The 56,398-nt window shown below is 66.0% G+C and carries 52 protein-coding genes and 1 tRNA gene (2 of these 53 cut by a window edge); 15 read left to right on the plus strand and 38 right to left on the minus strand.

From position 1 onward, the window contains the following. The 5 genes from OCK02_RS15930 to OCK02_RS15950 all read right to left on the minus strand — a co-directional run. On the minus strand, nucleotides 1–423 hold the 5' portion of the coding sequence (locus tag OCK02_RS15930) for an ABC transporter permease (protein WP_230808360.1). It extends 339 nt beyond the left edge of the window; 423 of the gene's 762 nt are visible here — the first part of the coding sequence; its start codon is at nucleotides 421–423; the stop codon falls past the left edge of the window. Next, nucleotides 420–1,346, minus strand: coding sequence for an ABC transporter ATP-binding protein (locus OCK02_RS15935; protein ID WP_230808361.1), 927 nt, complete (start codon nucleotides 1,344–1,346; stop codon nucleotides 420–422). Before OCK02_RS15935 ends, OCK02_RS15930 begins: the two co-directional genes overlap by 4 nt. A 144-nt stretch (nucleotides 1,347–1,490) precedes the next feature. After that, nucleotides 1,491–2,312 carry a sulfite exporter TauE/SafE family protein gene (locus tag OCK02_RS15940; protein WP_263813914.1) on the minus strand — a complete coding sequence of 274 codons (822 nt, stop codon included), beginning with the start codon at nucleotides 2,310–2,312 and terminating at the stop codon, nucleotides 1,491–1,493. Nucleotides 2,313–2,643: 331 nt separating this feature from the next. Further along, a complete protein-coding gene (locus OCK02_RS15945) occupies nucleotides 2,644–3,900 on the minus strand; it encodes an extensin family protein (RefSeq protein WP_263813915.1) in 1,257 nt (418 codons plus the stop codon). A gap of 286 nt (nucleotides 3,901–4,186) precedes the next feature. Beyond that, a complete protein-coding gene (locus OCK02_RS15950; RefSeq protein WP_263813916.1) occupies nucleotides 4,187–5,998 on the minus strand; it encodes a methyl-accepting chemotaxis protein in 1,812 nt (603 codons plus the stop codon). Between the two features lie 208 nt (nucleotides 5,999–6,206). Between OCK02_RS15950 and OCK02_RS15955 the strand changes: the two genes are divergently transcribed. Together OCK02_RS15955 and OCK02_RS15960 are read left to right on the plus strand one after the other, a co-directional pair. Next, on the plus strand, nucleotides 6,207–6,593 hold the full coding sequence (locus OCK02_RS15955; protein ID WP_230808365.1) for an acyl-CoA thioesterase: 387 nt from the start codon (nucleotides 6,207–6,209) through the stop codon (nucleotides 6,591–6,593). A gap of 121 nt (nucleotides 6,594–6,714) precedes the next feature. Then, entirely contained in the window at nucleotides 6,715–7,305 is a 591-nt protein-coding gene (locus OCK02_RS15960) for a hypothetical protein (protein ID WP_263813917.1), read from the plus strand. A gap of 13 nt (nucleotides 7,306–7,318) precedes the next feature. On the opposite strand, the gene OCK02_RS15965 is transcribed toward OCK02_RS15960, so the two are convergent. The 3 genes from OCK02_RS15965 to OCK02_RS15975 form a co-directional block, all read right to left on the minus strand. Then, nucleotides 7,319–8,488: a DUF1501 domain-containing protein gene (locus tag OCK02_RS15965; protein ID WP_263813918.1), complete on the minus strand. Its 1,170-nt coding sequence runs from the start codon at nucleotides 8,486–8,488 to the stop codon at nucleotides 7,319–7,321. Nucleotides 8,489–8,588: 100 nt separating this feature from the next. Then, complete coding sequence (locus tag OCK02_RS15970) at nucleotides 8,589–10,151, minus strand: DUF1800 domain-containing protein (protein WP_263813919.1); 1,563 nt, start codon at nucleotides 10,149–10,151, stop codon at nucleotides 8,589–8,591. A 60-nt stretch (nucleotides 10,152–10,211) separates the two neighbouring features. Continuing rightward, nucleotides 10,212–10,565, minus strand: a complete 354-nt coding sequence (locus OCK02_RS15975; protein ID WP_263813920.1) for a DMT family protein — start codon at nucleotides 10,563–10,565, stop codon at nucleotides 10,212–10,214. A 202-nt stretch (nucleotides 10,566–10,767) separates the two neighbouring features. On the opposite strand from OCK02_RS15975, the gene uvrB reads away from it, so the two are divergent. From uvrB to OCK02_RS15990, 3 genes are read left to right on the plus strand one after another with little or no spacing between them, the layout of a single operon-like run. Further along, complete coding sequence (uvrB, locus tag OCK02_RS15980; protein ID WP_263813921.1) at nucleotides 10,768–13,974, plus strand: excinuclease ABC subunit UvrB; 3,207 nt, start codon at nucleotides 10,768–10,770, stop codon at nucleotides 13,972–13,974. Beyond that, nucleotides 13,971–14,255, plus strand: a complete 285-nt coding sequence (locus OCK02_RS15985) for a hypothetical protein (protein ID WP_263813922.1) — start codon at nucleotides 13,971–13,973, stop codon at nucleotides 14,253–14,255. Before uvrB ends, OCK02_RS15985 begins: the two co-directional genes overlap by 4 nt. A gap of 58 nt (nucleotides 14,256–14,313) precedes the next feature. Continuing rightward, entirely contained in the window at nucleotides 14,314–15,000 is a 687-nt protein-coding gene (locus tag OCK02_RS15990) for a hypothetical protein (RefSeq protein ID WP_263813923.1), read from the plus strand. On the opposite strand, the gene OCK02_RS15995 is transcribed toward OCK02_RS15990, so the two are convergent. Genes OCK02_RS15995 through OCK02_RS16005 form a run of 3 tightly spaced genes read right to left on the minus strand, consistent with a single transcriptional unit; the run spans nucleotide 14,949 to nucleotide 16,932 of the window. After that, entirely contained in the window at nucleotides 14,949–16,025 is a 1,077-nt protein-coding gene (locus tag OCK02_RS15995; RefSeq protein WP_263813924.1) for a beta family protein, read from the minus strand. The genes OCK02_RS15990 and OCK02_RS15995 overlap by 52 nt on opposite strands. Then, entirely contained in the window at nucleotides 16,025–16,522 is a 498-nt protein-coding gene (locus OCK02_RS16000; protein ID WP_263813925.1) for an ImmA/IrrE family metallo-endopeptidase, read from the minus strand. The genes OCK02_RS15995 and OCK02_RS16000 overlap by 1 nt, the downstream gene beginning before the upstream one ends. Beyond that, the gene (locus OCK02_RS16005; protein WP_263813926.1) at nucleotides 16,519–16,932 is read right to left on the minus strand and encodes a hypothetical protein; all 414 of its coding nucleotides are present in this window, start codon (nucleotides 16,930–16,932) and stop codon (nucleotides 16,519–16,521) included. The genes OCK02_RS16000 and OCK02_RS16005 overlap by 4 nt, the downstream gene beginning before the upstream one ends. A 673-nt stretch (nucleotides 16,933–17,605) precedes the next feature. Here OCK02_RS16005 and OCK02_RS16010 point away from each other — a divergent pair. From OCK02_RS16010 to OCK02_RS16020, 3 genes are all read left to right on the plus strand, one after another. Then, a complete protein-coding gene (locus OCK02_RS16010) occupies nucleotides 17,606–18,199 on the plus strand; it encodes a hypothetical protein (protein ID WP_263813927.1) in 594 nt (197 codons plus the stop codon). 278 nt (nucleotides 18,200–18,477) lie between these two features. After that, complete coding sequence (locus OCK02_RS16015; protein WP_263813928.1) at nucleotides 18,478–19,581, plus strand: helix-turn-helix transcriptional regulator; 1,104 nt, start codon at nucleotides 18,478–18,480, stop codon at nucleotides 19,579–19,581. 188 nt (nucleotides 19,582–19,769) lie between these two features. Then, the gene (locus tag OCK02_RS16020) at nucleotides 19,770–21,092 is read left to right on the plus strand and encodes a calcium-binding protein (protein WP_263813929.1); all 1,323 of its coding nucleotides are present in this window, start codon (nucleotides 19,770–19,772) and stop codon (nucleotides 21,090–21,092) included. Nucleotides 21,093–21,160: 68 nt separating this feature from the next. On the opposite strand, the gene dusA is transcribed toward OCK02_RS16020, so the two are convergent. Then, nucleotides 21,161–22,453, minus strand: a complete 1,293-nt coding sequence (gene dusA, locus OCK02_RS16025; RefSeq protein WP_263813930.1) for a tRNA dihydrouridine(20/20a) synthase DusA — start codon at nucleotides 22,451–22,453, stop codon at nucleotides 21,161–21,163. A 196-nt stretch (nucleotides 22,454–22,649) separates the two neighbouring features. On the opposite strand from dusA, the gene OCK02_RS16030 reads away from it, so the two are divergent. Then, a complete protein-coding gene (locus tag OCK02_RS16030; protein WP_263813932.1) occupies nucleotides 22,650–23,180 on the plus strand; it encodes a gamma carbonic anhydrase family protein in 531 nt (176 codons plus the stop codon). A 39-nt stretch (nucleotides 23,181–23,219) separates the two neighbouring features. On the opposite strand, the gene OCK02_RS16035 is transcribed toward OCK02_RS16030, so the two are convergent. From OCK02_RS16035 to OCK02_RS16045, 3 genes are read right to left on the minus strand one after another with little or no spacing between them, the layout of a single operon-like run. Continuing rightward, nucleotides 23,220–23,615, minus strand: a complete 396-nt coding sequence (locus OCK02_RS16035; RefSeq protein WP_263813933.1) for a Fur family transcriptional regulator — start codon at nucleotides 23,613–23,615, stop codon at nucleotides 23,220–23,222. Next, nucleotides 23,612–24,445 (minus strand): metal ABC transporter permease, encoded by an 834-nt coding sequence (locus OCK02_RS16040; protein ID WP_263813934.1) that lies wholly within the window; start codon nucleotides 24,443–24,445, stop codon nucleotides 23,612–23,614. The genes OCK02_RS16035 and OCK02_RS16040 overlap by 4 nt, the downstream gene beginning before the upstream one ends. Next, on the minus strand, nucleotides 24,438–25,382 hold the full coding sequence (locus OCK02_RS16045) for a metal ABC transporter ATP-binding protein (RefSeq protein WP_318530136.1): 945 nt from the start codon (nucleotides 25,380–25,382) through the stop codon (nucleotides 24,438–24,440). The genes OCK02_RS16040 and OCK02_RS16045 overlap by 8 nt, the downstream gene beginning before the upstream one ends. A gap of 105 nt (nucleotides 25,383–25,487) precedes the next feature. Here OCK02_RS16045 and znuA point away from each other — a divergent pair, with 105 nt between their 5' ends. After that, nucleotides 25,488–26,516, plus strand: coding sequence for a zinc ABC transporter substrate-binding protein ZnuA (gene znuA, locus OCK02_RS16050; RefSeq protein ID WP_263813935.1), 1,029 nt, complete (start codon nucleotides 25,488–25,490; stop codon nucleotides 26,514–26,516). Nucleotides 26,517–26,602: 86 nt separating this feature from the next. Here znuA and tig read toward each other — a convergent pair whose 3' ends face one another. From tig to OCK02_RS16065, 3 genes are all read right to left on the minus strand, one after another. Next, nucleotides 26,603–28,084, minus strand: coding sequence for a trigger factor (gene tig, locus OCK02_RS16055; protein WP_263813936.1), 1,482 nt, complete (start codon nucleotides 28,082–28,084; stop codon nucleotides 26,603–26,605). Between the two features lie 393 nt (nucleotides 28,085–28,477). Next, nucleotides 28,478–28,562 (minus strand) — tRNA-Leu (locus tag OCK02_RS16060). A gap of 56 nt (nucleotides 28,563–28,618) precedes the next feature. Beyond that, nucleotides 28,619–29,386 (minus strand): sulfotransferase, encoded by a 768-nt coding sequence (locus OCK02_RS16065; protein ID WP_263813937.1) that lies wholly within the window; start codon nucleotides 29,384–29,386, stop codon nucleotides 28,619–28,621. A 215-nt stretch (nucleotides 29,387–29,601) separates the two neighbouring features. Between OCK02_RS16065 and OCK02_RS16070 the strand changes: the two genes are divergently transcribed. The 4 genes from OCK02_RS16070 to trmFO all read left to right on the plus strand — a co-directional run bounded on the left by OCK02_RS16070 (nucleotide 29,602) and on the right by trmFO (nucleotide 32,692). Continuing rightward, nucleotides 29,602–29,817, plus strand: a complete 216-nt coding sequence (locus tag OCK02_RS16070; RefSeq protein ID WP_263813938.1) for a hypothetical protein — start codon at nucleotides 29,602–29,604, stop codon at nucleotides 29,815–29,817. Between the two features lie 707 nt (nucleotides 29,818–30,524). Further along, nucleotides 30,525–30,668 (plus strand): DUF1127 domain-containing protein, encoded by a 144-nt coding sequence (locus OCK02_RS16075; protein ID WP_230804310.1) that lies wholly within the window; start codon nucleotides 30,525–30,527, stop codon nucleotides 30,666–30,668. A gap of 335 nt (nucleotides 30,669–31,003) precedes the next feature. Further along, nucleotides 31,004–31,147 carry a DUF1127 domain-containing protein gene (locus OCK02_RS16080; protein WP_230804308.1) on the plus strand — a complete coding sequence of 48 codons (144 nt, stop codon included), beginning with the start codon at nucleotides 31,004–31,006 and terminating at the stop codon, nucleotides 31,145–31,147. A 129-nt stretch (nucleotides 31,148–31,276) separates the two neighbouring features. Next, a complete protein-coding gene (trmFO, locus tag OCK02_RS16085; RefSeq protein ID WP_263813939.1) occupies nucleotides 31,277–32,692 on the plus strand; it encodes a methylenetetrahydrofolate--tRNA-(uracil(54)-C(5))-methyltransferase (FADH(2)-oxidizing) TrmFO in 1,416 nt (471 codons plus the stop codon). 4 nt (nucleotides 32,693–32,696) lie between these two features. On the opposite strand, the gene OCK02_RS16090 is transcribed toward trmFO, so the two are convergent. From OCK02_RS16090 to yajC, 5 genes are all read right to left on the minus strand, one after another. Further along, complete coding sequence (locus tag OCK02_RS16090; RefSeq protein ID WP_263813940.1) at nucleotides 32,697–33,152, minus strand: hypothetical protein; 456 nt, start codon at nucleotides 33,150–33,152, stop codon at nucleotides 32,697–32,699. A 118-nt stretch (nucleotides 33,153–33,270) separates the two neighbouring features. Continuing rightward, nucleotides 33,271–34,164: a phytoene/squalene synthase family protein gene (locus OCK02_RS16095; protein ID WP_263813941.1), complete on the minus strand. Its 894-nt coding sequence runs from the start codon at nucleotides 34,162–34,164 to the stop codon at nucleotides 33,271–33,273. Between the two features lie 38 nt (nucleotides 34,165–34,202). Next, nucleotides 34,203–34,589 (minus strand): Mth938-like domain-containing protein, encoded by a 387-nt coding sequence (locus OCK02_RS16100; RefSeq protein WP_230804300.1) that lies wholly within the window; start codon nucleotides 34,587–34,589, stop codon nucleotides 34,203–34,205. Between the two features lie 2 nt (nucleotides 34,590–34,591). Beyond that, complete coding sequence (secD, locus tag OCK02_RS16105; RefSeq protein ID WP_263813942.1) at nucleotides 34,592–37,093, minus strand: protein translocase subunit SecD; 2,502 nt, start codon at nucleotides 37,091–37,093, stop codon at nucleotides 34,592–34,594. 90 nt (nucleotides 37,094–37,183) lie between these two features. Further along, nucleotides 37,184–37,519, minus strand: coding sequence for a preprotein translocase subunit YajC (gene yajC, locus OCK02_RS16110; RefSeq protein ID WP_230804296.1), 336 nt, complete (start codon nucleotides 37,517–37,519; stop codon nucleotides 37,184–37,186). Between the two features lie 192 nt (nucleotides 37,520–37,711). Here yajC and OCK02_RS16115 point away from each other — a divergent pair, with 192 nt between their 5' ends. Then, the gene (locus OCK02_RS16115; protein ID WP_263813943.1) at nucleotides 37,712–38,581 is read left to right on the plus strand and encodes an ATP-binding protein; all 870 of its coding nucleotides are present in this window, start codon (nucleotides 37,712–37,714) and stop codon (nucleotides 38,579–38,581) included. 115 nt (nucleotides 38,582–38,696) lie between these two features. On the opposite strand, the gene OCK02_RS16120 is transcribed toward OCK02_RS16115, so the two are convergent. The 15 genes from OCK02_RS16120 to OCK02_RS16190 all read right to left on the minus strand — a co-directional run. Beyond that, nucleotides 38,697–40,220, minus strand: a complete 1,524-nt coding sequence (locus OCK02_RS16120) for a peptidoglycan DD-metalloendopeptidase family protein (RefSeq protein WP_263813944.1) — start codon at nucleotides 40,218–40,220, stop codon at nucleotides 38,697–38,699. Nucleotides 40,221–40,396: 176 nt separating this feature from the next. After that, nucleotides 40,397–41,017: a biotin biosynthesis protein BioC gene (locus tag OCK02_RS16125; protein ID WP_263813945.1), complete on the minus strand. Its 621-nt coding sequence runs from the start codon at nucleotides 41,015–41,017 to the stop codon at nucleotides 40,397–40,399. 279 nt (nucleotides 41,018–41,296) lie between these two features. Continuing rightward, complete coding sequence (locus OCK02_RS16130) at nucleotides 41,297–41,953, minus strand: protein-L-isoaspartate(D-aspartate) O-methyltransferase (RefSeq protein WP_263813946.1); 657 nt, start codon at nucleotides 41,951–41,953, stop codon at nucleotides 41,297–41,299. 12 nt (nucleotides 41,954–41,965) lie between these two features. Then, complete coding sequence (gene surE / locus OCK02_RS16135; RefSeq protein ID WP_230804286.1) at nucleotides 41,966–42,724, minus strand: 5'/3'-nucleotidase SurE; 759 nt, start codon at nucleotides 42,722–42,724, stop codon at nucleotides 41,966–41,968. 16 nt (nucleotides 42,725–42,740) lie between these two features. Then, on the minus strand, nucleotides 42,741–44,024 hold the full coding sequence (gene serS, locus OCK02_RS16140; RefSeq protein ID WP_263813947.1) for a serine--tRNA ligase: 1,284 nt from the start codon (nucleotides 44,022–44,024) through the stop codon (nucleotides 42,741–42,743). Nucleotides 44,025–44,093: 69 nt separating this feature from the next. Next, nucleotides 44,094–44,939 carry a twin-arginine translocase subunit TatC gene (gene tatC, locus OCK02_RS16145; RefSeq protein ID WP_263813948.1) on the minus strand — a complete coding sequence of 282 codons (846 nt, stop codon included), beginning with the start codon at nucleotides 44,937–44,939 and terminating at the stop codon, nucleotides 44,094–44,096. Then, complete coding sequence (tatB, locus tag OCK02_RS16150) at nucleotides 44,936–45,712, minus strand: Sec-independent protein translocase protein TatB (RefSeq protein WP_263813949.1); 777 nt, start codon at nucleotides 45,710–45,712, stop codon at nucleotides 44,936–44,938. Before tatB ends, tatC begins: the two co-directional genes overlap by 4 nt. A gap of 48 nt (nucleotides 45,713–45,760) precedes the next feature. Continuing rightward, the gene (locus tag OCK02_RS16155) at nucleotides 45,761–45,958 is read right to left on the minus strand and encodes a twin-arginine translocase TatA/TatE family subunit (protein WP_230804278.1); all 198 of its coding nucleotides are present in this window, start codon (nucleotides 45,956–45,958) and stop codon (nucleotides 45,761–45,763) included. A 43-nt stretch (nucleotides 45,959–46,001) separates the two neighbouring features. Further along, the gene (locus OCK02_RS16160) at nucleotides 46,002–47,105 is read right to left on the minus strand and encodes an ABC transporter ATP-binding protein (protein ID WP_263813950.1); all 1,104 of its coding nucleotides are present in this window, start codon (nucleotides 47,103–47,105) and stop codon (nucleotides 46,002–46,004) included. Nucleotides 47,106–47,221: 116 nt separating this feature from the next. Further along, nucleotides 47,222–47,956: an SMC-Scp complex subunit ScpB gene (scpB, locus tag OCK02_RS16165; RefSeq protein ID WP_263814074.1), complete on the minus strand. Its 735-nt coding sequence runs from the start codon at nucleotides 47,954–47,956 to the stop codon at nucleotides 47,222–47,224. Continuing rightward, complete coding sequence (locus tag OCK02_RS16170; RefSeq protein ID WP_263814075.1) at nucleotides 47,949–48,791, minus strand: segregation and condensation protein A; 843 nt, start codon at nucleotides 48,789–48,791, stop codon at nucleotides 47,949–47,951. The genes scpB and OCK02_RS16170 overlap by 8 nt, the downstream gene beginning before the upstream one ends. A gap of 72 nt (nucleotides 48,792–48,863) precedes the next feature. Continuing rightward, nucleotides 48,864–49,883, minus strand: coding sequence for a beta-N-acetylhexosaminidase (nagZ, locus tag OCK02_RS16175; protein ID WP_263813951.1), 1,020 nt, complete (start codon nucleotides 49,881–49,883; stop codon nucleotides 48,864–48,866). 141 nt (nucleotides 49,884–50,024) lie between these two features. After that, complete coding sequence (locus OCK02_RS16180; protein ID WP_263813952.1) at nucleotides 50,025–53,651, minus strand: SPOR domain-containing protein; 3,627 nt, start codon at nucleotides 53,649–53,651, stop codon at nucleotides 50,025–50,027. A gap of 61 nt (nucleotides 53,652–53,712) precedes the next feature. Then, on the minus strand, nucleotides 53,713–55,473 hold the full coding sequence (gene argS, locus OCK02_RS16185) for an arginine--tRNA ligase (protein ID WP_263813954.1): 1,761 nt from the start codon (nucleotides 55,471–55,473) through the stop codon (nucleotides 53,713–53,715). 68 nt (nucleotides 55,474–55,541) lie between these two features. Next, nucleotides 55,542–56,398 carry the 3' portion of a deoxyguanosinetriphosphate triphosphohydrolase gene (locus OCK02_RS16190; protein WP_263813955.1) on the minus strand. The gene runs 361 nt beyond the window's last position, so 857 of the gene's 1,218 nt are visible here — the last part of the coding sequence; the start codon falls outside the window, past its right edge; the stop codon is at nucleotides 55,542–55,544.

Below are 56,398 nucleotides of genomic sequence, written 5' to 3' on the forward strand. Positions count from 1 at the left end.
GACCACCATCAGCAGCGGATGGGCGATGGTGATGTCGACGAAGAGCGAAGCGGTCGCCAGGATGATGGTGCCGATGATCAGCCCCTTGGTCGCGGCCGCGCCGACATAGCCGATGACGATCTCCGCCGTCGAGATCGGCGCCGACAGGATCTCGTAGATCGTGCCGGTGAATTTTGGAAAATAGATGCCGAACGAGCCGTTGCCGATGCACTGGTTCAGCAGCGTCAGCATGATCAGCCCGGGCGCGATGAAGGCGCCGTAAGGCACGCCCTCGATCTCCTGCACGCGCGAACCGATCGCCGCGCCGAAGACGATGAAATAGAGCGAGGTGGAGACGACCGGCGAGACAACGCTCTGCATCAGCGTGCGGCGCGTGCGCGCCATCTCGAAGGCGTAGATCGACTTGATGGCCTCGAAATTCATTTCGCGTCTCCGACCAGTTCGACGAAGATGTCCTCGAGCGAACTCTGTTCGGTCGAGACGTCCTTGAGGCGCAGCCCCTGCTCCGCCATGGCGGCCAGGAGCGCGGTGATGCCCGTCCGCTCCCCCGCCGTATCGTATTCGTAGACGAGCGACTGGCCGCCCTCGCCCAGCCGCAGCCGGAATGCGGCGAGCCCTTCGGGCACGGCCTCCAGCGGCTCGGCCAGCTCGACCGTCAGCTGCTTGCGGCCGAGCTTCTGCATCAGCGCCGCCTTGTCTTCCACGAGCAGGATCTCGCCCTTATTGATCACGCCGATGCGGTCGGCGATCTCCTCGGCCTCCTCGATGTAGTGCGTCGTCAGGATGATGGTGACGCCGGTGGCGCGCAGCCGCTCGACGAGCTGCCACATCTCCTTGCGCAGCGTCACGTCGACGCCGGCCGTCGGCTCGTCGAGGAACAGCACTTTCGGCTCGTAGGACAGCGCCTTGGCGATCAGCACGCGCCGGCGCATGCCGCCGGAGAGCTGGCGCAGCATCGTGTCCTTCTTGTCCCACAGCGATAGCTCGCGCAGGATCTTCTCGATCAGCGCCGGATCCGGCTTCCTGCCGTGCAGTCCGCGCGAGAACGCGACGGTATTGAACACCGTCTCGAAGGCGTCGAGCGTCAGTTCCTGCGGCACGAGCCCGATGATCTCGCGGGTGCGGCGGAAATCCTTGACCACGTCGTGGCCGGCCACCGTCACCCGCCCGCCCGACGGCGTGACGATGCCGCAGACGATCGAGATCATCGTCGTCTTGCCGGCGCCGTTCGGGCCGAGCAGCGCCAGGATCTCGCCTTCCTCGATGTCGAGGCTGACGCCCTTGAGCGCCTGGAAACCGCTGGCATAGCTTTTGGTCAGGTTTTCGATGCGAACGATGGGCGCCATGGAGGACCGTCATGATTGGAAGCGGAGGGACTGCCGGCGGACGCCGGACCTGCATCGCTCCCTCTCAGGCTCTCAAGGGGGACGCGGGCGGAATATGGGGTATGCGTGTGACGTTTTCATCCCCGCACGCGAAAAAACATTCTCTCAACCGTAGATGCTGTAGAGAAAGCGGGCGCCGACGAAGAGCAGGAACAGTCCGAAGGCGATCTCCAGGTGGCGCTTGCTCAGCGCATGCGCGATCCGGACGCCGTAGGGCGTGACCACCAGTGCGATCGGGATGATCAGCGCCACGGCGACCCAGTTGATGAAGCCGGTCGAGAACGGCGGCAGGCCCGGCGCACCCCAGCCAGCCCAGATATAGCCGAAGATGCCGGGGATCGAGATCAGCACGCCGACGCCCGACGACGTCGCCACCGCCTGGTGGATCGGCCGGCCGTAGAGCGTCATGTAGGTGTTGTTCAGGACGCCGCCGCCGATGCCCATCAGGCCCGACAGCGTGCCGATGACGACGCCGGCGATCCACCGCCAGGGGTTCTGCGGCAACTCCGTGCCGAGACGCCAGTGCGGCTGGTCGAACAGCATGCGCAGCGCGAACAGGATGGCGATGGCGACGAAGATCAGCCGCAGTCCCTCCGAGGAGATATAGGCGGCGATGACCGCGGCGAGGATGGCGCCCAGCGGCAGCGCCACGATCCAGCCCTTCAGCAGGTCCATGTCGACGGCGCCGCGCTTGCGGTGCGCGGTGAACGAGCGCAGCGAGGTCGGCACGATGATGGCGATGGAGGTGCCGACGGAGAGGTGCATGCGCACCGCCTCGGGCACGTCGAGATAGCCGAACACCTGGTAGAACACCGGCACGAGGATGGCGCCGCCGCCGATGCCGAAGATGCCGGCGAGCAGTCCGGACACCACGCCGGCGGCCGCAATCGCCGCCGCGAACAGGAGAAGGTCGGCGACTGGCGGCATGCGGCTACTCCTGATTGCTGTCGGACCCGTGCGGAAATCGAGTCGCCTGCCGCCTAAGTGTCATGAAACCGTGATCGTTTTCAATCACTCTGGCTTTCGAGGCAGGAAGCCGCCGCCGCGTCGCCCGGGCGCTTTCGGCTCGCAATGATTGCGACTGCGCCTCGCCCGGCAGCCCCCTGCCGGGCCGAACGGACGGATGTACCCGTCCGCAGGAATGCGCCGCCCTCCGGGACCCCCTCCCGCCGGGCCTTGTATCGAGTTGGCGTGGCGACGCACCTCTTTGACGCGTATCTTGGCCGGCTTTCGAGCCGGTCCTTTTTTTTGCGCGGCTCTACAGGCTGCAGTGCCGGTAGCCGGACTTGCGCGTGCGCAGGTCGAAGTGGAAATGATCCTTGTGGAAGCGGTCGCTGCCGGGGCCGAGCACGGTGGTGAAATACTTGCAGCTGTCGCTGCGCACCGCCTTCAGCAGTCCCTTCTCGCGGAAGGCGAAGAAGCCCTTCTTGCGGATCAGGATCTCCTTGCCGTTGTTCAGCACGATCTTGCCGACGTCGATGGCGTTGCCCTTGGCGTGCTCGGACATGGAAGCACCCCGCTGCGAATTCATCGTGCGGCAGGAATAGGACGACATCTGGTGGATCGACTTGACGCCCGAGACGTAGCGCAGTCTTGCTGCCGGGGCGAGCTCGTTCTTCACCCACTTCGCAAAGGCCTCGCTGATCTGGCAGTTCACCTGCGCGGCCGGCCGGATCTGGATGCCGCCGGACAGGCCCTGCAGCTCGATCGGATAGGCGATGCCGCAGGATCGGCCCTTGCCGATCGCCGGCACGTCGCGGAACTTCACGCCGAGACGTTGCAGCCGCTGGCGGCAGGCCTTCTCCGAAGCCGGCATGCCGCCCCGGCTCTCGGGCACCGACATCGGGTTGTCGAAGCGCGGGATGAAGGCGACCTTCTGCTCCTCCTCTGCACGGCGGGCGCCTGAGCGGGCCGCAGGAGCGGTCATCTCCGCCTCCGTTTCCGGCATCGGCATCGGTTCGGACATTTGCGGCTGGCCCAGCTGCCGCGGATCGTCCGAGCCGATGCCGTCGACGACCACCTGCGTGGCATTGCCCTCGGCGATCTCCCCGGCCTGCGCCTCCGCGAGCCCCTGTATCGCCCCGTCCTGGCCGACGCCGAGGCCCGCATCCATGTTGACCCCGTCCTGCGGGATCTGCAGCACGCCCCCGGTCGAGGCCACCTGCGTGCCGCCGGAAACCCCCATCGCCTCGTCACTGTCGATTCTGGGCAGGCTGCCGGGCTGCCGGCCCGGCTCCGCCGGCATCGCCTGGTCGACCGGTTCGAGCCCGCCGAAGGTGTCGGCCCCGCCTCCGGCAGCGCTGACCGGCGCTCCGCCTGCCGGATAGGCTGCCGACGCGCCGCCATCGCCGCCTGCGGAGCGCATCCGCTGCGCGCCCGCCGGCCTGATGGCGCTGACCGTGCTTTCGCCGTCGACGCTTGCCGGCGGCGTCAGGTCGGCCGAGCAGGCGGCAAGGAAGAGAGCCGCAAGGATGGCGGCCGGTCGCGCCGGTGAGAAAGCAGACGTGATACTCATGACAATTCCCGTTCCGCCCGTGCCCGCGCGACCGATCCGCAAGCCTCCAGGTCCCGGCATGCTGCCGCCGCGACGTGTCCGCATTCGGGACGAATCCGGGCGGCAGCGCCCGCGCCGGGCCAGCGCCCTGCAAAACAAGGAAATTTTAGGCCCGCAGGGTAAACGAAGCGTTTCCGGCCGATCCACGCGATCGCGTGCGTCGCCCTATCAACCCGGCCGGAAAGACGAAGCGGCCCCGGCGGGTGACGCCGGGGTCGATCGGGTTTGCGGCCATGTCGCGCCTGCCTCAGGCGGCGCGGGCGCGGGCGGTTGCCGAGGGCGCGTCGAGGCGGAAGCGCTGCAGCAGCGTCCGCAGTTCCTCGCTCTCCTGCGACAGCGTCTGCCCGGCCGCGCTCGTCTCCTCGACCATCGCGGCGTTCTGTTGGGTCATCTGGTCCATCTGGTTGACGGCGGTGTTGACCTCGGCCAGTCCGGTCGACTGCTCGCGGGCGGCGGTGGCGATCAGTTGCACCTGGTCGTTGACCTGGTGAACCAGTTGCTCGATCTCGGCCAGCGCCTCGCCGGTGGAGCGCACCAGCGCCACGCCGTTGCCGACCTCCGTCGCCGAATTGCCGATCAGGCCCTTGATCTCCTTGGCGGCATTGGCCGAGCGCTGCGCCAGTTCGCGCACCTCCTGCGCCACCACGGCAAAGCCCCGGCCCGCCTCGCCGGCGCGGGCCGCCTCGACGCCGGCGTTCAGTGCCAACAGGTTGGTCTGGAAGGCGATCTCGTCGATCACCCCGATGATCTGGCCGATGCGGTTGGAGGCGTCCTCGATCCGCCCCATCGCGGCGACGGCGTCGCGCACGATGGCGCCGGAGCGGCCGGCGCTGTCCTTGGTCTGCCCGACCATGCGGCTCGCCTCGGCCGCGCGGTCCGAGGCGCTGCGGACGGCGGCGGTGATCTCGTCCAGCGCCGCAGCCGTTTCCTCCAGCGAGGCCGCCTGCTGCTCGGTGCGCTGCGACAGGTCGTTGGCGGCTGCGGCGATGCCGCCGGCATTGCCGTGCACCACGTCGGTCGAACGGGCGATCGCGCCGATGACGCCGTTCAGCGCCTGCGCCGCCTGGTTGAAGTCCTCGCGCAGCTTGGCATATTCCGGGGCGATCGCATCGATCCGGGCGGAGAGATCGCCGCGGGCGAGCCGCTCGAGCGCCGTGCCGACCGTGTCCATCGCCTCGACCTGCGACTGGCTGATCGCGCGCTGTCGGCGTTCGCCCTCGCTGCGCTCGGCATCGGTGCGCCGTTGCTGCTCGCCTTCGCGGGTGCGCATCTCGGCGCGTTCGCGCACGCTGTCGCGCAGCACCGACACGACCCGGGCCATGTCGCCGACCTCGTCGGGCCGGTCCGTGCCGGGCACGTCTCCGGAGACGTCCTCCTGCGCGATCGCCTGCATGGCGGTCTTCAGCCGGCCGATCGGGCCGACCACGCTGCGGACAATGGCGAAGGCGACCAGCACGATCGCCAGCGCGCCGAGCGCCAGCCAGCCGGCCATGGAGACCGCGTTGCGCCGGAACATGGCCGAGAGGTCGTCCGCATAGACTCCCGTGCCGACCACCCAGCCCCAGGGCGCGAAGCCCGCGACATGCGAATATTTCAGCACCGGCTCCTCCGCGCCGGGCTTCGGCCAGTAATAGTCGACGAAGCCCTCGCCCCTGGCCTTCGCCACGTCGGCGAACTCGCGGAAGATGAACTTGCCGGTCGGATCCTTCATCCCCGACTGGTCGGTGTTGTCGAGCTCCGGCTTGATCGGATGCATGACGATGTTCGCGTCGAGATCGTTGATCCAGAAATAGCCGCTATCCTCGTAGCGCAGCGCCCGGACGGCATCCTTGGCGCGCGCCTGCGCCTCCTCCCGCGAAAGCGCCCCCGACGCCTCCTGGCCGTGATAGAACTCGAACAGCTTCACCATGTTCTGGTCCATCGCGCGCAGCTTCGACTTGCGCTCGACGACCATCGCGTCCTGATAATGAAACAGCGCATAGACGGAAACCGCCGAAAAGACGGCAAGCGCCAGTCCCACGAGCAGATACAGTCTGGCGGATATCTTCAGCTTGTTCACAATGATCCCCTTAATCCGGCAGATGACTTTGCCGGCCCAGGCGCCGATCTTTGTCGCGACAAGTTAAATTCGACTAAATTACGATGTACCAAATTCCCCGGGCTTTGCCCGTCCGCCGCCGGAGCGCAAGACACGCAAGGTGGCAGTGTGCCCTGTTTCTCGGAGCGCCTTTGGTCTAAATCGATAGCGAACACGGAGTAATCGATTCATGACCGAGAACGCTTCACCCCCCGGGCAGCTGACGCTCAGAACACTGGCGATGCCCGCCGACGCCAATGCCGCCGGCGACATCTTCGGCGGCTGGGTCATGTCGCAGATGGACCTCGCGGCCGGCATTCGCGCCGCCGAACGGGCGCATGGCCGCGTCGTCACCCGCGCGGTTCGCGAGATGGCGTTCGAACTGCCGGTCAAGATCGGCGATACCATCAACGTCTATACCGAGATCGTCGCCGTCGGCCGCACCTCGATCACCCTGCTGGTCGAAGCCTGGGCGCGCCGCTACCTGACAGGGCGCCTCGACAAGGTTACCGGCGCGACCTTCGTCATGGTCGCCCTCGATCGCGACGGCAATCCGGCGGCCGTACCGGCCGAGTGACCCGCCCCGACATGGACCTGCCGGCCTTCACCTGACATTCTGCGCCCGCCTGAACCGGCCGAATCGGTCACGAGGATGAGCCGGCGGATCCCTGCGGTCCGCCACGAGCGGGAAAATTCCGATGGAGCACGCGACAGCCGATCCGGCCCTCTTCACCCATGTGCGGGTCGTCATCGGCATGGTGGTCAGCCTGTCGCTGGCCCGGCTTCTCACCGGGCTCGCCACCTTCGTCCAGCATCCCGGCAAGACGCGCGTCTACTGGGTCCATCTCGGCTGGGTGCTGTCGATGCTGCTCTTCCTGCTGCATTTCTGGTGGTGGGAATTCCGGCTGCAGGCGCTGACCATCTTCGACTTCGGCGTCTTCCTGTTCCTGATCGGATACGCCTGCCTGTTCTTCTTCCTCTGCGTGCTGCTCTTTCCGCTGTCGATGGAGGACTATGGCGGCTACGAGGACTATTTCATGTCGCGCAAGGGCTGGTTCTTCGGCTTCCTTGCGCTCTCTTACGCGGTCGATCTCGTCGATACGGCCATCAAGGGGCGAAGCTATTTCGAATCCTTCGGCTACGAATATCCGGTGCGCAACGTCGTCTACATCGTCCTCTGCGGCATTGCGGCGCTCACCGCCAACAGGCGGTTCCACGCAGCCTTCGTCTCCCTTGGCCTGCTCTACCAGGTAAGCTGGATCTTCCGGGCCTTCGACATCATCGACTGATGCCGGTAAGGGCTCAGCCGCGCAGGTAGGCGGCGCTGCGGTCGAACGACAAACCCGGGAAGATCGCATTGTCGATGGCGCGGGCCGGGACGTCGAACTGCCGGTAGAGCATGGCGGCGGCCAGCTGGCGCAGGTCGGTGGTCGGCGTCAGGTCCCGGTCGTCCAGCAGCGCCGTTTCGGCGAGCCCCGGCCATGTCCCGTAGACCCTGCCGCCCGCCACCGCGCCGCCGGCGATGATCGCCAGGCCGCCGGTGCCGTGGTCGGTTCCGCCGGAGCCGTTCTCCCGCGCGGTGCGGCCGAATTCGGTGATCGCCAGGATTGCCGTCTTCCGCCAGACCTGCGGCGACAGGTTCGCCTTCAGCGTCAGGATCGCGGTGCAGAGATCGGTGACCGGCCGCTTGAAGGTCCGCTCCTGGCCGACATGGGTGTCCCAGCCGTTGATGGTGAAGCTCGCGATGCGGTGCTCGCCGGACAGCATGCCGGCAGCGAGCCTGGCGACCGCGACGACGCCCGCGTTCCGCCGCTCGTCCCCGTAGATGCGGTCGGAGAACAGGTCCGTGTCCATAGCGTCGCCCATCGCCGCGGCGAAGACGGGATCATTGCGATAAAGCCGCACGAACGCCATCTGCTCGTCCTCGGCCATGTCGAGGTCGGCGCGGGTCGACCAGACGTCGACCGGATTGGGGCCGGACAGGATGAGTTCGGACGTCGTGGTCACGTCGATCGCCCGGCGCTCGGCGCTGCGGGGAATGCTGGCGATGGCGCGGTTGAGCCAGCCGGTGCGCTCGTCGTTCAGGGCCGCACCGCCGCTTTCGAGCATGTCCTGCCCGTCGAAATGGCTGCGGCCGGAGCGGTAGGGCGTCGAGGTCGCATGCACGAAGCCGAGTTCGCGCGACCGCCACAGCGGCATCAGCGCCTCGGCCAATGGATGCAGGCCGAAAAAGCCGTCGAGGTCGAGCAGGCCCCGCTCCGGCGTCAGCGCGAGCTTGGGCCGCAGAACCGGCAGCGCCGGATCGCCATAGGGCTGCACCAGCGCAAGCCCGTCCATCGCACCGCGCAGCACGATCGTCACCAGCCGGTTGTCGCCGGGAACCGCGGCGAAGCTCACCGGCGTCACCACCGGCGAGGCGGCCAGGCAGCAGGCTGCGCCGAGCAGGGTGCGCCGGCTGATTTCGTTCGTCATCGCTCGGTCTCCTCGGCACCGCGCCCGGCAGCAGCTCACATCTGCCCGCGGACGTCCATGCCCTTCTCGATTCCTGTCGCGCCGGGCTCTGCGATGAACCCTAGCGCCTGTTGAACTCCGGCGAGGCCAGCGCCAGCACCAGTCCCGCCTCCCGGCTCGGCGCCTGCGACACGACCTGGATGGTATCGTCGCGGGCGATGTCGCCCAGCGCCGCCTCCACGAAGCGGCGCGGATCGCGGTCGCCGCCGAACCGCGCCACGAGGTCGCGCGCCCAGTCGATCCGCTGCGTCAGCTGCGCCGCCGTGATCCAGGCGGACAGTTCCTCGTCCCAGCCGGCCGGGCTCGGCGGACGCCAGAGCGGCTGGCCGAGCCGCTGCAGCGCGCCCACGGATAGCGGGTTGGCACGGATCGGCACCCGCCCGTCGGCGGTCGGCCTGGCCAGGACCGTGGCCGTCGCCCCGTCGTCGCCGCTCGCCATCTCCACGACCGCGTCCCCCGTTCCCGCTTCATCCGTCGCCATCATCGACATTTCAGCCGCCCCGTCCTGCGGCGTCGCCATCGCCGCCTGCCCGGCCCGCCTCGACGTCACGGCGATCGGCTCCAGCGCTTCCGCCGGCACGTCCAGCGCGCGCAGGCCGGCCACCACGAAGTCGAAGGGCTGGCGGGCCTTCCGCCCGTCCTCGTCCCAGCTGCGCGGATGTTCCAGCATCGCGCGGTAGACCGCGAGCAAGTCGCCGTCGGTGCGCGACCACGCCGTTACCATCGCCTCGACCACCTCGGCCGGCGGCTCGTCGGCGATGAAATGCACCACCAGCTTGCGGCAGACGTGCCGGCGCGTCGTTTCGTGCGCGGCGAGATCGGCCAGCAGCGCCTCGACGTCGCCGAGGCTTCGCTTCGGCCCGCCATAGTCGCGGCCGAGAACGCGGTGGACGCCGGGCTCCGCCCATGCCTTGCGATAGGTCGTCTCGAACGCGCCGCCGTCGTGATCCAGCCCGGACAGCACATAGGCCGCCGCCCGGACGTCGTCCTGCGTATAGCCGCCATCGGCGCCGAGCGTGTGAAGCTCGATCAGCTCGCGGGCGAGGTTCTCGTTCAGCCCCCGCCCCCGCTTCCGCCCGACCGGCGAATGGGGGCCGACCGATTTCGGCTGGTCGAGATAGGCGAGCATCGCCGGATGCAGGATCGCCGCCCGCAACAGCGGCTCGAACCGGCCGGCCAGGTTCGGCCGCAGCGCCTCGGCCTCGTACAGGCCGACGAGGATGCGCATGCTCGCGGTCTTTTCGGCGTTGACCGCGAAGTGATCGCACCAGAAGGCGGCGAGCCGCTCGAAAAATCCGTTCGGCGACTGCACCGCATGGCGGACCTTCCGGTGCTGGTCGCGCAGAAAGGCGGTGTTGAGCGCGATCTGGAAGGGATTGACGCGGCGGTCGCCCACCTTGCGGACGGTGCCGTTCTCGCGCTGCTCCTGATAGCTCTTGTACAGCGCCCGGAAGGCGGGGAAGCTGGCGCGGCGCCCGGCGATGCCGTCATAGGGAAAGGGACAGGTTTCGGCCACGCCGCGCGTCACCTGCGCCAGCAGGTCGTCGACCGTGCCGGCGGGCAGCTCGCCCGGGCGCGGACCGGTGCCGAAACGATGGGCGGCGATGGTGCCGATGGAGCTCATGAATCCATACCTATCGCGTGAAGCTGTGCGGAGATTGCGGCTTTTTTATCGGCCGCGCCCTCAGCCCTTGAACACGAAGGCGGCGCCGGCGGCGATCAGGGCGAAGCCGATCAGGTGGTTCCAGGTCAGGCTCTCCTTGAGGAAGAACACCGAGAAGCCGGCGAAGATGACCAGCGTGATCACCTCCTGGATCGTCTTCAGCTGCGCGGCCGAATAGACCTGGTGGCCGATGCGGTTCGCCGGCACCGCGAGGCAATATTCGAAGAAGGCGATCGCCCAGCTCGCCAGGATGACGAGGTAGAGCGGCGCCGCCTTGACCTTGAGATGGCCGTACCAGGCGAAGGTCATGAAGACGTTGGAGAGGCAGAGCAGCACGATCGGCCAGACGGCCGCGGGATTGAGGGCGAAGGGCATCGAAGGATCCGGTTCCTGAGGGGATATGGCCAAGTCATAGACGATTCGCCCATGGCCGGCGAAAGGCATTTGCGGCCGCAAGCAGAACGCCGCAAGCATGGCGGGATGATGGCCGCGGCCGCCGGCCGGCGCGGGCATTTCGTTTCCCTTTTGTACTCATGCCCCCTTCCCTTTCCCGATGAACGTCTCCATATTCCCGACCATGGCCAGATCACCCAAGAACCCCGCCCCCTCCAAGCCCGGCTTCGAGGAAGCTCCGCAGTCCGACTTCGAGGGCGCGCCGCTCACCGGCAGCGTCGCCGACTGGGTGAAACAGCTGGAGGCCGATGCCGAGGCGTCGACGGTGGAATCGCGCCGCGAGGTCGCCTCCAAGGCCGGCAAGCACCGCAAGCAGGTGGAGAACGCCGCCCGCCGCCATCAGGAAAAGGTCGCATTGGAGCAATCGGCCGAAGGCCGCAAGCCCGAACGGGCGTCCGAGCCGTCGCGAGGCCCCCGCGGAGCGAAGGCGCATGGCGCCGACAGCGTGAGCGCACAAAAGACATCCCGCGGCGTCTCGATCGGCGCCTCCTCCGATCCGAAGATCCGCGCGGCCGCGGGGCTCAACCCGGTCGCCGGCCTCGACGTCAATCTCGAGCAGGCCTCGTCGCTCAATGCCGGCGCGGCCGTTACCGCCACGGTGGACGCGCTGGCCAAGCTGATCGAGAGCGGCAATCCGCTGCACAAGAACGGCGAGATCTGGACGCCGCACCGCCCGCCCCGGCCGGAAAAATCGGAGGGCGGCATCGAGATCCGCATGGTCTCCGACTACGAGCCCGCCGGCGACCAGCCGACCGCGATCTCCGATCTCGTCGAGGGCCTGTCCTCGGGCGAGCGCTCGCAGGTGCTGCTCGGCGTCACCGGCTCGGGCAAGACCTTCACCATGGCCAAGGTGATCGAGGCGACGCAGCGCCCGGCCCTGATCCTCGCACCGAACAAGACGCTCGCCGCCCAGCTCTATTCCGAGTTCAAGAACTTCTTCCCCGACAACGCGGTCGAGTATTTCGTCTCCTATTACGACTACTACCAGCCCGAGGCCTACGTGCCGCGTTCGGACACCTATATCGAGAAGGATTCCTCGATCAACGAGCAGATCGACCGCATGCGCCACGCCGCCACCCGCGCGATCCTGGAGCGCGACGACTGCATCATCGTCGCCTCGGTCTCCTGCATCTACGGTATCGGCTCGGTCGAGACCTATACGGCGATGACCTTCCAGATGTCGGTCGGCGACCGGCTCGACCAGCGCCAGCTGCTCGCCGACCTCGTCGCCCAGCAGTACAAGCGCCAGGACATCAATTTCGTCCGCGGCTCCTTCCGCGTCCGCGGCGATACCATCGAGATCTTCCCGGCCCACCTTGAGGATGCCGCCTGGCGGATCTCGATGTTCGGCGACGAGATCGACGCGATCACCGAGTTCGACCCGCTCACCGGTGCCAAGACCGGCGACCTGAAATCGGTGAAGATCTACGCCAATTCGCACTACGTCACCCCGCGCCCGACGCTGAATGCGGCGATCAAGTCGATCAAGGACGAGCTGAAGCTGCGCCTTGCCGAACTGGAGAAGGCCGGGCGCCTGCTGGAGGCGCAGCGGCTGGAGCAGCGCACCCGCTACGACCTGGAGATGATGGAGGCGACCGGCTCCTGCGCCGGCATCGAGAACTATTCGCGCTACCTCACCGGCCGCAAGCCCGGCGAGCCGCCGCCGACGCTGTTCGAATACATCCCCGACGACGCCATCATCTTCATCGACGAGAGCCACGTCACCATCCCGCAGATCGGCGGCATGTACCGCGGCGACTTCCGCCGCAAGGCGACGCTGGCCGAATACGGCTTCCGCCTGCCGTCCTGCATGGACAACCGCCCGCTGCGCTTCGAGGAATGGGACGCGATGCGCCCCGACACCATCTCCGTCTCCGCAACGCCCGGCGGCTGGGAGATGGAGCAGGCCGGCGGCGTCTTCGCCGAGCAGGTGATCCGCCCGACCGGGCTGATCGACCCGCCGGTCGAGGTGCGCTCGGCCAAGACCCAGGTCGACGACGTGCTCGGCGAGATCCGCGAGACCGCGCAGCGCGGCTACCGCACCCTCGTCACCGTGCTGACCAAGCGCATGGCCGAGGACCTGACCGAATACCTGCACGAGCAGGGCGTGCGCGTGCGCTACATGCACTCCGACATCGACACGCTCGAGCGCATCGAGATCATCCGCGATCTTCGCCTCGGTGCCTTCGACGTGCTCGTCGGCATCAACCTCCTGCGCGAGGGCCTCGACATCCCCGAATGCGGCTTCGTCGCCATCCTCGATGCCGACAAGGAAGGCTTCCTCCGTTCCGAAACCTCGCTGATCCAGACGATCGGCCGCGCCGCGCGCAATGTCGACGGCAAGGTGATCCTCTATGCCGACCAGATCACCGGCTCGATGCAGCGCGCCATGGACGAGACGAGCCGCCGCCGCGAGAAGCAGGTGGCCTACAATGCCGAGCACGGCATCACCCCGGAATCGGTGAAGGCGAAGATCTCCGACATCCTCGACAGCGTCTACGAGCGCGACCACGTCCGCGCCGACATCTCCGGCGTGGCCGGCAAGGGCTTTGCCGACGGCGGCCACCTCGTCGGCAACAACCTCAAGGCCCATCTCGACGCGCTGGAGAAATCCATGCGCGACGCCGCCGCCGACCTCGACTTCGAAAAGGCCGCCCGCATCCGCGACGAGATCAAGCGCCTCAAGGCCGCCGAACTCGCCGTCATGGACGACCCGATGGCCCGGCAAGAGGCGCGGAGCGCCGAAGGCGCGACAGGGAGCAGGAACAAAGAGGCGCGGAGCGCCGAAGGTGGGAGCAGAAAAGGCGGAGCGAAAGAGCGCAACGGGCCAATCTCCCCCCTTGCGGGGGAGATGTCCGGCAGGACAGAGGGGGGTGACCGCGACGAGGCCGGCTCCCACCTCCCCCTTGAGGGGGGAGGTCGCGCGAAACGCGCGGGTGGGGGTGACCTCCCCACCAATGCCGGCCACGGCAGCGGCGCGCCCCCCCCCCCCCCCCCGGGGCCCCCCCCCCCCCCCCGGGGGGGGGGGGGCGGGCCCCCGGCGGGGGGGGGGGCCCCCACCTCCCCACCAATGCCGGCCACGGCAGCGGCCACCCCACCCCGGACCTGCGGTCCGACCCTCCCCCTCAAGGGGAGGGTTCGAGCGCCGACGAAATACCCCCCTCTGCCCCGCAAGGGGGGAGATCGGCTGGCTACTTCACCAAACCCTCGCTCGACGACATGGGCCCGGGCACCGACACGGAAATCCCTTCTCCCCGTTCACGGGGAGAAGGTGCCCGAAGGGCGGATGAGGGGCAATCGCTGTTCCGCAAGAACAGCCTCGACGAAATGACCGTCGGCCGCACCGAAAAGCCGGTCACCGGCCACCTGCCGGACAAACCCGAGGCCTCGAAAAGCACGAAGAAGCGCGTCCCGCCGCTGGCCGAAGGCCAGCCGGAGCGCGCCACATCGACCTCCCCCCTTGCGGAGGAGATGCCCGGCAGGGCCGAGGGGGGCTCCTCCCCCAAACCCGTCCTCCGCGGCAAGATCGGCGCCGGCAGCTACGAGGATCCCGGCGAGGAGAAGCGGAAGGCGAAGGGCAAGGGGAAGGGCAAGGGCAAGACGGGGCGGTGAGAATGTTGTTAACCAAACGAGCTATACATTCAGGCTTACACCGCGTTGGACGCCTGACATGACCATCCATAAGAACATTCACGAGATGAAGATCAAGGTGAACTGCGCTCGTTGGCTAGAAGCCCGATATTACGGCGTGCTTGAAGGAGCGCTAATTAATGAGTTTAGCGCAAACAAATCGAAAGCTCGGGCGGATCTTGTATATGTTTGCCCATCTGAAATTGTTGCGGTTGAAATAAAGAGTAGCCAAGACAACCTAATTCGCCTCGAAGGTCAGATATCGAACTTGAAGACTATTTATAACCGTGTCGAAGTGGTCACTACATCCAAACATTTCCAAAGGGCACGGGTAATCTGCTTGGAGATGCATGCCGGTCTTCACCTGATCGAGGGAGATGAAGTCGTTACGATTCTGAAGGGGCGACGCCGAAAAATTGAATCATCCGCCCTGTATCGTGTATTTCCAAGACACATCCGAGAACGGAAAGACTTCCAGCTTACCGAGGCTTTTTATCGCAACTTCCTATTTCAGAAATATGGCTCTTCTAAACATCAAAAAATCAACCATACCACGAACTTCGACCTTGAAAATGAGAATATAATGAGATTGAATCCTCACTATATCCGCAGAGAGAAGGCGAAGCAGAGGAGAGAAAAGTATTACAAAGACCTTGAGTCTTTGTCGATAGCTCTTCAATCGACCCACTCTTCCTCCAATTCTTCGGACGAAACTTCCGCGCCATAAAGAGACTGTTTTGTCATATGAATATTGATGCGGCAGGCAGTGGCTTTGGCTGGTGATGTTATCCCAAAGGAGCTTCTCAGCTGGGTGATTTTAATCAACTGCGTTCCCCAGACATTTAGTTTATCGTCCCAGTCGGGACTGTCGACAGCTTCATCGGCCATCTGACCGTAAGCTTCTACGCGACGCGCGCGAAATTGATCGTCGTCCTCGTCTTCTTCGCGGATGCAGTCGCTTCTAAAAAAGTTCCAACGGACTTGAGTCGGCAAGTCGATGCGCGGACGAGGAACACCACCTCCTCCTTGCTCGGTTGCTCGCGCGCTGCCTCTATCACTGTATACAATATCAGCAACTTGGGCGTTTACCGCGTTAAAAAAACTCCGCTCGTAAATCTCTTGCGAGGTGCTACTTCCGAACTCTGAGGGAAATGTGGTTGATGACAAAGCTACTCGTGATAGTGGAAGACGTTGCCTGATATAGGTTACCTCATTCGCGGCCGCCGATACATTAACCAGAAGCCTTGAATCCTGCTGGCCGTAGTCCATCAAAACTGTGATGGGCACGTCGGGTCGTCGGGCCAGCACTTCAATTAGCGGCGCCACTGCTAGCGCTGGACGAACAATTCGCACACCAATTCCACGCATCAATGCAGCAGCTTGATCCACTTGCAGCAATATGTCGTCTGGAGACAGGCCGGCCCGAACCTGCAACACTGGTATAGCTTCAGGTAGCTCCCGAACGAATGCTACCCAATTTTCGAAGCCGTTTGTAGCACTACGCAGCGCCTGTATCTCGGCACCGGATTGGCCACTTCCAGATGCCTCATACTCAGGATCTAATCCAGCGAACCATCTGCGCCTTGTGAACCCGTGAAGAATCTTGTCCACGCCCCGTGAAAGCGCACCTGACCCCAACCACGGCTTGATTAAAATAAATGGCTGCATACGATCTTTCGAAAGGTCAGGTAGTTCAGCTAACGCAACGACTTCTGCCGGCCTAATTGACAAAATTGGCATGTAGCTCGTCATTACTTCATCCCCAATCGTATGCGCATTGCTTCCTCTGAAACCTTGAACCGATGCGCCAACAGGGAAACTGCGTCCGCCAACTTCGACACCAGCAATTCACCTTTAACTTCTTTTACTTTGTCGATTGGCATCAATATATCAGATGCCAATCTGTTCGCCTCCGCCTCCAGAGCATCACTTAGCTGCGAACGATAAAGGACATTATCCTTTATACCTAATCCAATTAGATCTCTATGAAGTATAAAATGAGAGAGCTCATGCGCCAAGGTAAATCTACGCCTATATTCTGGCTCATGCTTATTTATTACTATCTTATACCGCCCGTTATCCGGGTGAATCATTCCTGATATGCCGACATCCAATGTAGATAATTTTACGTCTATGCCAAATGATTTGGCAAGATCACCTATCCTAACAGGAATATCCTTCTGATATGACTGGATAGCTCTTTTTGTTCCCTCAGGAAGTCCAATCCATTCTGCAGAATTACGTTTCATTCGCCGTACTCAGAATTGGGATTCGGAAAATCTTCATGGGTATTCCTTCCTGCTTGTGTGCGAGCAACAATAGCGTCGACACGCGCCTCGATAACTCGTCGTAGCTCTCCATCTTGATCGAACTGTTCCCTAACCCGCTCGGAAGCAGCATTTGACGCTTCAACCCTTAGTAAGCTGAAGCCAAATACGCCCACTACTGCTATGACAATACCCAAGACAGTCAGCATGATCGACAATGCAGTTAGCACAATGGTTATTGTGGTCGCTGAATCAAACTTGAAACTCAGTTGTGGAGGTTCTTGCCAAGACACATATCCAGCGAGGACAAAAATACTGAAAATAAAGCCAGCTATGAGGCCGGCAAGCGCTGCGCCAACAACGAGGATAGATTTTCTCTTTATGGTCGACATAGGGTTGCTTCGTCAGTTTTTCACAACCAACTTTACGTCGAATGATTTTGCAGGTTGTAGCGTATCCCGCTCCACCACGAATTTGTCGGCGTCCACTGTTAGGTGCGGGCACACCCACCCCCATTCCCCCAACAAAATCAACACCCCCACCCCCCATTTCATCCACGCCCCCTGCCCCCGTGCCATACTCACCCCATCCCGCCGCGGATACACCGCAAGGCGTTGCGGCGAGGCGGGGACGGCGCGGGGTGTGAGGGGGAGACGCGAAACCTCACGGCCCGGGTCTGCGAGACTGGTCCCCTCCGGCGACGACGGGTGAGAACCCGGGTTGCGCGCCGGACGTGCCCGAGCGGTGGCACACAGAGCGGCCGTCCTCACCGGCGGACGAGGCAGCGGACCGCGTTTGCAGGCAGAAACCGCCGAACGGGGCGCTGAAAGGTGCCACACACAACAACACAAGATGAGGCAGCTTCCAGCGCCCCGTCCGACAGCGCAGGTACCAACCGCGACGGTTTTCCGGACGCGGCCGCGGGCGCATGCGCGCCGGAGCAGGCCCCAACATCCCGGCGGAAGGAGAACAGGCATGCAGAACGACAGGCCGAAGCCCGGGCATCCGCCCGCGCAACGGGGCGCCGCCGACCCGCCCCCGCGGGTCCTCGCGGCGATCCGGGAGGTGACGCGGAAGGAGTTGCCGAGCGCCGTCGCCGGCATCCTGCTCTTTCCCGAATTTGTCTGCCGGCAGCGTCCCTGCCTGCGGCACCGCGATTGCGCGCTGGTCGCGCCTGCCGGGCAGCCGGACTGCCTCGCGGACCGCGCGCCCCCCGCTGGCCTGGCAGGCCCCGGGGGCCTCGCAGGTCTCGGGGGTCTCGCAGGCCGCGCGGGCCGCGCATGTCCCGGGGGCCTCGCAGGCCTCGATCCGGCGCTCCGCGCCCTGCACGAGGCGCTGCACGGGGAGGCGCTGCGGTTCCTGATCGAGATCACCGGTGACTGGTCGCCGCGGGTCACCCCGCCGAGCCGCGATCCGGACGAGCGGGAATTGCAGGACGCGGCGGTGGCGGTCGTGCGCGCCCTGCTGCCGCCCGGCAGCCCGCTGCAGCCGCGCATCCGCGCCTGGTGCCGCGCCCGCGACGCCGTGACCGCCCCGCCCTATGCCGGCCGCGACCTGCTCGACCTGCGCGACTTCATGCGCTTCATCGGCGCCCGGCGGATCGGGCCGGTGGTCACCGGCGACATCCCCGCCCCGCGCCACGGCCGCTCCAGACTGTAAGGCGCGGGATCGGCGCTCCGTCTCCCCCGCGGGGCGGGCCGGCCAGGCTCCGCGGGAATGCCCTCCGGGCGGACGGGTGCGGCGGGTCCCCCCCTTTGGACCCTCCGGCAGGAGAGACGGCCGGCAGGCCGGAGGGGCTTGCCCCAGGCGATGGCCTCGTCTCCACCCTGCCCCGCGCTTGACCCGCCGCACCGCCCATTGCAATCTCTGGGCGGTCCGGGCGCAGCCGGATCGATCGGCATGTGCGGGCGCGGCAGGGTTCAGGCAGGGGCAGCGGTTTGAGGAGTGCGGACGAGCGGGCGGAGGAGTTGACGGCGGCGATCTATGCGGCCCTTCTGGGCGAGACCGGCTGGCAGGCGTTTCTCGACAGGCTGAACGGCTTCACCCCCGGCGCGCTGTCGACGCTGTTCTTCCACGACCTGCGCGCCCGGGCCGGCGCCGTCGCCTTCGTGTCGGGCTCGGAGGGCCGGGAGACGGCGCTGCAGGACTACGAGGGCTACTACAGCAACCGCAATCCCTGGATGAGGAAGGTCGCCGCCACCCCGGTCGGCCGGGGCATCATCGGCGAGGAGATCGTTCCGCGCGAGGAGTTCAACCGCAGCGAATACTACAGCGACTACATCCGGCAGAACGGGCTCGAGACCGGCGTCGGCCTGACGCTGCACAAGGACAGGGGCTGCTATTTCCTGCTGAGCACGCTGACCGACGACCGTGACGTCGAGCGCAACCTCGAGCGCGCCCACGTCTTCACCAGGATCGCGCCGCACCTGAAGCGCGTCTTCCGCTACTATCGCTCCGGCGAGGCCCACGCCGCCGGGCTGGCGCTCGGCGAAGGCATCGGCAATGCCGCCCGGCTCGGCCTGATCGTCGTCAACGACGACCTGCGGGTGGTCAGGACATCGGTCGCGGGCGAGCGGGTGCTCGCCGGCGGCGATCCCGTCGGCCTCGACGCGATGGGGCGTGTCCGGTTCGCCAGCCCCGACCGGCAGGCCGCGCTGCAGGCGTTGCTGCAGCACCGCCACTTCGGTCAGGCGACCCGGATCGTCGACGATCCGCAGACCGGCGTCCGGCTGATCCGCGTCGGCGGCGACCGGGTGGCGGAGTTCTTCGCCGGGACGACGATCGCCATCCTCGTCGGCGATCCGCAGGGCAATGTCCGGCCGCACCTGCAGGCACTGGCGGCCGCGCAGGGCCTCTCCCCCGCCGAGACGCGGGTGTTCGCCGGCATCGTCGCCGGCCGGAGCCTGACGGAGATCGCGCTGGCCTCGGGCACCAAGCGGGAGACGGTGCGCACGCAGCTGAAGTCGATCTTCGCCAAGACCGGAACGGCCAGCCAGGGCGACATCGTCCGCCTCGCCACCGGCATCCTCCGCGCCGACTGACACCAACCTACACGCACGGCCGGCCGGCGATTCGCAACCGGCACCGGCTCCGCTCCAACCACAGCAGGCCCGGCGGGGCATCCCCCGATCGGGGGAATATCCGCAACTGGCATCCCCATAGGCTCGGCCCGGCTTACTATGCGCCGGAAGGCCGGCGTTCGCGGTTCCACATTTGAAAAGGCAGGCATATGGGGCAGATTTCATCCAATATCAGCATCACCCTGGACGGTTCGTCGAACGTCGTCGTCGGCAGCGACCACCATTCCTGGAGCGTCGATCGCCATCTCCTGATGGTCGACATCTGGGTGCCGTGGAACGCCACCGCGCGCACGGCGACCTTCACGCTGTCCGGCTCGGACTGGGGCGTCGCGGTGCTGCGTACCGCCGGCAACACCCGGGCGGTCATCAACGACACCGCCTCCGGCAGCGGGCGACATATCGAGCACATCGCGCTCACCAGCGCCGGCGACAACACGGTCAAGCTCAGCAAGACGATCGTCGACGTCATCACCGGTGGCAACGGCAACGACAAGATCACCGTCGGCTCGACCCATGTCGGCGCCATGCTGCTCGGCGGCGGCAATGACAGCGTGACCACCGGCAACGGCTTTGTCGAGACCATCAACGTCGGACAGGGTAACAATACCGTCACGGTCGGCAAGGGCGGCGCCGGCGTCGTCTTCGCCGGCAAGGGGCGCGACACTATCACGGTGACCGGCGACGTGGACAGCATCCTGGCCGGCCACGGCAACGACACCATCAAGACCGGCAAGGGCTGGGTCGGCACGATCGACGCGGACCGGGGCAACGACACCGTCACGCTCGGCAGCGGCGGCGCCAGCTATGTCAGCCTCGGCCGCGACGCCGACAGGATCAAGGTCAGCCGGCTCGACGATCCGGACATGACCGTCGTCATCGACGGCGGCTCCCGCGTCACCAGTTCGGCCTTCAAGGATTCCGATACGATCGACTTCTCCGCCCTCTCGGCGAAGCTGTCGATCTCGCTCTCCGGCTCCCATGCGGTGACGTCCGGCCAGGGCAACTTCCTGATCCGGAACTTCGAGCACGCCACCGGCGGACGCGGCAGCGACAGGCTCGTCGGCGACAGCGGCGACAACATCCTCAAGGGCGGCGCCGGAAACGACCGGATCGAGGGCGGCCTGGGGGCCGACAAGCTGTACGGCGGAACCGGCGCCGACACCTTCGTCTTCCGTTCGGTCAAGGATTCGACCGTCGCCGCCTCCGGGCGCGACAAGATCTATGACTTCAGCAAGTCGCAGAAGGACAAGCTCGACCTTTCCGCGATCGACGCCAACACCAAGGCCGGCGGCAACCAGGCGTTCGACTTCATCGGCACCAGGAAGTTTTCCAAGACCGCCGAGGAACTGCGCTATGAGAAGAAGAACGGCGACACCTATGTCTATGGCGACGTCAACGGCGACGGAAAGGCCGATTTCGCGATCGTGCTCGACCCGAGCATGTCGCTGAGCAAGTCGGACTTCATCCTCTGACCCCAAGCGTCGACACAGAGGGTCGACGCTTGGGGTCGGCCATGGGGCCGAAGCCGGGCCTGTGCGGCCTATTCGGCCGCCTGTCTCGCCGCCGGCGCCTCCAGCACGGCGGCGAAGGCAGCCTCGATCACCTCCGGCCCGGCGCCCGGCCGGGTCACGTCGGCGGAGAGGATCTGGCGATAGCGGCGCGCGCCGGGATAGCCCTGGAACAGGCCGACCATGTGGCGGGTGACATGGTTCAGCCGCCCGCCCCGCGCCATCACGCCCGCCGCATAGTCCATCATCGCGTCGCGCACGCCGGCCCAATAAGCCGCATCAGGCAGCGCGCCCCGGTCGCGCCCGTGGGAAGATGGTTGCCCGGAAGGCTCGATGGCGGCGGCGGCATCCATGCTCGCGGCAAGCCCCCCCTCATCGCCTCGCTGGGCCCGGCACTTCTCCCCGTTGGGGAGAAGAGGAAGAGCGGCTTCTGCCCCACCGGCCAGACCATCGGCCGCATCGCGCGTTGCACCCTCTTCTCCCCCGCGGGGAGAAGGTGGCCCGGAGGGCCGGATGAGGGGGGCGGTGGCCTCGGCGCTCGCCGCAAGGCCAGCCGGCCGCTCAAACACCGCATCCACGCCCGCCAGCAGGCCGCTGTCCTGATAGGCGGCGCGGCCGAGCATGGCGCCGTCGAGCTCCTCGCCCGGCCGGCCGATCTCGGTGATCGCCTGATCCAGCGTGTGAAGGCCGCCGTTCAGGCCTATGAAAAGATCGGGATTTTCCGCCTTCAGCCGCCGTACCAGGCCATAGTCCAGCGGCGGGATATCGCGGTTCTCCTTCGGGCTCAGGCCCTGCAGCCAGGCCTTGCGCGCATGCACCCAGACGGCGTCCACGCCGGCCGCCTTCACGCGGGCGACGAGGTCGCGCAGCGCCAGTTCCGGGTCCTGGTCGTCGACGCCGATGCGGCACTTCACCGTCACCGGGATGGCCACGGCCGCCTTCATCGCCGCGACGCAGTCGGCCACCAGCTGCGGCTCCTGCATCAGGCAAGCGCCGAAGGTGCCCGATTGCACCCGGTCGGAGGGGCAGCCGACATTCATGTTGATCTCGTCATAGCCGAAATTGGCGCCGATCCGCGCGGCTTCGGCGAGCTTTGCCGGATCGTTGCCGCCAAGCTGCAGCGCCAGCGGATGCTCGACCGAATCGAAGCCGAGCAGCCTGTCGCGATTGCCGCGCAGGATCGCGTCGGCGACGATCATCTCGGTATAGAGGACGGCGTTCTTCGTCAGTTGGCGGGCAAAGAAACGATAATGCCGGTCCGACCAGTCGATCATCGGCGCCGTGGCGAAGAGCTTCGTCCCCGTCTTGAGTGCCTCGTGGTACATGGTCGGTCCTGTGTGTCGTTGCCAATGCGGCGGCCGCCGTGCACGATTGCGCACCGGATTCCGCCCCGCCCAAAAAGATGGTTTCCCGGCGCTCATAACGCAAGGCGGGCAAAAAAACCACCCTTGCCGCCTGCCGCCTGTCCCCGCGCTGGCGGGCGATGGTAGACTGCGCCGACAGAATCGAAAAGAGACCGCCATGCCGCTCTATGCGCTCGGGGACTGCGTTCCCGCCCTTCCCGCCGATGACCGCTACTGGATCGCCCCGGATGCCCAGGTGATCGGCCGCGTCGAGATCGGCGAGGATGTCGGCATCTGGTTCGGCGCAGTGCTTCGCGGCGACAACGAGCCGATCACGATCGGCACAGGCAGCAATATCCAGGAAAACACCGTCATCCATACCGATCCCGGCAAGCCGGTGACGATCGGCAAAGGCTGCACGATCGGCCACGGCGCGATCATCCACGGTTGCACGATTGGAGACAATTCACTGGTCGGCATGGGGGCCACGGTGCTGAACGGCGCGGTGATCGGCCGGAACTGCCTCGTCGGCGCCAATGCGCTGGTGACGGAGGGCAAGGTGTTTCCCGACAATTCGCTGATCGTCGGTGCGCCGGCCCGGGTCGCGCGCACGCTGGACGAAGCGGCGATCGCGGGGCTGACGGTGTCCGCCGCAAGCTATGTGCGCAACTGGAAGCGCTTCAAGGCGGACCTGCGCCGGATCGATTGAGCGATGGGGCCGGCTTCGGGTATGCGGTCGACGCCGCCCTCAGGCGCAGCCGGCGCAGTGGCCGCGGATCTCGATCGTGGTCTTGCCGGGGCGGAAGTTGCGGTCGCTGGCGAAGGCGGCAAGCCGCTCCTCGATCATGTGGTCGTGGAACTCGGTGACCTTGCCGCAGCTTTCGCAGATGGTGAACGCGGTCAGCCCGTGCGAGCAGCAGTCCTGGTCGGGATGGGCGCAGGCCACGAAGGCGTTGATGCTCTCCAGCCGGTGCACGAGGCCGAGATCCTGCAGCTTGTCGAGCGCCCGATAGACCTGCAAGGGTGCGCGAAAACCGTCGCCACGCAGCTTGTCAAGGATGGTATAGGCGCTGAGCGGCGCTTCGGACGCCGACAGCGCATCGAACACCAGCGCCTGGTTCCTGGTCAGTTGCTGCACCGTCATCGGCTGTCTCCTCCGGAATGGGCGTTTGCGATTGCGCCGTGGTCCCGCCGGCCGAACGGCAGCAGGCTTGCGAGAAAGATCGCGAGTGCGGCGACGACGATCGAGGGACCGGAGGGCGTATCAAACTTCAGCGAGCCGAACAGGCCGCCGGCGACGGCGACAGCGCCGAGCAGCGAGGCGAGAACGGCCATGATCTCCGGGCTTGCGGAGAACCGTCGCGCGGTGGCAGCGGGGATGATCAGGAGCGAGGTGATCAAGAGGATGCCGACGATCTTCATGGCGATCGCGATCACCACCGCCATCAGCAGCATGAAGGCGAGCCGCGCGCGCTCCGGCTCCAGCCCTTCGGCCGCGGCCAGTTCCGGGTTGACCGTGGAGGCGATCAGCGGCCGCCAGAGGTAGACGATCGCCAGCAGCACGAGGATGCCGCCGCCCCAGACAAGGCTGACGTCGGCCTCGGTGACGGCGAGGATGTCGCCGAACAGGAAGCCGACGAGGTCGATGCGCACCCAGGTCATGAAGGAGACGATGACGAGGCCGGTGGCGAGCGTCGCATGCGAGAGAATGCCGAGCAGCGCATCCGTCGACAGCGTCCCGCGCTTCTGCAGCAGAAGCAGCGCAAGCGAGACGACGGCCGCGACGGCGAAGACGCTGAGGGTCAGGTTCATGTGCAGCAGCAGCGACAGCGCCACGCCAAGCAGGGCCGAATGGGCCATGGTGTCGCCGAAATAGGCCATGCGCCGCCAGATGACGAAGCAGCCGAGCGGGCCGGTCGTCAATGCAAGGCCGATGCCGGCGAGGAGCGCACGGATGAAGAAATCGTCAAGCATCGCGCCTCTCCGCCGCGTTGTCCCCGCCCGCCGCGGCCGGGTTAGAATGATCCGATCCACAGCCGCAATCCGGTCCGTGCGTGTGCACGATCCGCATCGGTCCGGCGCGGCCGACCGGCAGGCCGTCGTCGTGATGGTGGCCGTCGTCGGGGTGGCAATGGTCGGTGACGGAACCGTCGGCATGCAGGACGCGGCCGTCGGCAAGATGGGTATGGTCGTGATGGTGGCTGTAGATCGCGAGCGTCTGGCCCGCCCTGGCGCCGAACAGGCGCAGATATTCGGGGCTGCGGCTGACGGCTTCCGGGGTGCCGCGGCAGCACACATGGCCGTTCAGGCAGATCACCGTGTCGGTCTCTGCCATGACCACGTGCAGGTCGTGCGAGATCAGCAGGATGCCGCAGCCGGTGGCGTTGCGGATCGTCTTGATGAGATCGTAGAGCGCGATCTCGCCGGCGAAATCCACGCCCTGGACGGGTTCGTCCAGCACCAGCAGGTCCGGCTTGCGCGCGATCGCGCGCGCCAGAAGCGCCCGCTGGAACTCGCCGCCCGACAGGTGCTGCACCTCGGCGCGGGCGAGATGACGGATGCCGGTCGCCTCGAGTGCGGCGTCGATCTCGCGCCCGCGCAACGGCGCGGTCAGCGTCATCAGCCGATCCACCGTCAAAGGCATGGTCCAGTCGATCGAGAGCTTCTGCGGCACGTAGCCGACCTTCAGCCCGGCAACGCGGCGCACCTCGCCCTCGTCCGGGCGGGTCACGCCGATCGCCATCTTCGCCGTGGTGGACTTGCCCGACCCGTTCGGACCGATCAGCGTGACGATCTCGCCGCGGGAGATGGAAAAGTCGACGCCGCGCACGAGCCATCGGCCCTTCCTGTACAGTCCGGCGGCCGAAAGCGACACGAGCGTCGACCGGTCGGGAGCATTCGTCTGCAGCATGTGAACTGTCCGAAACCTCGATTGCCTCTTGCTATGGCACACGTTATAGCATAACGCAACTTATGTAATAACATTACATTTGCTTTCAATGCGGAGTTCTCCACGATGAAGTTTACCCCCCTCCTCCTGTCCACGACCCTTCTGGCCGCCGCTTCGAGCCCGGCCCTGGCCGACGCGCCGAACGTCGTCGTCTCGATCAAGCCGGTCCATTCGCTCGTCGCCGCCATCATGCAGGGCGTGGGCGAGCCCGGATTGATCGTCGACGGCGCGGCTTCGCCGCACACCTATGCGCTCAAGCCCTCCAATGCCGCGGCCCTGCAGGACGCCGACCTGATCTTCTGGGTCGGGCATGGCCTGGAGGCCTTTCTCGAAAAGCCGCTCGAGGCGCTCGGAACCGGAGCGACGATCGTCGAACTGGAGGATGCGCCGGGCCTCGAGAAATTGAAATTCCGCGAGGGCGGCGCCTTCGAGGCCCATGATCATGAGGGGCACGCCCATGAATCCGAAGGCCACGACCATCAGTCGGAAGAAGGTGGTCACGACCACGCCGGCGAGGACGGCCATGCAGCGGAAAGCGGGGAAGCGCACGCGCACGACCATGCCCATGAAGGCGGGTACGACACGCATCTCTGGCTCGACCCGATGAACGCCAAGGCGATGGCGACGGCGATCGAAGCCGCCCTGGTCAAGGCGGATCCGGACAATGCCGCGACCTACAAGGCCAACCTCGCCGCCCTCGACGCCAATATCGACGCGCTCGACACCGAGATCGCCGCCACGCTCGCCCCGGTCAAGGACAAGCCCTTCGTGGTCTTCCACGACGCCTACCAGTATTTCGAGCACCGCTACGGCGTGCGGGTGATCGGCTCGATCACGGTGAGCCCGGAGACCATGCCGGGCGCCGAACGCATATCCGAGATCCGCGGCAAGGTGACCGAACTCGGCGCGGCCTGCGTCTTCGCCGAGCCGCAGTTCGAACCGAAGATCGTCAACGTCGTGCTGGAGGGAACCTCTGCCAAGGCCGGCACGCTGGACCCGGAGGCAGGCACGCTTGCCGCAGGCCCGGCGCTCTATTTCGACATGATGCGCGGGCTCGCCGCCTCGATGAAGGATTGCCTGTCCGGGGCCAACTGATCAACACCCGGACACATACGTCAACGCAACGAAAAGGGCCGCCCTTGCGGGGCGGCCCATTCAATTTCGCATCGACCGGCCGAAGATTACCCGGCGCTGTCGTCCGCAGCCTTCTTCTTGGCCGGAGCCTTCTTCTTCGGAGCAGCGGCCTCTTCGCCTTCGGCAGCGTCTGCCTTGGCGGCGGCCTTCTTCTTCGGAGCCGCCTTCTTGCCTTCGGACTTGCCATCCTCGGCTTCGTCTTCAGCCAAAAGCTCTTCCTTGGAGACGGTCTTGTCGGTGACGGCGACCTCGGTCAGCAGGTGATCGACGACCTTCTCCTCGAAGAGCGGCGCACGCAGCGAAGCCGAAGCGCCGGGCGTCTTGCGGAAGTAGTCGAGGATTTCCTTCTCCTGGCCCGGGAACTGGCGCAGCTGCTCGAACAGCGAACGCTGCATTTCCTCGTCGGAGACCTCGACGCCGGCCTTCTCGCCGATTTCGGAGAGGACGAGACCGAGGCGGACGCGGCGCTCGGCGAGCTTGCGGTATTCCTCGCGGGCTTCTTCCTCGGTGGTGTCCTCGTCGGCAAAGGTCTTGCCGGCCTGCTGCAGGTCGGTGTTGACCTGGCGCCAGATGTTTTCGAACTCGGCGTCGACCAGGCGCTGCGGCGTGTCGAACTTGTACATCTCGTCCAGCTGGTCGAGGATCTGGCGCTTGACCTTCTGACGGGTGACCGAGCCGTACTGGCTCTCGATCTGGCCGCGGACGACTTCGCGCAGGCGGTCGGCGGATTCCAGGCCGAGCTTGCTGGCGAGTTCGTCGTCGATCTTGACGTCGGCCGGGGCTGCAACGTCCTTGACCTTGATGTCGAAGGTGGCTTCCTTGCCGGCGAGGTGGGCGGCCGGGTAGTCGGCCGGGAAGGTCACGGTGATGACCTTCTCGTCGCCGGCCTTGACGCCGACGAGCTGGTCCTCGAAGCCGGGGATGAAGCGGTTGGAGCCGATGACGAGTTCGGCGTCCTCGTCCTTGCCGCCGTCGAAGGCTTCGCCGTCGACCTTGCCGAGGTAGTCCATGGTGACGCGGTCGCCGGTGGCGGCCTTGCCCTTCTTCGTCTCGTAGGAACGCGCGCTCTCGGCGATCTTGAGGATCTGCTCCTCGACTTCCTTGTCGTCGATATCGACGACTTCGCGGGTGATCTTGATGCCGGAGACATCCTTCAGCGCGATGGCCGGGATGACTTCATAGGACAGCGTGAACTCGAAATCGGCCTGCGCTGCGAGGATCTTCTCGGCCTCGGCCTGGTCCTCGGTCATCGCCACTTCCGGCTGGGTCGCCGACTTCTCGCCGCGCTCGGAGAGAATCGTCGTCGGGCGCTCGCGGATGATCTCGTTGACGAGATCGGCCATGATCGACTTGCCGTAGACCTTCTTGAGATGGGCGACCGGCACCTTGCCCGGACGGAACCCGTTGATGCGAACGCGGTCCTTGGCCTCGGCCAGGCGCTCGTTCATCTGAGCTTCCATGTCCTTTGCGGGGATGACGACCTTGAGTTCGCGCTTCAGCCCTTCAGCGAGCGTTTCGATAACCTGCATGTTCAAACCTTCATTTCGATCTGGCGGTGCCCCGGCCGGAAACCGGCTCTCTTGGCGGGCACCCCTCCGGGTCCATTTGCCGGGAGTGGCTTTACTGTCATCGGTGGCCTTTTGGCAAGCAAAATGGCGCTATGGCACCTGTTCCGTCCCATCGAATGCGCTCCGACGGACTTCCAGGCCCCCATTCCATATCCGCGTCCGCATTGCGCAGTCAGACGGCAGCAGCACATCATCACCAGCGCGCCGGTCGGCATCCGAGCCTGAGGGAACGGACCCTCGCGCCCTGCGGCATCAAACTTTCAAACTGGGCCGTTCGTGAGGAAACACGAATTCGGCAGCCATATAGTGTCACAATCGGCACGCCTTGTCACAAGCACGGCACGCTTTCGTGACTGGTGCGGGTGGAGGGACTTGAACCCCCACGCCTTGCGGCGCTTGGACCTAAACCAAGTGCGTCTGCCAATTCCGCCACACCCGCATCGGGGGCTGTATGTCACGCCCCCCGGTTAACGGTCAAGAAGCCCTCTGGCAGTCCTAGGCGGCTTTCGTAGTCCCGCGCTTTGAGGCCAAGCTGGTGTAAAATTCATGCAGGAGCGGGGTAACTTCGACGTAGGCTTTCTCCTCGTCGGTCAGTTCCGTCCTCTTGTTCTTCGTGAACTTCTCGGCCTCGTTGGCCTTTTTGCTGGGGTCAATCAGGTTCAACCAGGCGTCCACCGAGGAGAGCCCCAGGAACTCCCCAAGTTCCCTCAGCGGGCCCACGCCGTCAGTCTTGAGGCGCTCCAAGGGAAATACGAAGACCTGATCCCCACGCTCGATGGCCTTCCGCGCGGAACCCAAAGCCGCCAGATAGTTCTTTGCGGTTGACTGGATGGTCTTCTCTGGCCAGCGGGAGACGCAGGACAGGTGGTATGGTGCAAACTCGCGGATACAGAGGACGAACTTGGGGTTACCATAGACTGCCCCCAGCGCTTCCAACCGGTTGACGGCGGCGGGGAGTTTGAACCCCGTGAAAATTGCCTTGTGTCTGTCGGACCGCATGGACTTGTCAGGGCGCTTCTGGGTGGCGGCGATGATATCCTCGAACAACGCCACGCGGGACTTGTCCCACACCCGGGACCACTTGACGTGGCCCGGGCGCTTGTAGTCGGCTGCGGCGTCGGTCATGAATCTAAGCGCATGGTCGAGGACCCGGGACGGAATCTCACCCTGAATGGCGACCTCCGGGTGCTTGTTCAACGCGTCGGTTAGGAAGCGGGTGCCGGTGCGCGGGGGTCCGGCGATGACGATATGCTGTCTCGACATGCAAAGCTCCTGTTCGGTTTTGTGCTCCCCATACCTGCTCATAGGCGGTGGCGCAAGCCGTTGCAACGCGCCCGATTCGCGCCTTGTCAATCGATGCGCGAGGTATCACGGACGGAGCAGAGATGAAGAGAAAACGGCACGAAAATCCCGCTGTCTGATGACGTTTTCACGATTGACCGACATATGCCTTTGAAAACTGGCCTCCGAAGAGGCAAATGCGGGCGATCATCGGCGGATATGGGCGCATGCCGGCCAACCGGAGGGACATGCAGGCAGCGCATATCATCCATGCCTATATTGCACTGCACAAAACCGATTTGTCCGACTATATTGCAATCATCGGATCGGGAATGATCCGAAACAGAGAGATCAGGGCGCAGACATCTTCTGCTGACCGGCTCTTGAAAAAGTGGAAGCGACCTACCACCTGAACCTTGGTTCAGAAAAGGTCCGGCAGCCGAAAGGCCGCTGACAGAATTCGGGCCGGCGCACTCCTCCTCCCAGCGCCTGTCCGATACGATTGGCAACATCTCCTCCTCCCAGTTGCCAATCATCCCAAATGACGCCCGCCGGATCTCCTCCCCCGGCGGGCGTTATTGCGTTTGGGGATCGGCTCCTTCTATCGACCCCCGCGATACAGTGAAAAATCAACGTCTTGGCGGGCGTCTTTTGCGTAAATATTATGCATTTGCACGCGTAGGCGGCCTGCCGTTTGGGCAAGCCATCCGGTTCTTGCATGCGTGATGTTCGGCATGGGCGCTTCACTGCGTCCGGGCCCGGCGCTATAACTTAGCCATCAATCGGGCGCGGCACTCCTCCTCCCAGCCGGCCCCGATGCGATTGGCGACACTCCTCCTCCCAAGTTGCCAATCAGGATCGACGCCCGCCGGACCTCCTCCCCCGGCGGGCGTTGTATTTTCCCGATCGTCCGACATGCCTGTGAGCCGACCGGAGCCCGAATCGGGTGCTCAATTCCTAGTCAGTCTTTTCATGGGTTTTTTACTTGACATGCACAGATCGCATGACTGCCATTCGGCTTTATCTCTGTAATGCAGGCCTCCGGCGTCGTATATACGGGTCATCAGATGAACGCCGGCGCTGATTGGAAATGCCGGCCCCACCACGAAGGGTAACGGACATGAACATCTCCCGCTCGTTCAACACCTGGCGCAAGTATCGTCAGACCATCACCGAACTCGGCCGCATGAGCGACCGCGAACTGAATGACCTCGGCATCGGCCGCTCGGACATCCGTCGCGTCGCCCGCGAAGCCGTCCGGTAATACGCCGACCCCGTCAGGTCCGGCCAAACGCCTTCCGGAGAGATCCGGGGGGCGTTTCTTTTTGTGGCGATGGCTTAAGCGCATGGAGCGGATGCGATCGCCCCATACGGTCCCCAAAAGGCGGTGCGCAGCCGGTACGCAACGGCGGCCGGCGGACTGCCGGAGGCGCTGTTTTTCAGGCACTGCGCAGGAATGCACAGTATTTGTCCAGCTAATTGCACAATTGCATAGCAGCTGCATTTTCTTTGCACTGCATCATGATCGGGAGAAGGAGTAAAAGGGTCTCAACAAACGAGGACGACGCCGTCCCGTCCAACGCTTCCAGGAGACCTGCCATGAACCCGATCCGCCTTGCCAAGAACTGGCTCAGCTACCGCCGCACCCTCAACGAGCTCGGCAACCTGTCCACCCACACGCTGTCCGACATCGGCCTGACCCGCCACGACATCCGCGGCATCGCTGCCCGTTCCTTCCGCTAAGCGGACCCCGCGCCGGTTACGGCGTGATGTTGACGGACGACCGCGACAGACGCTTCAAACGGCACCATTCGGTGCCGTTTTCGATTCCGGCGATTGGAAGCGCCGGCCCTGCATGATATGCACCCGCCCATGACCAACCAGACCTCCCCCTCTCCCATCCATATCGTCGGCGGCGGACTTGCCGGCAGCGAGGCTGCCTGGCAGATCGCCGAGCGCGGCATCCCGGTGGTGCTGCACGAAATGCGCGGCGTGCGCGGTACGGATGCGCACAAGACCGACGGCCTTGCCGAACTGGTCTGCTCGAACTCCTTCCGTTCAGACGACGCCACCAGCAACGCCGTCGGCGTGCTCCATGCCGAGATGCGGCTCGCCGGCTCACTGATCATGCGCGCCGCAGACGCCAACCAGGTTCCGGCCGGCGGGGCGCTGGCGGTGGACCGCGAGGGCTTTTCTGCCGCGGTGACCGCCGCGGTCGAAGGCCACCCGCTGATCACCGTGGCCCGCGAGGAGATCACGGGCCTGCCGCCCGAGGACTGGGACCAGGCGATTATCGCTACCGGTCCGCTGACCGCGCCGGATCTCGCAGCCGCGATCCAGCAGCGCACCGGCGCCGACGCGCTCGCCTTCTTCGACGCGATCGCGCCGATCGTGCACACCCATTCGATCGACATGGACATCTGCTGGTATCAGTCCCGCTACGACAAGGTCGGGCCGGGCGGCACGGGCAAGGACTACATCAACTGCCCGATGGACGAGGCGCAGTACAATGCCTTCATCGACGCGCTCATTGCCGCCGACACCACGGGCTTCAAGGAATGGGAGGGCACGCCCTATTTCGACGGCTGCCTGCCGATCGAGGTGATGGCGGAGCGCGGGCGCGAGACCCTGCGCCACGGCCCGATGAAACCGATGGGGCTGACCAACGCGCACAACCCGACCGTCAAGCCCTATGCCGTCGTGCAGTTGCGCCAGGACAATGCGCTTGGCTCGCTCTACAACATGGTCGGTTTCCAGACGAAGCTGAAATACGGGGCACAGGGAGAGATCTTCCGGATGATCCCGGGGCTGCAGAATGCGGAATTCGCGCGGCTCGGCGGACTGCACCGCAACACCTACCTGCAATCGCCGGCCCTGCTCGATCCGTCGCTGACGCTGAAGGGCCGCCCGGGCCTGCGGTTCGCCGGGCAGATCACCGGCTGCGAAGGCTATGTCGAGAGCGCCAGCATCGGCCTTCTCGCCGGCCGGTTCGCCGCTGCCGAACGGCGCGGGGAAAAGCCGGCGCTGCCGCCCGCCACGACCGCCTTCGGCGCCCTGCTGAACCACATCACCGGCGGACACATCCTGTCCGACGACGAGCCGGGCAAGCGTTCCTTCCAGCCGATGAACATCAATTTCGGCCTGTTTCCCGACCTCGCACCAGGTTCGATCGTCAGGCCGGAAGGCGCCAAGCGCTTCCGGGGCAAGGACAAGGCGCTGGCCAAGAAGCAGGCAGTGTCGGCACGCGCGCTGGAAGACTGCTGCCAGTGGCTGGCATCGGCCCCTTGAGGGCTCAGCCGTCGCGCTGAAGCGTGCGCGGCGCCTCCTCGATGCCGGCCGTGGGCAGCAGGCTGCCGAGCAGCCAGAGCGAGACCTCGGCCGCCTCGCCGCTGGTGGCGAACTCGAAGCTGCCGTTCTCGTGCGGATTGTCGTTGAACTCGATGGCGAGTCCCTTGCCGCTCGGGCTGTTGTGCACGAGCACGCCGCCCGGCTCGATCAGCAGGCAGGTGAAACGCGATCCGCGGGCGCGCATGCAGCCGACCTTGCCGTCATGCAGCCGCAGGAAGATCGCATCGCCGCCGGCGGTGGTGACGACCTCCCGGATCGCCTCGTTCGGAAAGACCCGGCCGAACTCGACGATGGCAAGCCCGGTGTCGTCCGCCCCGTTCCTGCGATCACTGCGACGCTGTGTCCGCAAATAGACATAGACGGCCAGGACGAGGCAGGCGATCACGACAGTCCAAATCATTGCAGGTCCTCCCGCGGGTCATCGAATGCGCCCTGTCTAGCCTGCGTAGCTTGCGCCAGTTTGACGCCGTGCCCGGCAGCGCCTTCGGCCGACCGCTTCTCTTCTCCCCGGGCCGACGTCAGAAGCGGCCGGTGCGCAGGGTCTTCCACATCCACCATTGCCGCCGCCATTGCGCCGGCAGCAATGCGTGCTCCAGCGCATCGGCGCCTGCCCGTTCGGCGCGGTCGAAGACATGGCGCGCCAGCGCCACGGGCAGGAAGGCGGCACGGTTTGCCGGGGCGATGCCGCCGGCTGCTTCCGCCTTCTTCAGGTGCTCGCGGCCGAGCCCGGCGAAAGCCTCAACAGCGCGGGCGGCCCGCTCGCGGTCGTGGCCTGCGATCAGCGCTTCCGCATCCAGGCCGGTGGCGGCCAGGAGGTCGCCAGGGATATAGACCTGGCCGCGCCGCCGGTGGACCGGCAGCAGCAGCAGCATGCCCGCGATCGCCTGCGCAACGCCGGCATGGCCGGCCGCGGTCGCCGATTGCGCGGCCCCTTGCGGATCGAGGACGAGGCTTGCAAGCTGGATCAGCGCCGAGGCGGTCTCGCCGGCATAGCCCTCCAGCGCCGCCCGGTCCGGCATCGGATCGTCATAGAGGTCGAAGATGCGCGCCTCGATCATGTCCGTCAGGACGGCGACCGGCAGCCTGTGCTCGGCGACGCAGCGCAGCAGGCCGGCTGCGAGCGGATTGGCGCTCGCCTCGCCTGCCGCCGCATTGCCCTCCAGCGCATCGCGCCACCATTGCAGCCGAATCTCGCCGGGGAGCGGCTCGTGCACCACGTCGCGCACGCGGGCGATCTCCGCATTGAAGGCGTAGAGGGCGGCCAGTGCACCCCGCTTTTCGGCGGGCGCCAGCAGGCAGGCGAGATAGCGGTCGCGATCGGTTTCGCGCAGCGCCGCCAGGCAATGGGCATAGGGATCGGCAGCGGGAGCCTCGGGGGCGCGCCCTGCTGCCGGGGTTTCTTTCGGGTGCATCGGATCTTCCGGACTGGGCATTGGCTGACGGCTGCGGATCAGACTGCGATCAGGGCCGCGGCGACGGCGCGCGATTCGGCCAGCATGACGTTGAAGGTGCGGACTGCGGCACCCGTGGACATCGGATCGGAGCGGACCTGGCGTTCGCGCAGGGCGGCGCGCACTTGCGGCGAAAGCGGCCGGATCTCGGCGCCCGTGCCGACCAGCAGCACCTCGATCTGTTCCGCTTCCGCCAGCACGCGGGCAAGGTCCTCCGCCGACAGGTCGCTCGCGTCGGTCTTGTCCCAGCCGTAGATGCCGGAGGGCAGGCAGAGGATCGATCCGCGATGCGACATATCGGCAAAGCGGAAGCCGCCATTGCCATAGGCGTCGATCGGGGCCCTGCCCGGAAAATGCGCCTGTCGTATCTCTATGCCCTTGGCCATGTTCATGCCTTCGCAGCCGGGCTGCCGCCGCCCTTGAGACGATAGCGGTCCGGCCTCAGGCGGAACAGGATGAGGACCGGACCGGCAATATAGATAGAAGAGAACGTGCCCACGGCAATGCCGAAGAACATCGTGACTGCAAAGGCGCGAACGCTCTCGCCGCCGAAGACCGTCAGCGCCAGCAGCGCGATCAGCGTGGTCGCCGCCGTCAGCACGGTGCGCGACAGCGCCTGGCTGATCGAGGCGTCGATCAGGAGCGGCAGCGGCATCTGCCGGAACTGCCGCAGGTTCTCGCGAATGCGGTCGTAGACGACGATCGTGTCGTTCAGCGAGTATCCGACGATCGTGAGCAGGGCCGCGATACTGCCGATGTTGAACTCCATGCGGGTGACGGCGAAGAGCCCGATGGTCAGGAGAAGGTCATGGGCGGTGGCGATCACCGCGCCGATCGCGAATTGCCACTCGAAGCGGATCCAGATGTAGCCGATCAGGGCCGCGAGTGCGAACGCCATGCCGAGCGTCGCGGCCGAGATCAGATCGCCGGAGACCGAGGGGCCGACGACCTCGACGCGGCGGATGTCGAAGTCCGGTTCGAGTTCGCCGCGCGCGACCAGTGCCGAGGTCTGCTCGGCGTTCTCGCCGCCGCCCTGCGGCGGAATGCGGACCGTGGCGGTGGCGGGATCGCGGCCCGAACGGACGGTGACGTCGCCGAGGTTGGCTTCCTCGAGGCGCGCGGCGATCGCTGCGGGATCGGCGACGCCCTGCCGGCTCTGGACCTGCAACTGCGCGCCGCCGGTAAAGTCGATGCCGAGATTGAGGCCGTTCAGCGCCACCAGGAGGGCCACGGCGAGCGAAACCACCGCCGTCCCGGCAAAGGTATAGTTGCGGATCGCCATGAAGGGCAGGTGCAGGCTGGCGAACAGGCCAGTGCGGACGCTGCGCGGCAGATGGGTGATCCGTCTCAGGCGCACCCAGCGCCAGGCGAGCCAGCGGGTCAGCGTGAAGGCCACGGAGAGCGTCGTGAGGATGCCGATCCCGACGGTGACGGCAAACCCGCGCATCGGCATCGAGCCCAGGAAATAGAGGACGAGGACGGCGATCATCGTGGTGACGCCCGCATCGACGACCGTCGAAAACGCGCGCGTGAACCCCGCAGCCAGCGCCTCGGGAAGCGGCTTGCCGCCGGCGACCTCCTCGCGCATGCGCTCGTAGATCAGGACGTTTGAATCAACCGCCATGCCGATGATCAGCACCAGGCCGGCGATGCCCGGCAGGGTGACGGCCGTTCCGGTGAGGGCGAGCACCGCGACCACCAGCATCAGGTTGAACAGAAGGGCGATGATCGCGATGACGCCGAAGGCGCCGTACCAGAAGATCATGAACAGGGCGACGGCGATGCCGGCCGCCACGACCGCGGTCAGCGCAGCACGGGCCGAGGCGTTGCCGAGCGCGGGCTCGATCGAGCGCTCCTCGACCACGGTCAGCGAGGCCGGCAGGGCGCCGCTGCGGAGAACGACGGCCAGGTTTTCGGCGCCGGCCGCATCGAAATCGCCGGAAATCTCGCCGCGACCGTCCACCAGCGGACCGGCGACGATGAAGGCGGCCAGCACCTGATCGTCGAGCAGGAGCGCCAGCGTGCGGCCGACATTGGTCGCCGTCGCCTCGGCAAGACGCCGGGTCGCATCGGGTCCGAGCTGGTAGACGACGGTCGCGTTGCCGCCATCGCCGCCGGACAGCACTTCGGCAGAGACGACGTCGCGCGAGGTGAAGATGCTGGCGCGGCGGACCAGATAGCCGACCGGCGGCTCGCCCAGCGTATAGACGACCTGCGTGCCGGGCGGCGGGCCCTGTTCGAGCGCCTGCTGAAGGGAGACGCCGGTTTCGACCAGGCTCGCCGAAAACTGGCCACGCTGGTCGAGAACGTCCTTCAGCCGCTGGGGATCGTCATATCCCGGTACCTGCAGCGCGATGCGGCCGGGGCCGGCCTGTTCGACGACCGCGTCCACCCCGCCCGCGCCGGCAACGCGCTGGCGGACGACCTCGACCGCGGCGGCGGTCGCCTCGATCCCGGCTGCGGCGACCGATTCCGCTGTGATAGCGAGACGGATCTCACCGCCCGCCTCCGGCGCGCCCAGGCGCGTACCGGCGATCGCGGCAAGGGCTGCGCGCGCATCCTCGACACGGGCGCCGTCCGTGACGCGCACGACCACGTTCCGTCCGGTGCCGGACAGGCCGGCATAGGGGATCTGGGCACTGCGGAGCGTCTGCCCAACCTCATTGACGACAGCCAGCAGCCGGTCGTTTTCCACGTCGTCGCGCTCGATCTTGACCACGAGCCCGGCGCCGCCGCTGAGATCCAGGCCGGACGTCAGCCGCAGCGAGGAGAGCCAGCCCGGCAGGGCCGATCTCTGCGCATCCGTCAGAACGGTGGGCAACAGAACAAGAAGGCCCGCCACGACGGCGAGCCAGGCAAGCAGGGTTTTCCAGCGGGCGGGTTGCAGCATAGCCATCTCGAAATGCCCGGCACGCTGCCGGCAGACCATCCAGGCGCCATCCGGCGGGAGCCCCAGGGGCCGCCGGATGGCAGGACCATACTATTCCTTGACCGGCTCGCCCTTGACGCGGACCTCGGAGACGCCGCTGCGAACGACGCGGACCTTAATGCCCTCGGCGATCTCGACTTCGAGTTCCTTGTCGTCGATCACCTTCGTCACCTTGCCGACGACACCGCCGCCGGTCACGACCTGGTCGCCGCGGCGGATGTTCTTCAAAAGCTCCTCACGGCGCTTCATGGCGGCGCGCTGGGGGCGGATGATGAGGAAATACATCACCACGAAAATCAAAAGGAACGGCAGGACGGACATCAGAAGATCCGCACCACCCGCGGAAGCAGCCGGCGCCGTCTGGGCGAAAGCCTCGGTAATCAACATTCAAAAACTCCTCGAAACTGGAAGCCGGGGGATGCATTTCCACCCGCGACAGTGGGCGCGACTATAGGCAAGACCGGCCTGAATGCAACATTCGAGCCCGGATTCTGCCGGAAATTCAGGGTTTTCTCTCTTTTCGGCCGGACCTTGCCATGCTACCGCCCATAGGGTCAGACAACGGGATGGAGCAGGCACGTGCAGGATGAACAGATTCGGTCGCTGTTGAAGGAAATCACCGGGCTCAGGGCGGCGATCGAGCGGCTGGCGGGACCGGCACCGGCCGAGAACGACTGGGGTGCCGCCGACTGCTTCGTGTGGGTTCCGGCGCGGCACTATCTCCAGCCGGTGGCGAGGCCCAACCGCGTCGACATCGACCTCATCGTCGGCGTGGACCACGTCCGCGACATCCTGCTCGACAACACGCTGCGCTTCGCCAAGGGGCTGCCGGCCAACAACGTCCTGCTCTGGGGCGCCCGCGGCATGGGGAAATCCTCGCTGGTGAAGGCCGTACACGCCAGCGCGGCGGCGACCACCGAAACGGCACTGAAGCTCGTCGAGGTGCACCGCGAAGACATCGCGACCCTTCCGGCGCTGATGGAGATCCTCAAGGAAGCGCCCGCCTCCGTCATCGTCTTCTGCGACGACCTCTCCTTCGACCATGACGACACCTCCTACAAGTCGCTGAAGGCAGCGCTCGACGGCGGCGTCGAGGGCCGGCCGGACAACGTGATCCTCTACGCCACGTCGAACCGGCGGCACCTGCTTCCCCGTGACATGATGGAGAACGAGCAGTCCACGGCCATCAATCCTTCCGAGGCGGTAGAGGAGAAGGTCTCGCTTTCCGACCGGTTCGGCCTGTGGCTGGGTTTCTACAAGTGCAGCCAGGTCGATTATCTGGCGATGGTCGACAGCTATGCCGACCATTTCGGCCTCGAAGGCGACCGCGACGCGATCCATGCCGACGCCCTCGAATGGGCGACGACCCGCGGCTCCCGCTCCGGCCGCGTCGCCTGGCAGTTTATCCAGGACCTCGCCGGCCGCATGGGCAAGACGCTCGGCCGATAGACGGCGCGGGCCCCGGTGAAACGCCGGATAGCTTTCACCCGATTGCCCTGAACGCAGGAAAGCCGCCCCGTTGCCGGCGCGGCTTTTCCTGGCATCCGATGTCGTGGCCGCCCGGCTATTCGAGATAGGTCATCGGGTTGACGGCGGAGGCGTTCTTGCGGACTTCGAAGTGCAGCTTCGGGCGGGTGGCGTTACCGCTCATGCCCGACGATGCGAGCGTCTGGCCGCGCTGGACCTTCTGGCCGCGCTGGACGTTGAGGCTGGAAGCGTGGCCGTAGACGGTCACGGTGCCGTCGTCATGGCGAACCAGAACGGCGTTTCCGAGTTCCTTCAGGCTGCTGCCGGAGTAGATGACGACGCCGTTTTCGGCAGCCTTGACCGGGGTGCCTTCGGGAACGGAGATGTCGATGCCGTCGTTGCGGCTGCCTTCGACATTCGAACCGTAGCCGGCGATCACCGCGCCGCGGACCGGCCAGCGATACTTGCCGATGCCGGTCGATTCGGGGGCTGCCTCGGTGATGTCCGTCTTGGTCTCGATCTCGCTCAGCGTCTGCTTCTTCTCGACCGGCGCATAGGCCTCGGCCTTTTCCGTCACAGGTGCGGCGGTCTTCTTCGGATCGGGCAGCGACGCGGTCATCGTGCCGTCGGTGGCGGGCCTGGAGGCGGCGGGGATGTGCAGCTTCTGGCCGACCCGGATCGAGGCCCCGTTCAGGCCGTTCGCCTGCTTCAGCGCATCGACCGATACGCCGTTCCTGGAGGCGATCTTGGCGAGCGAATCGCCCGGCTGAACCTCGTAGCCGCCCTCCGGCTTGCCGTCGCCGCCGGCTGCGACCTTGCCCTTGCCGGCCTCGCCGGCCGCCTTGTCGCGGTTCTTGGCGGAATTCGGGAGAATGGCGACTTCGGCGCCGGTGTCCTGCGTGTTGCCCGGCCGCTTGCCGTTCGGATCCAGGGCCGTGTCGATCGACGCCTTTGCGGCGCTGCGCGCAGTGCCGAAGACGGGAATGGTGATCTTCTGGCCGGGTTCGGCGGCGGCGGCGGTCTTCAGGCCATTGGCCTTCAGGATCTCCTTCTCCGGCACGCCGTAGCGGGTCGACAGCGTCTTGATGCTCTCGCCCGACCGCAGCATCACGACCGGCGCATTGGCAGTCGACCAGCCATCCGTGCGCTTCGGCGCGGGGGCCGCGGCACGGGCCGGAGGCTCGACCGCGTCCGAAAGCGTCGGCGCCGCATTGGCGGGAATCGGCTGGGCCATGGCGACTTCACGCCCGGCGGACGCGGGGGCCGCAGAGGGCTCCGACAGCGTGTTGCGCTGGACCGACATCGGCGTGCTGGCGCGGCGCACGCCAGAACCGTCCGCGGTCTCCATGGGCATCGGCGCATTGGACACCGTACCCTGGGAGGCATAGCCCTGATTGGCGGCCACAGCGCCACCGGCGCCGCTGACATCGCCGCGCGGCACATAGCCGACATTTCCCCCGCTGCGCGGGATGGAGCCTGTCGTCATGTCGTCGGAAGAGGAGAACAACCCACCGAAGCGGGTGGCGTCGGAACTGCAGCCGGTTGCCACACCGGCCAGCAACACCGCCACGAGGACCCGTGGTGCGGTTCTAGCAAAACGCGGCGATACACTCTTACGCATGTCAAACTACCCAATCGAAACACAACCAACTGCCGTGCAATGATTAAAGCGCGTTAGAGTTACCGCCCGGTTAAGACCGCTCCCGCCGATGCTCATTCTTGAGATGTTGATAACCATGCGATGCCCGCCCGGCTGCAGAAACGGGAGGGATGCAAGGCAGGATTGCGGGTCGAGTTCTAGAAACTGGCGAGGTACATCGAGGTGGCGCGGGAGGCGCCGATCGCGTGGAAGGCTTCCGCGCCCCTGAGGCCCGCGGTCGCGGCGGCCATCTGCGGCACGTCGCGGTGCAGGGTGTCGACGCTCGCAAGAATCGTGTCGATCACCGCCGGGGCCTCGCCGGCCGTGTCGTCGTCCATCGCCTTTTCGGCATAGGCCAGCGAGCGAAGGGCGGAGACGGCGATCTGCCGGCTTCCGGCGTAGCGCGGGCTCGACTGGTCCTGTGGCTGGAGCCTGTCGTAATATTCGATATAGGCGCGATAATAGCTCTTCATGTCGCCTTCCTCGCGGAAGTGGCGGAAGGCCTTGTACTCGCGGTCCTCGAGCGCCTGCGATACCACGTTGTTGCGCTCGTCTTCCGACAGGGCGGGAAGGCTCTGGGTGTCACGCGAGGCGCTGAGGATGAGCAGGGCCTCGACGGACAGCGACACCCGATCGGACGGATCATGATTGCCTGCCGTGAAGGCGCTCGGGCGCGTTGCCTCGACCGCATCCTCGCTGGTCCGCCCGGCGGCGCGGGCTGCGAGATTTGCGAGGCTGTCCTGTGTCGCCGTCCCGGCGATCCTGTTCGAGATTTGCATGCCCATCTCCCTCGGCGGCGAGATTGCCCAAAGATCCGTGCGTCGACGTGGGTTTCGTCTCGACTATGGGAATATGGCGCGAAGCTTGCGCGAGGCTGACCATGGTTAACGAATTATTAACCTTTCGAACGGGAGCCGCGCAGATTGCCGATGCGGCCGGCGCCGCCCCGCCGGATTGCGGCGCGATGGCATAGGCGACGGGCAAACGACTGGCGCAAAGGGACGGCGCACCGGCGGCTTCGCCGGTGCGGGGACGTGATTCTCCTGGTCTTCAGGATTTCAGAGCGCCTGCGCCAGATGCGGCACGATCGGCAGGTAGGGAACTTCGAAGAGGTCTTCGCGATCGAAGCGGCTGCCGGTCTTGACCAGTTTCAGCATGCGGCATTCGGTGTCGCTCATCATCACCGGGGCCAGGAGCATGCCGCCGGAGACGAGCTGTTCGGCGAAGAGCCGCGGCATGGCGGGAAAGGCGGCGGTGACGAGGATGCGGTCGAAGGTCCCCTCGCCCGGCATGCCGTTACTGCCGTCGGCCTGGCGGACGACGACGTTGCGGATGCCGGCCTTCTCGATGCCCTGCTGCGCGCCGGTGACTAGCGTGCGATAGCGGTCGACGGTGAGAACGCGTTCGGTCAGCCGGCCCATGACGGCGGCGGTGAAGCCGCTGCCGGTGCCGATCTCCAGCACCCGCTGGCCGGACTTGAGGTTCAGCAGATGCAGGAGCCGCACGGCCAGGTCGACCCCTTCGACGAAGGAGCCGCAATCGATCGGCAGGAGGCGGCTGGAATAGGCGTCGCCGGCAAATTGGGGCGGCACGAACAGGGTGCGCGGCGTCTGCTCCACGGCCGTCAGCAGGTCGATATCCTTGATGCCCTGGCCGCGCAACCGGAGCGCCAGTGCGGCGAAACCTTCCTTCTCAACCACCCGTGCCGTGTTCAATCGTCACCTCTTTCAGCCAGCCAGCGCGCGCTGGACGCGGTCCAGAACCGTATAGTCCGTCAGGTCGAGCTTCAGCGGCGTGACGGAGATCGCATTCTCCCGCAGCGCATGGATGTCGGTGCCGGCGCGGAAATCGCCGTGCCGGTCGCCGAAGCGCAGCCAGAAATAGGGAAAGCCGCGCCCGTCCTTGCGCTCCTCGATGGTGATGCCGAAATCGAGCTTGCCCTGCGAGGTGACCTCGATGCCGCTGACCGCATCGGCCGGGCAGTTGGGGAAATTCAGGTTGAAGAAGGTGCCGTCCGGCAGCTCGACCTCCATCAGGCGGCGGATCAGGTCCGGCGCGTGGCGCTCCACCACAGCCCACGGCACGGTGTGGCCGTCGGTGTAGCGGAACGCCTGGCTGATGGCGATGGAGCGGATGCCCTGCAGCGTGCCTTCGATGGCGCCGGCGATCGTTCCGGAATAGGTGACGTCATCGGCCATGTTGGCCCCGGCATTGACGCCCGAGAGCACGAGATCGGCGGGACCCGGCAGGATCTCGCGCACGGCCATGATGACGCAGTCGGTCGGGGTGCCGCGAAGCGCGAAGCGCTTGTCGCCGACCTTGCGCAGCCGCAGCGGCTCGGACAGCGTCAGCGAATGCGCAAGCCCGCTCTGGTCCGTCTCCGGCGCCACGATCCAGACATCGTCCGACAGGGTGCGGGCAATCCGTTCCAGGACCGCAAGCCCCTCGGCATGGACGCCGTCGTCATTGGTCAAAAGGATGCGCATGGGCGCGGTCTTCCCTTCAGTTAGCTTTTTCGATCTTCTTCAGTCCGCCCATGTAGGGCAGGAGCACGTCCGGGATCGTCACCGATCCGTCCTCGTTGAGGTAGTTTTCCAGGACGGCGATCAGCGCGCGGCCGACGGCGGTGCCGGATCCGTTCAGCGTGTGGACGAACTTCGGGTTCCTGTCGTCCTTGCCGCGGTAGCGCGCATTCATGCGCCGGCCCTGGAAGTCGCCGCAGACCGAGCACGACGAGATCTCGCGATAGGTATCCTGTCCCGGCAGCCAGACCTCGATGTCGTAGGTCTTGCGCGCGCCGAAACCCATGTCGCCGGTGCAGAGCGTGACGACGCGGTAGTGCAGGCCGAGGCGCTTCAGGATTTCTTCGGCGCAGGCGGTCATGCGCTCGTGCTCTTCGATCGAGCTTTCGGCGTCGGTGATCGAGACGAGTTCGCACTTCATGAACTGGTGCTGGCGCAGCATGCCGCGGGTGTCGCGGCCGGCCGAACCGGCCTCGGAACGGAAGCACGGCGTCAGCGCGGTGAAGCGCAGCGGCAGCTTCTCCTGCGCCAGGATTTCCTCGCGCACGAGGTTGGTCAGCGGCACCTCCGCGGTCGGGATCAGCCAGCGGCCGTCCGTCGTCCGGAACAGGTCCTCGGAAAACTTCGGCAACTGTCCGGTACCGTACATTGCATCGTCGCGCACCAGCAGCGGCGGCTGCACTTCGACGTAGCCGTGTTCCTGCGTGTGGGTATCGAGCATGAACTGGCCGAGCGCGCGCTCAAGACGGGCCAGTTGCCCCTTCAGGATGGTGAAGCGGGCGCCGGCGATCTTCGCCGCACCCTCGAAATCCATCCAGCCGAGCGCCTCGCCGATCTCGTAGTGCTCGAGCGGCTTGTGGTTCCAGCCGGGCTTGGCGCCCCACTTGTGCTTTTCGACGTTGTCGTTCTCGTCGCTGCCGACCGGAACGTCATCGAGGGGGATGTTGGGAATGCGCGAGAGCGCGTCGGTGAGCTCGGCGGTGACCCGGCGCTCCTCCTCCTCGGCTGCGGGAAGCTGCGTTTTGAGCTCGGCGACTTCCGCCTTCAGCTTGTCGGCGAGCGCCATGTCTTTCTGCGCCATCGCCGCGCCGATCTCCTTGGAGGCGGCGTTGCGGCGCGACTGCATGTCCTGCGCGGTCTGGATGAGCGTGCGGCGGGTCTCGTCGAGCGCGATCAGGCTCGCCGACAGCGGCTCGGCGCCTCGCTTGGCGAGGGCGGCATCGAGTGCCTCGGCGTTGTCGCGGATCCATTTGATGTCAAGCATTGTCGCTCCAGGCGTCGCAGGGTTTCGCCCTCTCCGCCCGACAGCGTCCGCCGGAAACCGACAACCGCTTCAGGCCTTGTCGGCTTCCTGCGATGTCGGCGCCTGCGCCGTATCCTCCGTCTCGGAGTCCGCTTCCGCGGCGGCGCCCGCCCGCTGCCGTTCTATGAGTCGGGCCGTGTAGATGGCAATCTCGTAGAGAAGGATGGTCGGCAGTGCAAGACCGATCTGGGAGACCGGGTCCGGCGGCGTCAGGATGGCCGCGGCGACAAAGGCGATCACGATCGCGTACTTGCGCTTTTCGACCAGGGTCTGCGCGGAGATGAAGCCGGCGCGCACCAAAAGCGAGGAGATCACCGGAAGCTGGAACACCAGACCGAAGGCGAAGATCAGCGACATGATCAGCCCGAGATATTCCGACACCTTCGGCAGGAGCTGGATCGAGACCTGGCCTTCGCCGCCCCCCTGCTCCATCGACAGGAAGAACCACATCACCATGGGCGTGAAGAAGAAATAGACGAGGGCCGCGCCGATCAGGAACAGGATCGGCGAGGCGATCAGGAACGGCAGGAACGCCGCCCGCTCGTTCTTGTAGAGGCCGGGTGCGACGAACTTGTAGATCTGCTGGGCGATGATCGGGAAGGCGATCACCAGCGCGCCGAACATCGCCACCTTGATCTGGGTGAAGAAGAATTCCTGCGGCGCGGTGTAGATAAGCTCGACATTGCGGTGCGACAGGCCGGCCCATTCGACCGACCACTTGAACGGCTGCACCAGGATGTTGAACAGGGCCTTGGCAAAGTAGAAGCAGATCAGAAAGGCGACGAAGAACGCGCCCACGGCCCACATCAGCCTCCGGCGCAGTTCGATCAGGTGTTCGATCAGCGGCTGGGGCTTGTCTTCGTACTCGCCGCTCATGCCTGATCCTTCTTGGGCTTGCGGGTGGTGACCTTCTTCGCCGGTGCGGCCGCAGACGCAGCCACCGTCTTCGCCTTCGGCGCCGCCTTGGCAGGCGCCTCGGGCTTGGCCGCAGCCTTGCGTGGCGCCGCCTTCGGCTTCGTCGCCGGGGCCTTGGCGGTTGCCGGGGCCTTGGCAACGGCCGGGGCCTTGCTCGCCGCAGCCTTGGTAGTGGTCTTCCGGGGCGCCCTGGCCGCGGCGGTCTTTTCAGCCGGGGCAGCGGGCTTGGCCGGCTCGACCGGCGCTGCCGTCACCGGCTGAACGGGCGCGGCGGGGAGCGGACTTGCCGCGGCAACCGGGGCCGCCGCAGCCGCAGCAGAGACGACGGGCGCCGGCGGGACGGCGGCATTGGCCGCAGCTTCGCCCGACGCCGCTGACGTGCTGTCGGCGGCGGCGGTCGTGGAGGTAGAGGTGGAGGATGCCTTCTGCGTCGAGGTGACCTTCGACAGGTCGGCCTTGATCTCGTCGCCCATCTGCCGCAGCGGATTGACCGCATCGCGGATGGTGTTCATCGGGTTGAGCTTCTGCGCATCGCCGATGGTCTTGCGGACGTCGTCGAGATCCGCTTCGCGCAGCGCCTCGTCGAACTGCTGGCGGAACTCGCCCGCCATCGAACGCATCCGGGTGACGACACGGCCGAACGTTCTCAGCATCTGCGGCAGGTCCTTCGGACCCACCACCAGAATCAGAACGATGGCGATGACAAGAATTTCGCTCCAGCCGACTTCAAGCATAAGGCAATGTCCTCGAGGGATCGCGACCGTGCGCCGCGTCCCGACCGATCACTTGGTCTCGTCGGCCTTGTGCTCGACAGTCTTCGACTGGTCAGCCGCAGCGGCCTCGTCGTCGGACATGCCCTTCTTGAAGTTCTTGATGCCCTTTGCGACATCGCCCATCAGTTCCGGAATCTTGCCGCGGCCAAACAGCAGCAGCACCACTGCCAGAACGATCAGCCAATGCCAGATGCTGAATGAACCCATGTGACTTTACTCCCTCTAGGATTTCGTACCCGATGTAAGACGTTCAGGCGCCTTTTTCAAACACTAGTATGTCGCGCTCGTTAGCCGAAACCGTGACATCGCGCAATCCACCGGGAAGTTGCCCGGCCCTGATTCGTGCACGCACGGGCTGGTCGGTTCCCGGCACAGCGAGTTCCAGCAATTCGACGACGCCCAGGAAACGCCGCGACAGGATCCGGGCGGGGATCGATCCCGCCGTCGCTGAGACGGCGATACCGGACAAACGCACGGCAATCCGCACCCTTGCGCCGTCTGCCAGGTGTCCTGCCGCAACGTTTCCGAGCGGCGTCTCCACCCGCCCCGACAGCACATGGCCGGGAAAGACGTTGATCTCGGAGAAGAAACCGGCGGCGAAGAGATCGGCCGGTCGCAGGTAGAGTTCCTCGGCGGTGCCCACCTGCACCAACCGGCCATCACGCAAAAGTGCGATGCGATCGCCCATCCGCATCGCTTCCTCGGCGTCATGGGTGACGACGATGGCGGTTGCGCGGCTATGACGCAGGATCGCCAGCGTATCGGCGCGGATGGAATCCTTCAGCCGCGAATCCAGGCCGGAGAACGGCTCGTCCATCAATAGGACCGCCGGCCGCGGCGCCAGCGCCCGGGCAAGGGCCACGCGCTGCTGCTCGCCGCCGGACAGCGCATGCGGAAACTTCTCGGCATAATGCGAAAGGCCCACGCGCTCCAAGGCCACACGCGCCTCGGCGATCGCCTCGGCCTTCGGGATCGCCGTCAAGCCGAAGCGGACGTTGTCGAGCACGGACATATGGGGAAAGAGCGCAAAGTCCTGGAACATCAGGCCGACGCCGCGCCGCTCGGGCGGCAGGAACACCTTCGGCCCGGCGATCTCCCGGTCGTTCAGCAGCACGCGGCCACCGGCCTGCGCTTCGATGCCGGCGGCGATGCGCAGAAGCGTCGTCTTGCCGGAACCGGACGGCCCGAGCAGGCAGAGAACCTCGCCGGGCTGAGCCGACATGGAAATGCCGCGGATCGTCTCCTTGCCGTGATAGCTGTGATGGATGTCCTCGAAGGAGAGCTTTGCCGCGAAGGTCACCGCGGACGCAGCCAGCGCCTCGATCCCGTTCAGATTCGACGAATCCGAAGCCATTCCCTGCCAATCCCCGAGTTCGCCCCCGGCACATGCTGCCCGACGCTTCTGCCGACACGCCGTGAAGAGCGGCGGCAGTTCAGGGCGCGGCAATTCAAGGCGACGATAAGCTTCCGCTATTCGTCTTCTTTTCCGCCCGGTGTCAAGAGGCCGAGTTCCTCGAGGTCCATCTGCGTGATCGGATCCTCGTCGTCGGCGAGTTCTTCCTCGCCGATCGGCAGGGGAATCTGGAAATTGGACGGGATGCGGCCGGTGAGCAGCCCTGCCCCCTTCAACTCCTCCAGCCCCGGCAGGTCGCGCAGTTCCTCCAGGCCGAAATGGTCGAGGAAATCCTTCGTCGTGCCGAAGGTCACCGGCCGGCCCGGCGTGCGCCGGCGGCCGCGGAACCGCACCCAGCCCGCCTCGAGCAGCACGTCCAGCGTGCCCTTCGAGGTCTGCACGCCGCGGATGTCCTCGATCTCCGCCCGCGTCACCGGCTGGTGGTAGGCGATGATCGACAGCACCTCGAGCGCCGCGCGAGAGAGCTTGCGCACCTCGCCCTCGTCGCTGCGGACGACGAAGGACAGGTCCGGCGCGGTGCGGAACGCCCAATGATCGGCGACCTGGACGAGGTTGACGCCGCGGCCGGCATAGAGCGCCTTCAACTGGCGCATGACATGGCCGACATCGACACCCGCCGGCAGGCGGTCGGCGATGTAGGCTTCGGGAACGGGGCCGGCGGAGGCGAAGACCAACGCCTCGGCGATCCGGGCGGCCTCGTGCAACCGGCGCGGGTCGACGACGGTCGCGGCCTCGCCGGCGGCGTCCGCAGCCCCTGCGGCATCATCCTGCGGCCCGTCGACCTCAGACATGGTCGTCATCCCCCTGCTCTTCCCGCTGGCCGCCCGGCCGGGCCGGCGCGCCGCGGCGCAGGTAGATCGGCTGGAACACGCCCTCCTGCCGGATCTCCAGTTGCCCCTCGCGCACCATTTCCAGCGTGGCGGCGAAGGCACTCGCCATCGCCGTCCTGCGCTCGGAGGGTTCGGTCAGGTAGCGCAGCAGAAAGTGATCCAGCGCCGTCCATTCCTCGACCTCGCCCATCAGCCGGTGCAGGATCTCGCGTGCATCGGCGAGCGACCAGACGGTGCGCTTCTCGATCGTCACCTGGGTGATGGCGTGACGCTGGCGCAGCGACGCATAGGCGCTCAACAGATCGTAGAGCGAGGCATCGAAGGCGGAGCGCCTGTGGGTCGGGATATGCTCGGGGGCGCCGCGGGCGAAGAAATCGCGGCCCAGGCGGTTGCGGTTGACAAGCCGCGTCGCCGCATCCCGCATCGCCTCCAGCCGCTTCAGCCGGAAGGCCAGCGTCGCCGCCATCTCCTCGCCGCTCGGGCCGTCATCCTTCGGCTGCCGGGGAATGAGCAGCCGCGACTTCAGGTAGGCGAGCCAGGCCGCCATGACCAGATAGTCGGCCGCAAGCTCGATGCGGATCTGCCGGGCGCGCTCGATGAAGGCCAGATATTGCTCGACCAGCGCCAGAACCGAGATGCGGGACAGATCGACCTTCTGGGTGCGGGCCAGATGCAGGAGCAGGTCGAGCGGGCCCTCGAAGCCGGCAATGTCGACGACGAGGCCTTCCTCATGCAGCCCGCGGTCGCGATCGTCCTGCCACAGCTCCTCCATCGGCGCTGCGTCCGATGCGTCCATCTTCTGCGGCTTGAACCTCGATCCGTACACCTGCACTCCAAGAGCGACTTGCCGATGCGGCGCGAGATATCCTCAGGCGACCGCGATCAGCGCATTGAATTCTTCCCGCAGGGCCTGCTCGTCCGCCCCGTCGGCCTCAGGAAACCCGGTTTTCACCGCATCCGCGCGCCGCCGGCTTTCTCCTACCAGCGGTGGCACGTTTTCGGCAACCGCGATCATTTCCTCCATGATCCCATGGCAATGCAACACCAAATCGAGACCGGCGGCAATGATCCCGCGCGCGCGGGTTGCAATATCGCCCTTCAGGGCGTTCATCGAGACGTCGTCCGACATCAGGAGCCCGTCGAAGCCGATGTGGCCGCGGATGATCTCGCGGACGACCTTCGGCGAGGTGGTGGCGGGATTGCCGGCGTCCAGTTCGGTGAAGACGATATGGGCCGACATGCCCATCAGTTCGTCGCGCAGGTGGCGGAAAGGCACGAAGTCGATCGCCTGCAACTGTTCCAGCGGCGCGTGGACCACCGGCAGGTCATGGTGGGAATCCACCATCGTGCGGCCGTGGCCCGGCATGTGCTTCATCACCGGCAGCAGGCCGCCGGCCTTCAGGCCCTCGGCGGCCGCCTTGCCCATGGCGGAGACGATCTGCGGCTCCTGCCCGTAGGCGCGGTTGCCGATCACGTCGTGCACGCCCGAAACGGCGACGTCGAGGACGGGAAGGCAATCGACATTGACGCCGAGGCGGGAGAGATCGAAGGCGAACAGCCGCGACATCAGCCAGGCCGCACGCAGCCCCTTGCCCTCATCCTGTCGATAGATGGCGCCGAGCGCTGCGGCGTTCGGATATTGCGGCACGTGCGGCGGCCTGATCCGCTGCACCCGCCCGCCCTCCTGGTCGATGAGGACGGGGATCGCCGGATCGCCGCCGACCGTCTCGCGCAGCGCCGCCGTAAGGTCGGCCACCTGCGACGGCTCGCCGATATTGCGCCCGAACAGGATAAAGCCCCAGGGGCGCTCGTCCCGAAAGAAGGCCTTTTCGTCATCGGTGAGGACAAGGCCCTTGCAGCCGGAAATGAAGGATTTCGATTCGCTCATGGACCGAATCATAAGCCGTGTGCCGCGAAAGGCGAGAGCGCCGGGCGACTTCTTTCACAGGAAAGCATCACAGCCGCAGCCATGAGACGAAAATGGCGCGTCAGGGACGCGCCATTGTTCCATTTTCGCGTTCCTCGTTCCTCAGCGGGTAACGAGGCAGCTGCCGCCGGCGGCCTTGTACTTGGCGCAAAGGGCGTTGGCCTCCTCGCGCGAGCCGGCCGGGATGCGGACACGGTAGTAGGTGCCCTTGTTGGCGATCTCGGCGCGCTTGATGTCGACGCCGCGGCCGCCAATGACGCTGCCGAAGCGCGACGACAAGTTGTTGTAGGAGGTCTGGGCCTCGGCCTCGGAGGGAAGCGACGCGATCTGGATCACGTAGCCGCCCGGATTGGCCGCTGCCGGCTGTGCCTGTTCCGGCGCTGCGGCTGCGGGCTGCGCAGCCGGTTCGGTTGCAAGCGCCGCCGTCTCGGTCGGAGCCGTCCCGGTCACGCGGCCGCGCTCGGATACGGTGCCGACCACGTCGACGGGCTGCTCGGCCGGTCGCGAGACGGGTACCGGCGCGCCGGCCATCACCTCGCCCTGGGGCGCCGGCGCAGCGGCGGCATCGGGAGCGGTGATACCGGTTGCGGCGACACTCGTGGCGACGACGGGCGTGGTCGTCACCGTCCGCACCGGTGCCGTCTCCTCGACGGCTGCACCGGCGAGTTCCTGCAGGGCCCGTTCGTCGCCATTCGGCAAGGGAGCGCCGTTCGACGGCTCGGCTCGCAGGCCGGCATCGGCGGATGCGGGCGGCTGCGTGGCTTCAGCGAGCGCCGGTCCGGTGGTCTCCGCGGGCGCTGCCGGTTCTTCGCGAGCGACCAGCGTCCCATCCGGCTTGACGATCATCGTCCTGACCTTGCGCGGCGAGACGACCGGGCTATTGCCCTCGCCTGCGTCCTGCGAAGCCGCCTGGTCGTCCACGCCCGGCAGAAGCCGTTCGTCATCGCCAGCGGCAATTTCGGCCGGTGCTGTCGCATCGTCCTCGACCGGACCGTCATAGGGCAGCGATTCCGGCGTCAGCGTACGCTGGACGACATCGACGGGCTCCTCGGTCGAGGTGACGAGTTGCTCCTGCTGCGGGCCGCTGTCGGACTTGCCGGCGACGCGGTCGTAGACGGCCTTGTCCTGGTTGGGGACGCTCTTGCCGCCGCGCTCTTCCGGAACGATCTTGACCGGCGTCTTGTCGGCGGCGATGACGCGCGGCTCTCCCGAGCCGGTGCCGACCGCGCCGGTGCCGGCCAGGAACGCGTAGACGCCGGCGCCGCCGAGAACGACGACGGTTGCGGCGGCCGCGGCGAGCATCAGGCCGCGCCCGCGGCGGGCCGGTTCGTCATAGCCGTCACCGACATAGTCGTCGTCATCGGCCTGCTGGGCGTCGAGCGGGATGGCGTGGCGCTCGGGTTGCGACAGCGAACGCCGGAGGTCTTCCTCGAGCGCCTTGTCGAACGCTTCCGCATCGCCCGTCGCGGGCTTGAACTGCACCACGTTGGCGGCGACGGCAGCTTCTGCGGCGCGGCTGGGCGCCGGTGCGGGCGCAGGGTCGCCGAACAGATTGGCCATCTCGGCATCGATGTCGAGATCGTATTCCGGCTGATGGACCGGCGGCTTTTCCCTGTCGACCGCCGGAAGATGCGGCACATCGAGTTCGCCGACCTGCGCCACGCTGACATCGGTGTCGGCGATCAGCGACGGATCGAAGGGCAGGACGAAATCCACCGGCGCCTGCTCCGTCTCGCGAACCGGCTCGACAGTGCGCGCAAACGCTTGTTCGGCCTGCGGGACGACGGGGGGCACGGCAGCGATGGGAGCCGGCGCTACGGGCGCCGGGGCAATGGTTGCCGATGCCGGTACGGCCCGCTCGACCTCTATGGGTGTCGCCGGCGGTGCCGCGGAGGCCACCGTTGCCGCCGCGATGGCGGCGACTGCCGGCGCGGACGGCGGCTCGACGGGTTCGGACGGCATCAGTTCCGATGCGTCCAGATCGAATTCGATGTCCGACAGGTCGAGCTCGAAATTCGCAAACGCGTCGTCGAGATCCGAAGCCTCGCTCTCGACCGCCGGTGCGACGGACGGGAACGGTTCGGCTGCGGGGGCGACCAATGCCGTATCCACCGTGGCGGGAACGGCGACGTCAGCGGTCGGCTCGACGGCAAACGGTTCGGCTGCCGCGGGCTCGACGAAGGCGGTTTCAAAGGCCGTCTCGGGGAGCGCGCCGGGCTCGGGCGCTGCCACGGACGGGCGAGCGGCTGCGACCGGGGTCGCACGGCCGAACTTCACGTTCGAGAAACCCTCGAGCATGCCGGGACGCGGGCGCGGCGCCTCCTGCGAGGCTTCCGGGGACGATTCCATAGGGGCAGCAAGCGACGATTCCAACGAGGGCGCGAGCGGCGGGCGGCTTTCGGGCACGGGGAAGCGCTCGACTTCGGCCAGCAGTTCGTCCAGGTCGAAGCCGTCGGCGGCCCGCGCCGGCGGGGCGACCTCATAGGGATGCGGGGGCTCGAAGACCGCCGCGTCTTCGGCATACGGAGACAGAGCCTCTTCGGCAGCGGCGAGCGCCGCATCGGCATGCGGGTCGGCAATCCAGTCCGGGACGAAATCGACCGATCCGATCTCGACCGGCAGCTCCTCCGCTTCGAAGTGGGCGCCCTCGCCGAGGGCGGGTGTCACCGGTACCGGATCGGCATAGGTCGGGGCGGCCGCAAACGTGGCTTCCGCATGCGGCGCTACGGCCGGCAGGGCCTCGACGAACGTCTCCTGCACCAGACCGGCATGGGCGTCGCCGCTATCGACGACGGCATAGCCTGCCGCGGCCGGATCGTAGGCGTGGGTTTCGTGACGGGCGTAGCTCTCTTCCATCGGCCACGCATGGACCGGAGCTGCGTCTTCCTGTGCCGCGAGGACCGGAGGCTCGGAAGGCTCGGAACGCTCGACAAGGGCCTCGCCCAGGGAAAGCTCGAGTTCCTGATCCAGATCGAGCCCGACCGGCTCCTCGAAGGTTGCCGGATAGTCCGCCGGCTGCAGGCCGAGGAACGTCGGGGCTGCGGGGGCATCGCCATATTCCGCCGTAGCCTGAGCCACGGGCACCTCGACCTGCGACGCCTCGTAGGCGACGGCCTGCGGGTATTCGTCCTCCAGGTATTCGTCAGCATGCTCGACCGCGGGCGCAGTCTGCTCGCCTTCATAGGCCGGCTGGGCGTCCCAATCGGATACAGGCGCGACATCCGCCGGGGGTTCGGAAAATGCGGGCTCGGCTAGTGCGGCTTCGTCAAATGCGGGCTCGTCCTGCCAGTCGGCCACGGCGTCCGATGCGGGCTGCTCCGCCTGGGGCGACGCGACCTCTTCCTCGTAGGACGGCTCGACATAGGCAGGTTCGACCATCCCGGGCGAATAGGCCTCGACCGCCTCGACGGCGGGAGGCACCTCGCCGAAGGTCTCTTCGAGCGTTTCGTCCCGGTCGAAAGACACAGGCTCTGCGAGCGGTTGGGGCGCATCCTCGAATTCGCCGGCCGGATCGAGTGCCGGCGCATCGTAGAGCGCGAATTCGCGCAGAAGTTCGCCCTCGAGGTCGAAGACAGGCTCCTGGAGAGGCTCGGGCGGCACCGGGCGGGCCGCCGTGGGCACGTTGCGAGGCTCGTAGCCGACGATGCGTGCGAGTTCCGCCAAGGGATCATCATCCGACAGAAGGTCGGCATCGGCGGGTCCGCTTCGCGCGAGATTCTTGTCTGCCATACTGCTCCACTCACAAGCTTCAAAATCGCGTTTGCCAGCTTATTGTGGGCAAATGGTGACGCTATCGCATCTCGTCCGGGGCGGCCGTGCCTGTAATGGCAAGGCCTGACTTGAGAACGGATGCAACAGCAAACACCAGCCCGAGTCTGGCTATACTCAATTGTCGGTTTTTATCATTAACAAAACGTAAGTCCGGCTGATCCTTGCCTTTGTTCCAATGCGCATGGAAGGCGCTGGCCAGATCGTACAGGTAAAAGGCGATGCGGTGAGGCTCGTGCGCCAGTGCGGCAGCCTCGACGATCCGGGGATACTCTGCAAGCTTGGCAAGCAACTGCAGTTCGGCCGGATCGGATATGCTGCCTTCGACTGCAGCGGTAAGATCGACATCCTTCAGGTCGAGGCCGGGGAATGCTTCCCGCGCCTGCCGGAAGACCGACATGCAGCGCGCATGCGCATACTGCACGTAGAAGACCGGATTGTCCTTCGACTGCTCGGTGACCTTAGCGAAGTCGAAGTCGAGCGGCTCGGAGCTCTTGCGGTAGAGCATCATGAACCGGACGGGATCGCGACCGACCTCGTCGACCACCTCGCGCAGGGTGACGAAATCGCCTGACCGCTTCGACATCTTCACCGGCTCGCCGTCGCGGAACAGCTTGACGAGCTGGCAGAGCAGCACGGTCAGCTTGGCGTTGCCCTCGGAGATCGCCCGGCAGACCGCCTCCAGCCGCTTGACGTAGCCGCCATGATCGGCGCCGAGGATATAGATCATCTCGTCGAAGCCGCGGTCGAACTTGTCCTTGAAATAGGCGACGTCGGCGGCGAAATAGGTGTAGCTGCCGTCCGACTTGATCAGCGGCCGGTCGATGTCGTCGCCGACCTCGGTGGAGCGGAACAGCGTCTGCTCGCGGTCCTCCCAGTCCTCCGGCAGCTGGCCCTTCGGCGGCGGCAGCACGCCCTTGTAGACGTGGCCCTTGAAGGTCAGGTCGTTGATCGCGGTGCGGATCGGCGCCCCGTTGCCGGCATGCAGCGACCGTTCAGAGAAGAAGACGTCGTGGTGGACGTTCAGCGCGTCGAGATCGGCGCGGATCATCGCCATCATCGCGTCGATGGTCTTGTCCTTGACGATCGGCAGCCACTGGTGCTCCTGCATGATCCGCAGGCTCGAGCCGTATTCGGCGGCGAGCGCCTCGCCGACGGGGACGAGATAGTCGCCAGGATAGAGCCCTGGCGGGATCTCGCCGATCTTCTCGCCGAGCGCCTGACGGTAGCGCAGGAAGGCGGAGCGCGCGAGCACGTCCACCTGCGAACCGGCGTCGTTGATGTAGTATTCCTTGGTCACTTCATGGCCGGAGAAGGCGAGCAGGTTGGCGAGCGCGTCGCCGACCACGGCGCCGCGGCAATGGCCGACATGCATCGGCCCGGTGGGGTTGGCGGAGACGTATTCGACGTTGACCTTGCGCCCCGCCCCGATCGCGCTGCGGCCGAAATCGGTGCCCTTGCGGATCATGTCCGCCAGCACCTGCTGCCAGTATCCGACCGACAGGCGGACGTTGATGAAGCCGGGGCCGGCGACGGTGATCTCGGCCACCTCCGGATCCTGGCGCAGCTTCTCCACGATCAGTTCGGCCAGCGCGCGCGGATTGGTGCCGAGCGGCTTGGCCAGCACCATCGCGGCATTGGTGGCCACGTCGCCATGGCTGGCGTCGCGCGGCGGTTCGACCCCGACTCGACCGAAATCGAGGTCGGCGCGCCTTTCACGCACGACATCAATTTCCTCGAGTACGTTTTTGATCCTGCTCTCGAAATCAGTAAAGAGGTTCATGTCTTCCATCCGCGCGCCAGAAGCGGCGCAAAGCGCCCAAAGCGCTGAATTTCCAGTCGGCCGGGTGACTATCGCAATTCCGGGGTGTGGTCAAACAGCCGCCTGTGGGTATCGATCGCGTAGTTGTCGGTCATGCCGGCGAGATAGTCGCCGACATGGCGGGCCCTCGCGGCCTGCGGCATCCCGCGGATGTGATCCACCCAGTAGTGCCCCTTCATCAGTTGCGGGTCGTCCATATAGGCCGTGAACAGGTCGGTGACGATGGAGGCGGCATTGGCGCGCACGCGCATCACCTCGGGATGGCGGTAGATCCGCGAAAACAGCATCTTCTTGATCTGCCGGTCGGTGACCAGCATTTCATCGGAAAACGTGGCCATGACCCGACCGGCCTGACGCACGTCGTCCGCACATTTCGGCCGGACTGCACGCAGCGCCGCCTGCGCATAGGTGATGACGTCTTCGACCATCGCGGTGATCTGCCGGCGCATGATCTCGTGGGTGAAGCGCGCCGGCTCAAGGTTCGGATAGAGCTGCCGCACCTCCGCCATCAGCTTCGCCAGGAACGGGATCTCCTCCAGCATGTCGAAGGAGAGGTAGCCGGAGCGCAGGCCGTCGTCGATGTCGTGGGTGTTGTAGGCGATATCGTCGGCGATCGCCGCCACCTGCGCCTCAAGGCTGGCAAAGCTCGCAAGCTCGAGGTCGTGCAGGGCGCAGTAGTCGAGGATCGGCTGCGGGACCGGGCCGCGGGTGCCCTGCCCGTCCGGCGTCAGCAGCGGGCCGTTGTGCTTGACGAGGCCCTCCAGCGTCTCCCAGGTCAGGTTCAGCCCGTCGAACTCGGCATAGCGCCGCTCCAGCTTGGTGACGATGCGCAGCGACTGGGCGTTGTGGTCGAAGCCGCCATAGGGCTCCAGCGCCTCGTGAAGGG

Origin of the sequence: Rhizobium sp. TRM96647 (assembly GCF_025780115.1) — a bacterium.
Taxonomy (GTDB): domain Bacteria; phylum Pseudomonadota; class Alphaproteobacteria; order Rhizobiales; family Rhizobiaceae; genus Mycoplana.

Bases quoted from the DNA above. Each gene is read 5' to 3' on its own strand.
- OCK02_RS15995 (WP_263813924.1), bottom strand. From the start codon at position 16,025: ATGACGAGCTACATGCCAATTTTGTCAATTAGGCCGGCAGAAGTCGTT.
- OCK02_RS15945 (WP_263813915.1), bottom strand. From the start codon at position 3,900: ATGAGTATCACGTCTGCTTTCTCACCGGCGCGACCGGCCGCCATCCTT.
- OCK02_RS16035 (WP_263813933.1), bottom strand. From the start codon at position 23,615: ATGACGGTGCAGCAACTGACCAGGAACCAGGCGCTGGTGTTCGATGCG.
- secD (WP_263813942.1), bottom strand. From the start codon at position 37,093: ATGCTGCAACCCGCCCGCTGGAAAACCCTGCTTGCCTGGCTCGCCGTC.
- OCK02_RS16125 (WP_263813945.1), bottom strand. From the start codon at position 41,017: ATGCAAATCTCGAACAGGATCGCCGGGACGGCGACACAGGACAGCCTC.
- OCK02_RS16160 (WP_263813950.1), bottom strand. From the start codon at position 47,105: ATGGCTTCGGATTCGTCGAATCTGAACGGGATCGAGGCGCTGGCTGCG.
- OCK02_RS16090 (WP_263813940.1), bottom strand. From the start codon at position 33,152: ATGATTTGGACTGTCGTGATCGCCTGCCTCGTCCTGGCCGTCTATGTC.
- OCK02_RS15970 (WP_263813919.1), bottom strand. From the start codon at position 10,151: ATGAGCTCCATCGGCACCATCGCCGCCCATCGTTTCGGCACCGGTCCG.
- OCK02_RS16170 (WP_263814075.1), bottom strand. From the start codon at position 48,791: ATGGACGCATCGGACGCAGCGCCGATGGAGGAGCTGTGGCAGGACGAT.
- serS (WP_263813947.1), bottom strand. From the start codon at position 44,024: ATGCTTGACATCAAATGGATCCGCGACAACGCCGAGGCACTCGATGCC.
- OCK02_RS15965 (WP_263813918.1), bottom strand. From the start codon at position 8,488: ATGACGAACGAAATCAGCCGGCGCACCCTGCTCGGCGCAGCCTGCTGC.
- OCK02_RS16155 (WP_230804278.1), bottom strand. From the start codon at position 45,958: ATGGGTTCATTCAGCATCTGGCATTGGCTGATCGTTCTGGCAGTGGTG.
- OCK02_RS16040 (WP_263813934.1), bottom strand. From the start codon at position 24,445: ATGCTTGACGATTTCTTCATCCGTGCGCTCCTCGCCGGCATCGGCCTT.
- surE (WP_230804286.1), bottom strand. From the start codon at position 42,724: ATGCGCATCCTTTTGACCAATGACGACGGCGTCCATGCCGAGGGGCTT.
- tatB (WP_263813949.1), bottom strand. From the start codon at position 45,712: ATGCTTGAAGTCGGCTGGAGCGAAATTCTTGTCATCGCCATCGTTCTG.
- OCK02_RS16095 (WP_263813941.1), bottom strand. From the start codon at position 34,164: ATGCACCCGAAAGAAACCCCGGCAGCAGGGCGCGCCCCCGAGGCTCCC.
- OCK02_RS15955 (WP_230808365.1), top strand. From the start codon at position 6,207: ATGACCGAGAACGCTTCACCCCCCGGGCAGCTGACGCTCAGAACACTG.
- OCK02_RS16065 (WP_263813937.1), bottom strand. From the start codon at position 29,386: ATGTCGAGACAGCATATCGTCATCGCCGGACCCCCGCGCACCGGCACC.
- OCK02_RS16120 (WP_263813944.1), bottom strand. From the start codon at position 40,220: ATGCGTAAGAGTGTATCGCCGCGTTTTGCTAGAACCGCACCACGGGTC.
- OCK02_RS15990 (WP_263813923.1), top strand. From the start codon at position 14,314: ATGACCATCCATAAGAACATTCACGAGATGAAGATCAAGGTGAACTGC.
- OCK02_RS16080 (WP_230804308.1), top strand. From the start codon at position 31,004: ATGAACCCGATCCGCCTTGCCAAGAACTGGCTCAGCTACCGCCGCACC.
- OCK02_RS16030 (WP_263813932.1), top strand. From the start codon at position 22,650: ATGCCGCTCTATGCGCTCGGGGACTGCGTTCCCGCCCTTCCCGCCGAT.
- dusA (WP_263813930.1), bottom strand. From the start codon at position 22,453: ATGTACCACGAGGCACTCAAGACGGGGACGAAGCTCTTCGCCACGGCG.
- OCK02_RS16005 (WP_263813926.1), bottom strand. From the start codon at position 16,932: ATGTCGACCATAAAGAGAAAATCTATCCTCGTTGTTGGCGCAGCGCTT.
- uvrB (WP_263813921.1), top strand. From the start codon at position 10,768: ATGGCCAGATCACCCAAGAACCCCGCCCCCTCCAAGCCCGGCTTCGAG.
- OCK02_RS16020 (WP_263813929.1), top strand. From the start codon at position 19,770: ATGGGGCAGATTTCATCCAATATCAGCATCACCCTGGACGGTTCGTCG.
- tatC (WP_263813948.1), bottom strand. From the start codon at position 44,939: ATGAGCGGCGAGTACGAAGACAAGCCCCAGCCGCTGATCGAACACCTG.
- OCK02_RS16180 (WP_263813952.1), bottom strand. From the start codon at position 53,651: ATGGCAGACAAGAATCTCGCGCGAAGCGGACCCGCCGATGCCGACCTT.
- yajC (WP_230804296.1), bottom strand. From the start codon at position 37,519: ATGTTGATTACCGAGGCTTTCGCCCAGACGGCGCCGGCTGCTTCCGCG.
- OCK02_RS16070 (WP_263813938.1), top strand. From the start codon at position 29,602: ATGCGGGCGATCATCGGCGGATATGGGCGCATGCCGGCCAACCGGAGG.
- scpB (WP_263814074.1), bottom strand. From the start codon at position 47,956: ATGTCTGAGGTCGACGGGCCGCAGGATGATGCCGCAGGGGCTGCGGAC.
- OCK02_RS16075 (WP_230804310.1), top strand. From the start codon at position 30,525: ATGAACATCTCCCGCTCGTTCAACACCTGGCGCAAGTATCGTCAGACC.
- OCK02_RS15935 (WP_230808361.1), bottom strand. From the start codon at position 1,346: ATGGCGCCCATCGTTCGCATCGAAAACCTGACCAAAAGCTATGCCAGC.
- OCK02_RS16100 (WP_230804300.1), bottom strand. From the start codon at position 34,589: ATGGCCAAGGGCATAGAGATACGACAGGCGCATTTTCCGGGCAGGGCC.
- nagZ (WP_263813951.1), bottom strand. From the start codon at position 49,883: ATGAGCGAATCGAAATCCTTCATTTCCGGCTGCAAGGGCCTTGTCCTC.
- OCK02_RS15960 (WP_263813917.1), top strand. From the start codon at position 6,715: ATGGAGCACGCGACAGCCGATCCGGCCCTCTTCACCCATGTGCGGGTC.
- znuA (WP_263813935.1), top strand. From the start codon at position 25,488: ATGAAGTTTACCCCCCTCCTCCTGTCCACGACCCTTCTGGCCGCCGCT.
- OCK02_RS16045 (WP_318530136.1), bottom strand. From the start codon at position 25,382: ATGCTGCAGACGAATGCTCCCGACCGGTCGACGCTCGTGTCGCTTTCG.
- tig (WP_263813936.1), bottom strand. From the start codon at position 28,084: ATGCAGGTTATCGAAACGCTCGCTGAAGGGCTGAAGCGCGAACTCAAG.
- OCK02_RS15940 (WP_263813914.1), bottom strand. From the start codon at position 2,312: ATGCCGCCAGTCGCCGACCTTCTCCTGTTCGCGGCGGCGATTGCGGCC.
- trmFO (WP_263813939.1), top strand. From the start codon at position 31,277: ATGACCAACCAGACCTCCCCCTCTCCCATCCATATCGTCGGCGGCGGA.
- argS (WP_263813954.1), bottom strand. From the start codon at position 55,473: ATGAACCTCTTTACTGATTTCGAGAGCAGGATCAAAAACGTACTCGAG.
- OCK02_RS15985 (WP_263813922.1), top strand. From the start codon at position 13,971: ATGACCGTCGGCCGCACCGAAAAGCCGGTCACCGGCCACCTGCCGGAC.
- OCK02_RS16000 (WP_263813925.1), bottom strand. From the start codon at position 16,522: ATGAAACGTAATTCTGCAGAATGGATTGGACTTCCTGAGGGAACAAAA.
- OCK02_RS15975 (WP_263813920.1), bottom strand. From the start codon at position 10,565: ATGCCCTTCGCCCTCAATCCCGCGGCCGTCTGGCCGATCGTGCTGCTC.